The sequence below is a fragment of the Microbacterium sp. AK009 genome (assembly GCF_013410955.1).
GTDB lineage: Bacteria > Actinomycetota > Actinomycetes > Actinomycetales > Microbacteriaceae > Microbacterium.
Window position 1 is genome coordinate 1 of sequence record NZ_JACCCG010000008.1, and the last position, 54,797, is coordinate 54,797.

Annotated in this window: 63 protein-coding genes, 2 pseudogenes and 1 other annotated feature (1 of these 66 running past the window's edge); of the genes and pseudogenes, 50 read left to right on the forward strand and 15 right to left on the reverse strand. The window is 67.3% G+C overall.

All coding sequences use genetic code 11. The features are described from left to right. Positions 1-403 precede the first annotated feature (403 nt). From HDC37_RS16095 to HDC37_RS16220, 26 genes are all read left to right on the forward strand, one after another. Complete coding sequence (locus HDC37_RS16095) at positions 404-1,294, forward strand: ArdC-like ssDNA-binding domain-containing protein (RefSeq protein ID WP_179561427.1); 891 nt, start codon at positions 404-406, stop codon at positions 1,292-1,294. 22 nt (positions 1,295-1,316) lie between these two features. Then, positions 1,317-1,520: a hypothetical protein gene (locus HDC37_RS16100; protein WP_179561428.1), complete on the forward strand. Its 204-nt coding sequence runs from the start codon at positions 1,317-1,319 to the stop codon at positions 1,518-1,520. Between the two features lie 272 nt (positions 1,521-1,792). Further along, complete coding sequence (locus HDC37_RS16105; RefSeq protein WP_179561429.1) at positions 1,793-2,689, forward strand: ParA family protein; 897 nt, start codon at positions 1,793-1,795, stop codon at positions 2,687-2,689. Continuing rightward, entirely contained in the window at positions 2,686-3,288 is a 603-nt protein-coding gene (locus HDC37_RS16110) for a hypothetical protein (protein ID WP_052289504.1), read from the forward strand. Before HDC37_RS16105 ends, HDC37_RS16110 begins: the two co-directional genes overlap by 4 nt. 293 nt (positions 3,289-3,581) lie before the next feature. Continuing rightward, on the forward strand, positions 3,582-3,827 hold the full coding sequence (locus HDC37_RS16115) for a glutaredoxin domain-containing protein (RefSeq protein ID WP_039712038.1): 246 nt from the start codon (positions 3,582-3,584) through the stop codon (positions 3,825-3,827). A gap of 9 nt (positions 3,828-3,836) precedes the next feature. Next, positions 3,837-4,199 (forward strand): single-stranded DNA-binding protein, encoded by a 363-nt coding sequence (locus HDC37_RS16120; RefSeq protein ID WP_052289503.1) that lies wholly within the window; start codon positions 3,837-3,839, stop codon positions 4,197-4,199. A 69-nt stretch (positions 4,200-4,268) separates the two neighbouring features. After that, positions 4,269-4,628: a hypothetical protein gene (locus HDC37_RS16125; protein WP_039712037.1), complete on the forward strand. Its 360-nt coding sequence runs from the start codon at positions 4,269-4,271 to the stop codon at positions 4,626-4,628. Beyond that, positions 4,625-4,903, forward strand: a complete 279-nt coding sequence (locus HDC37_RS16130; RefSeq protein ID WP_039712036.1) for a hypothetical protein — start codon at positions 4,625-4,627, stop codon at positions 4,901-4,903. Before HDC37_RS16125 ends, HDC37_RS16130 begins: the two co-directional genes overlap by 4 nt. Before the next feature lie 159 nt (positions 4,904-5,062). Further along, entirely contained in the window at positions 5,063-5,329 is a 267-nt protein-coding gene (locus HDC37_RS16135; RefSeq protein WP_179561430.1) for a hypothetical protein, read from the forward strand. 133 nt (positions 5,330-5,462) lie between these two features. After that, complete coding sequence (locus tag HDC37_RS16140) at positions 5,463-5,915, forward strand: hypothetical protein (RefSeq protein WP_039712034.1); 453 nt, start codon at positions 5,463-5,465, stop codon at positions 5,913-5,915. A 93-nt stretch (positions 5,916-6,008) separates the two neighbouring features. After that, complete coding sequence (locus HDC37_RS16145) at positions 6,009-6,677, forward strand: thioredoxin domain-containing protein (RefSeq protein ID WP_179561481.1); 669 nt, start codon at positions 6,009-6,011, stop codon at positions 6,675-6,677. 26 nt (positions 6,678-6,703) lie between these two features. Beyond that, entirely contained in the window at positions 6,704-7,696 is a 993-nt protein-coding gene (locus tag HDC37_RS16150; protein ID WP_248242368.1) for an NAD(P)/FAD-dependent oxidoreductase, read from the forward strand. Positions 7,697-7,709: 13 nt separating this feature from the next. After that, a complete protein-coding gene (locus HDC37_RS16155) occupies positions 7,710-8,444 on the forward strand; it encodes a copper resistance CopC family protein (RefSeq protein WP_179561432.1) in 735 nt (244 codons plus the stop codon). Then, entirely contained in the window at positions 8,434-8,982 is a 549-nt protein-coding gene (locus tag HDC37_RS16160) for a signal peptidase II (protein ID WP_179561433.1), read from the forward strand. Before HDC37_RS16155 ends, HDC37_RS16160 begins: the two co-directional genes overlap by 11 nt. After that, a complete protein-coding gene (locus HDC37_RS16165) occupies positions 8,979-9,314 on the forward strand; it encodes a DUF6804 family protein (protein WP_179561434.1) in 336 nt (111 codons plus the stop codon). The genes HDC37_RS16160 and HDC37_RS16165 overlap by 4 nt, the downstream gene beginning before the upstream one ends. Continuing rightward, the gene (locus HDC37_RS16170) at positions 9,311-9,913 is read left to right on the forward strand and encodes a TlpA disulfide reductase family protein (RefSeq protein WP_179561435.1); all 603 of its coding nucleotides are present in this window, start codon (positions 9,311-9,313) and stop codon (positions 9,911-9,913) included. The genes HDC37_RS16165 and HDC37_RS16170 overlap by 4 nt, the downstream gene beginning before the upstream one ends. After that, on the forward strand, positions 9,910-10,677 hold the full coding sequence (locus HDC37_RS16175) for a cytochrome c biogenesis CcdA family protein (RefSeq protein ID WP_179561436.1): 768 nt from the start codon (positions 9,910-9,912) through the stop codon (positions 10,675-10,677). Before HDC37_RS16170 ends, HDC37_RS16175 begins: the two co-directional genes overlap by 4 nt. Then, on the forward strand, positions 10,658-12,352 hold the full coding sequence (locus HDC37_RS16180) for a cytochrome c biogenesis protein ResB (protein ID WP_179561437.1): 1,695 nt from the start codon (positions 10,658-10,660) through the stop codon (positions 12,350-12,352). The genes HDC37_RS16175 and HDC37_RS16180 overlap by 20 nt, the downstream gene beginning before the upstream one ends. Then, entirely contained in the window at positions 12,349-13,290 is a 942-nt protein-coding gene (locus HDC37_RS16185; RefSeq protein ID WP_179561438.1) for a cytochrome c oxidase assembly protein, read from the forward strand. Before HDC37_RS16180 ends, HDC37_RS16185 begins: the two co-directional genes overlap by 4 nt. A 3-nt stretch (positions 13,291-13,293) precedes the next feature. Then, entirely contained in the window at positions 13,294-14,913 is a 1,620-nt protein-coding gene (gene lnt / locus HDC37_RS16190) for an apolipoprotein N-acyltransferase (RefSeq protein WP_179561439.1), read from the forward strand. Continuing rightward, a complete protein-coding gene (locus HDC37_RS16195) occupies positions 14,910-16,313 on the forward strand; it encodes a M23 family metallopeptidase (protein WP_179561440.1) in 1,404 nt (467 codons plus the stop codon). Before lnt ends, HDC37_RS16195 begins: the two co-directional genes overlap by 4 nt. A 300-nt stretch (positions 16,314-16,613) precedes the next feature. Beyond that, a complete protein-coding gene (locus HDC37_RS16200; protein ID WP_257021582.1) occupies positions 16,614-17,216 on the forward strand; it encodes a M23 family metallopeptidase in 603 nt (200 codons plus the stop codon). An 80-nt stretch (positions 17,217-17,296) separates the two neighbouring features. Continuing rightward, a complete protein-coding gene (gene ccsB / locus HDC37_RS16205; protein WP_179561442.1) occupies positions 17,297-18,313 on the forward strand; it encodes a c-type cytochrome biogenesis protein CcsB in 1,017 nt (338 codons plus the stop codon). Positions 18,314-18,353: 40 nt separating this feature from the next. Further along, positions 18,354-19,046, forward strand: coding sequence for a DUF3105 domain-containing protein (locus HDC37_RS16210; protein ID WP_179561443.1), 693 nt, complete (start codon positions 18,354-18,356; stop codon positions 19,044-19,046). Then, positions 19,043-19,726, forward strand: coding sequence for a DUF305 domain-containing protein (locus HDC37_RS16215; protein WP_179561444.1), 684 nt, complete (start codon positions 19,043-19,045; stop codon positions 19,724-19,726). The genes HDC37_RS16210 and HDC37_RS16215 overlap by 4 nt, the downstream gene beginning before the upstream one ends. Before the next feature lie 151 nt (positions 19,727-19,877). Continuing rightward, positions 19,878-21,875, forward strand: coding sequence for a cytochrome c oxidase assembly protein (locus tag HDC37_RS16220; protein WP_218869925.1), 1,998 nt, complete (start codon positions 19,878-19,880; stop codon positions 21,873-21,875). A 33-nt stretch (positions 21,876-21,908) separates the two neighbouring features. Here HDC37_RS16220 and HDC37_RS16225 read toward each other — a convergent pair. Further along, positions 21,909-23,146 (reverse strand): IS3 family transposase gene (locus tag HDC37_RS16225; protein ID WP_179561445.1). Its coding sequence is split into 2 segments (ribosomal slippage): positions 21,909-22,861 and positions 22,861-23,146, totalling 1,239 coding nucleotides; the frame shifts between segments, so codons are not numbered across the junction. Then, positions 22,771-22,874: a sequence feature (AL1L pseudoknot), on the reverse strand. Its footprint overlaps the gene before it by 104 nt. Positions 23,147-23,460: 314 nt before the next feature. Then, positions 23,461-24,732 carry an Nramp family divalent metal transporter gene (locus HDC37_RS16230; RefSeq protein ID WP_039711342.1) on the reverse strand — a complete coding sequence of 424 codons (1,272 nt, stop codon included), beginning with the start codon at positions 24,730-24,732 and terminating at the stop codon, positions 23,461-23,463. Between the two features lie 298 nt (positions 24,733-25,030). On the opposite strand from HDC37_RS16230, the gene HDC37_RS16235 reads away from it, so the two are divergent. The 6 genes from HDC37_RS16235 (at position 25,031) to HDC37_RS16260 (ending at position 29,982) form a co-directional block, all read left to right on the forward strand. Continuing rightward, on the forward strand, positions 25,031-25,420 hold the full coding sequence (locus HDC37_RS16235) for a helix-turn-helix transcriptional regulator (protein ID WP_179561446.1): 390 nt from the start codon (positions 25,031-25,033) through the stop codon (positions 25,418-25,420). Further along, the gene (locus HDC37_RS16240) at positions 25,420-26,358 is read left to right on the forward strand and encodes a cation diffusion facilitator family transporter (protein WP_039711339.1); all 939 of its coding nucleotides are present in this window, start codon (positions 25,420-25,422) and stop codon (positions 26,356-26,358) included. Before HDC37_RS16235 ends, HDC37_RS16240 begins: the two co-directional genes overlap by 1 nt. Positions 26,359-26,569: 211 nt before the next feature. Next, on the forward strand, positions 26,570-26,929 hold the full coding sequence (locus HDC37_RS16245; protein WP_039711340.1) for a helix-turn-helix transcriptional regulator: 360 nt from the start codon (positions 26,570-26,572) through the stop codon (positions 26,927-26,929). Continuing rightward, positions 26,926-28,842 carry a cation-translocating P-type ATPase gene (locus HDC37_RS16250; protein WP_039711341.1) on the forward strand — a complete coding sequence of 639 codons (1,917 nt, stop codon included), beginning with the start codon at positions 26,926-26,928 and terminating at the stop codon, positions 28,840-28,842. Before HDC37_RS16245 ends, HDC37_RS16250 begins: the two co-directional genes overlap by 4 nt. A gap of 61 nt (positions 28,843-28,903) precedes the next feature. After that, entirely contained in the window at positions 28,904-29,377 is a 474-nt protein-coding gene (locus HDC37_RS16255; protein ID WP_228176924.1) for a signal peptidase II, read from the forward strand. Further along, positions 29,374-29,982: a cadmium resistance transporter gene (locus tag HDC37_RS16260; RefSeq protein WP_179561447.1), complete on the forward strand. Its 609-nt coding sequence runs from the start codon at positions 29,374-29,376 to the stop codon at positions 29,980-29,982. The genes HDC37_RS16255 and HDC37_RS16260 overlap by 4 nt, the downstream gene beginning before the upstream one ends. Positions 29,983-30,178: 196 nt before the next feature. On the opposite strand, the pseudogene HDC37_RS16265 reads toward HDC37_RS16260, so the two are convergent. Together HDC37_RS16265 and HDC37_RS16270 are read right to left on the reverse strand one after the other, a co-directional pair. After that, positions 30,179-30,621: pseudogene (locus tag HDC37_RS16265) on the reverse strand (cobalt transporter); the annotation flags it as partial. Further along, positions 30,618-30,936: pseudogene (locus tag HDC37_RS16270) on the reverse strand (ArsR/SmtB family transcription factor). The pseudogenes HDC37_RS16270 and HDC37_RS16265, both read right to left, overlap by 4 nt. A 133-nt stretch (positions 30,937-31,069) precedes the next feature. Between HDC37_RS16270 and HDC37_RS16275 the strand changes: the two are divergent. The 13 genes from HDC37_RS16275 to HDC37_RS16335 all read left to right on the forward strand — a co-directional run bounded on the left by HDC37_RS16275 (position 31,070) and on the right by HDC37_RS16335 (position 42,443). After that, complete coding sequence (locus HDC37_RS16275) at positions 31,070-31,351, forward strand: metal-sensitive transcriptional regulator (RefSeq protein ID WP_114587688.1); 282 nt, start codon at positions 31,070-31,072, stop codon at positions 31,349-31,351. A 30-nt stretch (positions 31,352-31,381) separates the two neighbouring features. Next, on the forward strand, positions 31,382-31,705 hold the full coding sequence (locus HDC37_RS16280; protein WP_179561448.1) for a heavy-metal-associated domain-containing protein: 324 nt from the start codon (positions 31,382-31,384) through the stop codon (positions 31,703-31,705). Next, a complete protein-coding gene (locus tag HDC37_RS16285) occupies positions 31,702-33,966 on the forward strand; it encodes a cation-translocating P-type ATPase (RefSeq protein ID WP_179561449.1) in 2,265 nt (754 codons plus the stop codon). Before HDC37_RS16280 ends, HDC37_RS16285 begins: the two co-directional genes overlap by 4 nt. A gap of 40 nt (positions 33,967-34,006) precedes the next feature. Further along, the gene (locus tag HDC37_RS16290) at positions 34,007-36,130 is read left to right on the forward strand and encodes a heavy metal translocating P-type ATPase (RefSeq protein ID WP_179561450.1); all 2,124 of its coding nucleotides are present in this window, start codon (positions 34,007-34,009) and stop codon (positions 36,128-36,130) included. A 35-nt stretch (positions 36,131-36,165) separates the two neighbouring features. Beyond that, complete coding sequence (locus HDC37_RS16295; protein ID WP_179561451.1) at positions 36,166-36,597, forward strand: DUF6153 family protein; 432 nt, start codon at positions 36,166-36,168, stop codon at positions 36,595-36,597. Between the two features lie 96 nt (positions 36,598-36,693). Continuing rightward, positions 36,694-37,308 (forward strand): DUF305 domain-containing protein, encoded by a 615-nt coding sequence (locus tag HDC37_RS16300; RefSeq protein ID WP_179561452.1) that lies wholly within the window; start codon positions 36,694-36,696, stop codon positions 37,306-37,308. Between the two features lie 62 nt (positions 37,309-37,370). After that, positions 37,371-38,207: a F510_1955 family glycosylhydrolase gene (locus tag HDC37_RS16305; RefSeq protein WP_257021584.1), complete on the forward strand. Its 837-nt coding sequence runs from the start codon at positions 37,371-37,373 to the stop codon at positions 38,205-38,207. 495 nt (positions 38,208-38,702) lie between these two features. Then, positions 38,703-39,332 (forward strand): M23 family metallopeptidase, encoded by a 630-nt coding sequence (locus HDC37_RS16310; protein WP_179561453.1) that lies wholly within the window; start codon positions 38,703-38,705, stop codon positions 39,330-39,332. A gap of 222 nt (positions 39,333-39,554) precedes the next feature. Beyond that, a complete protein-coding gene (locus HDC37_RS16315) occupies positions 39,555-39,956 on the forward strand; it encodes a four-helix bundle copper-binding protein (RefSeq protein ID WP_039710360.1) in 402 nt (133 codons plus the stop codon). A 50-nt stretch (positions 39,957-40,006) separates the two neighbouring features. Then, a complete protein-coding gene (locus tag HDC37_RS16320; protein WP_218869926.1) occupies positions 40,007-40,597 on the forward strand; it encodes a DUF305 domain-containing protein in 591 nt (196 codons plus the stop codon). A 310-nt stretch (positions 40,598-40,907) separates the two neighbouring features. Continuing rightward, on the forward strand, positions 40,908-41,111 hold the full coding sequence (locus HDC37_RS16325; protein ID WP_039710359.1) for an antitoxin VbhA family protein: 204 nt from the start codon (positions 40,908-40,910) through the stop codon (positions 41,109-41,111). Then, on the forward strand, positions 41,104-41,862 hold the full coding sequence (locus HDC37_RS16330; RefSeq protein ID WP_063777207.1) for a Fic family protein: 759 nt from the start codon (positions 41,104-41,106) through the stop codon (positions 41,860-41,862). The genes HDC37_RS16325 and HDC37_RS16330 overlap by 8 nt, the downstream gene beginning before the upstream one ends. Further along, positions 41,859-42,443: a recombinase family protein gene (locus tag HDC37_RS16335; protein WP_039710358.1), complete on the forward strand. Its 585-nt coding sequence runs from the start codon at positions 41,859-41,861 to the stop codon at positions 42,441-42,443. Before HDC37_RS16330 ends, HDC37_RS16335 begins: the two co-directional genes overlap by 4 nt. A gap of 10 nt (positions 42,444-42,453) precedes the next feature. Here the strand turns inward: HDC37_RS16335 and HDC37_RS16340 are convergent, their stop codons facing one another. The 6 genes from HDC37_RS16340 to HDC37_RS16365 form a co-directional block, all read right to left on the reverse strand. Next, complete coding sequence (locus tag HDC37_RS16340; RefSeq protein ID WP_257021585.1) at positions 42,454-43,185, reverse strand: hypothetical protein; 732 nt, start codon at positions 43,183-43,185, stop codon at positions 42,454-42,456. Continuing rightward, positions 43,172-44,830 carry an N-6 DNA methylase gene (locus tag HDC37_RS16345; protein ID WP_308472256.1) on the reverse strand — a complete coding sequence of 553 codons (1,659 nt, stop codon included), beginning with the start codon at positions 44,828-44,830 and terminating at the stop codon, positions 43,172-43,174. The genes HDC37_RS16340 and HDC37_RS16345 overlap by 14 nt, the downstream gene beginning before the upstream one ends. 58 nt (positions 44,831-44,888) lie before the next feature. Next, positions 44,889-45,086: a hypothetical protein gene (locus HDC37_RS16350; RefSeq protein WP_179561455.1), complete on the reverse strand. Its 198-nt coding sequence runs from the start codon at positions 45,084-45,086 to the stop codon at positions 44,889-44,891. Beyond that, positions 45,086-45,292, reverse strand: coding sequence for a hypothetical protein (locus HDC37_RS16355; RefSeq protein WP_179561456.1), 207 nt, complete (start codon positions 45,290-45,292; stop codon positions 45,086-45,088). The genes HDC37_RS16350 and HDC37_RS16355 overlap by 1 nt, the downstream gene beginning before the upstream one ends. 2 nt (positions 45,293-45,294) lie before the next feature. Continuing rightward, entirely contained in the window at positions 45,295-45,540 is a 246-nt protein-coding gene (gene nrdH, locus HDC37_RS16360; RefSeq protein WP_179561457.1) for a glutaredoxin-like protein NrdH, read from the reverse strand. Between the two features lie 246 nt (positions 45,541-45,786). Continuing rightward, positions 45,787-46,107 (reverse strand): hypothetical protein, encoded by a 321-nt coding sequence (locus HDC37_RS16365; RefSeq protein WP_179561458.1) that lies wholly within the window; start codon positions 46,105-46,107, stop codon positions 45,787-45,789. Positions 46,108-46,334: 227 nt separating this feature from the next. Here HDC37_RS16365 and mobC point away from each other — a divergent pair, with 227 nt between their 5' ends. Genes mobC through HDC37_RS16390 form a run of 5 tightly spaced genes read left to right on the forward strand, consistent with a single transcriptional unit; the run spans position 46,335 to position 49,862 of the window. Next, positions 46,335-46,730, forward strand: coding sequence for a plasmid mobilization relaxosome protein MobC (gene mobC / locus HDC37_RS16370; protein WP_179561459.1), 396 nt, complete (start codon positions 46,335-46,337; stop codon positions 46,728-46,730). Beyond that, a complete protein-coding gene (locus HDC37_RS16375; protein ID WP_179561460.1) occupies positions 46,727-48,364 on the forward strand; it encodes a relaxase/mobilization nuclease domain-containing protein in 1,638 nt (545 codons plus the stop codon). The genes mobC and HDC37_RS16375 overlap by 4 nt, the downstream gene beginning before the upstream one ends. 15 nt (positions 48,365-48,379) lie before the next feature. Next, the gene (locus HDC37_RS16380) at positions 48,380-49,225 is read left to right on the forward strand and encodes a hypothetical protein (protein ID WP_179561461.1); all 846 of its coding nucleotides are present in this window, start codon (positions 48,380-48,382) and stop codon (positions 49,223-49,225) included. Further along, positions 49,222-49,686 (forward strand): hypothetical protein, encoded by a 465-nt coding sequence (locus tag HDC37_RS16385; RefSeq protein ID WP_179561462.1) that lies wholly within the window; start codon positions 49,222-49,224, stop codon positions 49,684-49,686. Before HDC37_RS16380 ends, HDC37_RS16385 begins: the two co-directional genes overlap by 4 nt. Then, positions 49,683-49,862, forward strand: a complete 180-nt coding sequence (locus tag HDC37_RS16390; protein ID WP_179561426.1) for a hypothetical protein — start codon at positions 49,683-49,685, stop codon at positions 49,860-49,862. Before HDC37_RS16385 ends, HDC37_RS16390 begins: the two co-directional genes overlap by 4 nt. 124 nt (positions 49,863-49,986) lie before the next feature. Here HDC37_RS16390 and HDC37_RS16395 read toward each other — a convergent pair whose 3' ends face one another. The 5 genes from HDC37_RS16395 to HDC37_RS16415 all read right to left on the reverse strand — a co-directional run. Next, on the reverse strand, positions 49,987-50,676 hold the full coding sequence (locus HDC37_RS16395; RefSeq protein WP_179561463.1) for a DUF3800 domain-containing protein: 690 nt from the start codon (positions 50,674-50,676) through the stop codon (positions 49,987-49,989). After that, positions 50,673-51,521 carry an ArsR family transcriptional regulator gene (locus tag HDC37_RS16400; RefSeq protein WP_179561464.1) on the reverse strand — a complete coding sequence of 283 codons (849 nt, stop codon included), beginning with the start codon at positions 51,519-51,521 and terminating at the stop codon, positions 50,673-50,675. The genes HDC37_RS16395 and HDC37_RS16400 overlap by 4 nt, the downstream gene beginning before the upstream one ends. 398 nt (positions 51,522-51,919) lie before the next feature. After that, a complete protein-coding gene (locus tag HDC37_RS16405) occupies positions 51,920-52,330 on the reverse strand; it encodes a DUF4913 domain-containing protein (RefSeq protein WP_308472257.1) in 411 nt (136 codons plus the stop codon). Then, positions 52,327-54,135, reverse strand: coding sequence for a type IV secretory system conjugative DNA transfer family protein (locus HDC37_RS16410; RefSeq protein WP_179561466.1), 1,809 nt, complete (start codon positions 54,133-54,135; stop codon positions 52,327-52,329). The genes HDC37_RS16405 and HDC37_RS16410 overlap by 4 nt, the downstream gene beginning before the upstream one ends. Next, positions 54,132-54,797, reverse strand: partial view of an ATP/GTP-binding protein gene (locus tag HDC37_RS16415; protein ID WP_039711045.1) — the final stretch only. It continues 1,002 nt past the right edge of the window; the window shows 666 of its 1,668 coding nt (coding positions 1,003-1,668); its start codon lies beyond the right edge, outside the window; its stop codon occupies positions 54,132-54,134. The genes HDC37_RS16410 and HDC37_RS16415 overlap by 4 nt, the downstream gene beginning before the upstream one ends.

The following is a 54,797-nucleotide window of genomic DNA, read 5'->3' on the forward strand; positions in this document are numbered from 1 at the left end:
ACGAGATACACGCGATCCAGGACGGCGAAATCCCCGGCTACACCATCACCACCAGCCACTAGGACGGCATCCGGCCCCCGCTCCGCGACCGCCGGCGAGGGGGCCGGGCCCCCTCGCGCTCCCCCACCGATCGGACCGGCCTCCGGCCGGACAGCCCCGCCCTACCGGGCGCATTTTCTTGCCGTGAAGCCTTCGGCAGCATACGGTCGGCCACCCTCCACGCAAGCGGCTACGCCGCCGGCTCCCCCGACAACTTCGGCACGCGGTCGCTGCGCTCCCTCACATCGCGCCGAACTTCTCTCCCCCACCGCCCTCACGGGTTGCGCTCCAGCTGGCACTCCCTAGCGGCGACAAGTCGCCTTCACGGCAAGAAAACGTGAGGGGTTTGGGAAGGGAGAGAGCCATGACCCGCAAAGTCAGCACCCGCAAGAGCGCCGAGGAACGACGCGCCGAGGCCGAGCAGCTGCACGAGACGATCACGGAACAGATCGAGGGGCTGCGCGACTCCGAGACGTGGACCCGGTTCCTCGCGTTCGCTCAGGCGTTCCACCGCTACAGCCTGGGAAACCTGCTGTTGATCTTCGCGCAGTGCCCCGAGGCCACCCACGTCGCCGGATACCGGACCTGGCAGAGCCTCAACCGGCAGGTGCGCAAGGGAGAGCACGGCATCCGCATTTTCGGCGGCCGCGACGTGCGCGAGACGGTGGAGAACGAGCAGACCGGCGAAGAGGAAGAACTGCGCCGCGTGCGCTTCTTCCCGGTGTCCGTGTTCGACATGGGGCAGACCGACCTCATCGACGAGGAAGCAGGCGACCCGGCCAACATCGCCCAGCCGCTCACCGGAGACGACCCCGCAGGGATCTACAACGCCGTAGCCGACTACCTCACCGACAAGGGCTGGAGCGTCAAGCGCGAGCCGATCGCCGGAACCGCAAACGGCTACACCGCAACGGACGGAACACAGCGCGTCGTCATTGACGCGAACCTCTCCCCCGCCCAGGCAGCCAAGACCGCACTGCACGAGGCAGCCCACGTCATCCTGCACGCCGAGGAAGACCACGCCGAGTACGTCGAGCACCGCGGGATCAAGGAAACTGAAGCCGAGAGCGTCGCGTACGTCGTCGCCGGGATTCTCGGCCTGGACACCAGCGCCTACAGCGTCGGCTACGTCGCCGGATGGAGCAACTGCGACACCGACACCGTGAAGGCCACCGCCGCCAACGTCCTACGCGCCGCCCACGCACTCGCGGACGCGATCACCACCACCGACAGCCCCGCCCCCGTGGCGGCCTGAGAACCGGAAGGAACACCCAGCCATGAGCGAGAGCATCCAGGTCATCGAGAACCGCGTCGCCAAGAGCGACGACGACGTGGTGAGCAAGAGCCGCCAAATCGGCTACCGCGCCCAGGAAGTCGCGGACTATGCCCGCGCCGGGTACGCGCTCGCCCACACCGCCACCATCGACGGCGCCGACTACGTGACATTCGTCGACACGCTCACCCGCACCACCGACGACTGAGACCCGGGGCACGGTCTCCCCTCCCCGCATCCGGCACGGCCTTCCCTCCGGGCCGCCGTGGCCGAGGGGACATCCCCTCGCGCTCCCCAATCTCGACTAGTAAAGCCATACGTATAGCCATATGTCACGCGGTAAGGTGGGCAGGAGGAGATGCGAGAAATCACGCTATAGGCCATGCATAGCAACACGCCGCACGCAACGCCCGACATTACGTGACGAATCCCGCAGTATTACAAGCGGGCAGTCCCACAGGACGCACCGCAGGAGGAATCATGAGCATCCACAGAACCGTCACCGTCGCCCAAGGCAAGGGCGGTGTCGGCAAGACCAGCCTCGTCAGCAACATCGGCGGCCTCACCGCCGCCGCCGGCAACCGCGTCCTCATCCTCGACCTCGACCAGCAAGGCAACGTCGCCCGCGACCTCGGCTACACACCCGACACCGGCGACGACCTCCTCACCGCGCTCATCACCGCAGCACCGCTGCCCGTGCTGCGCAACGTGCGCGACCGACTCGACGTCGTACCCGGAGGCCCCGCCCTCGGCGACGTCGCCGCCGTCATGGCCAGCCGCGCACAACGCGGGGGAGAGGACCTCGCATACATCCTCGAAGCCAAGCTCGGCGCGATCGCAGACGACTACGACCTCATCCTCATCGACACCCCACCCGGCGACCGCATCATCGTCACCGCCGCGCTCACCGTCTCCCGCGCCGTCATCATCCCCACCCGACCCGACGAGGCCAGCATCGACGGCGTGACGCGCATCGCGGAACGCTTCCTCGACGTCCGAGAGCGCAACCCCAGCCTCCGCCTCGCGGGCGTCGCCCTGTTCGCGATCGCTTCCCGCACCACCCGCCTCGAACGAGACGTGCGCGCCAGCCTCGCCCAGGTGCTCGGAGACGCCGCCCCCGTGTTCACCACCCGCATCCGCCACCTCGACAGCGCCGCCGCCGACGCGCGACGACGGGGCCTACTCGTCCACGAACTGGAGGAAGCCGCGATCGACGACCGCGCCGCCCGCATCAAAGCCCTCCGCAGCGGCACCACACCGACCGGCGGCCTGTACGCGCGGGACGCATCCGGACTCGCGACCGACTACGAGAACATCGCCAGGGAACTGCTCACCCGCGTCGCGGAAATCGAGCAGGAAGTGAGCGTCGCATCATGAGCGAGCCGCAGATCGACCGCCCCAGCCTCGCGGACGCGTTCAAAGGCTCCGGCAACGGCCGCGCCGCCAGCCTCGGCGGACTCCTGCCCAAAACCACCCGCCCCGCCGAACCCACGCCGGCCGACACTGCCGTGGCAGTCGAGCCGGTCGCTGCGCGGCGGAAGCCGACACCCAAGCCCGCCGCCGAACGCACCCCGGCACCCCGGCGCGTCCCCGCCCAGCATGAGGGCGTGCAGAACGTCGCCGTGTACCTCGAGCCCGACATCCTCGCCCTCGTCCGCGCAGCCAAGACCCGCACCGCGGCGGGGGAGCCGGACAAGACCTACGACGAACTCCTCGTCGACGCGCTCGACCATATCCCCACCGAGCGGCTGACCGCCGCGTTCGCCGGCACCCCCACCGCACCCAGCGGCGGGCCGCTGCAACGCCGCGCACGCCGCGCCAGAGGCAGCGGCGGCATCCAGATCCAGCTCCGCCTCGACGGTGACCAGCGCCGCGCGCTCGACGAGCTCACCGCCGACGCCGGCGCGCCCTCGCGCAGCGCCCTCGTCGCCACCGCCTACCGGCTGCACCTCGCCCCGCACGACCGCGAGAGCTGACCCGACCCCGCGACGCGATCATGCGGCGACAGCACACGGCAGCACGCCGGCACGGAGGCCGGCCCGCACAAGGAGCCGCTGCGCGCCGCAGACACTCTCATGCATTCTTTGACCTGTCCGGCTGTCGAGGATACGGCGGCTGCACTGCGGGCCAACGGCTTTCGCGGCATATCCTCCCTCGCTGCGCTCAGTCCGGTATTCCACGGTCCGTTGCTCCCTCCGCTGCGCACGCCGTTAATCCCTCGATTGCCGGAAGGCAAAGAAGAACGGTTGGTAGGGAGAGGGGCAGAGCAATGGCTGAGCAAATCACGGTGTACACCACCGGCCCGGCATGCGCCCGCTGCACGCTCACCAAGAACGTGATGACCAGCAAGGGAATCGAGTTCGTCGAGGTGAACATCAGGGACGACGAGGCGGCACGCACGTACGTCGTCGAGGACCTGGGATACACCGAGGCGCCCGTCGTCGTCATCACCGACGAGGACCACTGGAGCGGATTCCACCCCGACCACATCGACCGCATCGCCAACAACCGATAGGAGAGAACCATGTCCGTCCGCACCATCACCGGAAACCTGGCCGCCGACCCCGAGGTCGTGCAGGCCGGCAGCATTCAGATCACCAAGCTCCGCGTCATCGAGAACACGGGGGAGTACCGACAGGGCAAGTGGCAGGGCCACGACACCCCCACGACGCACTTCATCGAGGCCCGGTTCGAGCTGGGCGAGAACGCAGCCGCATCCCTGCACAAGGGCGACGCCGTGATCGTCACCGGACGCGAGCACACCTCTCGCTGGGGCGAGGACGCCAACAAGCAATACGGGCGCGTCATCGACGCCGACAGCATCGGCGCGGACCTCGCTCGCGCGACCGTCACCATCAGCCGGAACACCCGCGACGACCAGCAGTAGCCACCCACGTCACGGCCGGGGCCCCAGACCGCCCCGGCCGTGTCGGTGACGCGAGAGAAGGTAAGAAACATGGCCGTGAATGAAGAACACCGTCAAGTCGAGGTCGCCCGCGAACTCTCATCCCAGGCCAGAACCCTCGCGCACTCGACCAGAGACGTCCCGGCGCCGTTCGATTCCTACACGCTGCTCGGTGAGCTGGTCGCCACCGTCGACGACCTCGAACAGGTCTGTCAGCAGCTTGGCGCCTGGCACTCACGCGTCGTCGACGGCGAGCACTACGCCGGCGAGGACAACCGAGGGGACGGAGCGACAGGAACCGTCACCGCCGCCGCCGAGCTGCAACGGGCCGCCGCCGCGCTCGGCACCGCCTCCCAAGCTCTCCGGGCCGCGCATTCCGCGAACGGCGTGGTGCGCTGGTTCGACGAATGAGCGGCGCACGGACCCATGTGCAGCAGCTCGTCGACGCCATGCTCGACGCGGCCCAGTCCGCTGAGCCGAAAGCCGAGCACAGCATCACCCTGACGCCCGAGAACTCGCTTCTGCTCCCGATCCACGCCACCGAGCTGCCTCGCATCGTCGACGGCGTGGACGGGGCATACCGCGGCCACGTCTACCGCGACTGCATGGTGTGGGAACAACCTGTCCTCGATCACCTGGTCATCGTGACGCCCGTCGTCGGCCGGGTCACCAAAGATTCGCGTTGACCGATCTACCTTGGCGACCTGCGGAACGGCGCCTCTGGCACCAAACCGCCGATCGAGGAATAGTCAGTCCCATGCGCAGCAATGCCCCGACCGCACTCTCTCCCGGCCGGGGGCGTTGCTGTACGCGACAATAGAGCCACCGAGCGACAGGAGAGCGCCGTGACGATCCCCGAGCCCTTACGGCTGTGGTGGCACGACGGCGCCGGCGTGCGCGTTCTCCGCTACAGCGGCCGCCAATGGACCGTACTGGCGCTAGTAAGCCTGATCTGCACCCTCGCCAGCTTCATCCCCGTTGAGAGCTTCCTAGCTCGCTCCATGCTCGTCATCGTGCCCTATCTGCTCGTGCCCGCCGGCCTCGCCGCCACGGCGTTCGCGGTCGTCGCCGCGGTGCTCACGCACAGGTTCCGGCGGGCGAGCCGAAGCTGACGCTTACAGCTGTAAACCGGGGCCCCGCAGTGGCTCGGCCGAAGAGAACCGGGAAGGGGCTCCGACGCCCGCTCGCCAGCAGGGATGTGTCGGCATCTGAGTGCTCTTTGGTGTGCACTGTAGGCTGTGGGGGATGGTCTCTTCAGCCCGGATTCCGCGTTCCGCGACGCTGAACGAGCAGTGGTTGATAATGAGGCTCATTACTAGCATCGGTCTGGCGTTGCTACTGATGCTCGGTCTGGCAGCAACGGCGCATTCGGAATCGAGTGAGGCGACGTCTATTCCGCTCGTGGTATCCGGGCTGATGGACCCGCACGTGGAACCGGTGGCCGACGCCCCCGCAGAGCACGAGGAAGTCGGCAGCGGCGCATGGTCCGGATCGAACGCGCTGGCCGGTGCGGCGTTGTGTGTCTTCGGTGTTCTGTGTGGCCTCACATTCATGGTGGCTTTGCGAAGGCTATGGCACCGACGGATGCCGCCCGTTCTCCGTGAGGCACCTCGGGTGCCTTCGCTGTTTCCTGCGCCGGCCCTGAGCGCGCACCCGGTCGTGTTGTCGTTGACTCAGCTGGGTCTTTCTCGAACCTGACATCTGGCACGCCGCCCCGTGGTGGTGGTGTTTCGTCCCGGGCTGTGTGTGCTCGGGTGCTGTCCTGTGTTGTGTCTTGGTTTGGAGTACCCGATGAAAACGTCAGTAAAGGCGACGTTGATCAGTATTGCCGTTGTGGTGGTGCTGATTGGGGCCGCGTTGATCTATGTCCTTATCAATCAGAGCAAAGCCGCTCTGCCCTCATCCGGGAACGGCTCCTCGTCGTCGCAGCTGGTGCGGCAGAACTCGCACATTCTCGATGGCGGAGGTGAGGGAGCGGTCACGGTGGTGGAGTTCCTGGATTTCGAATGCGAGGCATGTGGGGCGTTCTACCCGATTGTGGAGGATCTGCGGGAGCAATTCGACGGGGAGATCACGTATGTGGTCCGCTACTTCCCTCTTCCGGGTCATTTCAACTCAAAGAACGCCGCGGTAGCTGCGGAAGCGGCCGCGCAGCAGGACCGGTTCGAGGACATGTACCACCGGTTGTTTGAGACTCAGGCGGAGTGGGGCGAGGCGCAGGAGTCGCGTGCCGATTTGTTCCGCGGCTTCGCGGAAGAGCTCGGCCTGGACATGGCGGCCTATGACGCCGCGGTGGCGGACCCAGCGACGACCGAGCGTGTCGAGTTTGACTTCGAGGAGGGGCGCGCTCTGGGGGTAAGGAGCACACCTACGTTCTTCATCGACGGGAAACTCGCCGAGCTGCAGGAGTGGGATGACCTGGAGAATGCCGTCCAGGCTGCGGTGAGCGGTGGGCAGTGATGCGGACGGGGTTGTCGCATCGTCGGGTGATCGTCGTCGGCGCCGGGCAGGCCGGTCTCGCGGTCGCTGTGGCGCTGAGCGCTGTAGGTCTTCGACCGCAACAGGATTTCGTGGTGATCGACGCGGCCCCGCCTGGGCACCGTTCCTGGGCGTCGCGGTGGCATTCGATGAAGCTGCTCAGCGACGCCCGCCACAGCGCGCTGCCTTCCCGACGGCTGCTGGGTGATCAACACCGGCATCCGCGCGCGGATGAGATGGCTGACTATCTCACTTTCGTAGAAGCAGGCTTTGGTGTGGAGACGGTCTGGGGCGTCCGCGCGACCAGGGTGGAGCATCGGGGAGATGGCTCGACATTGTTGTTGTCGACGACAGCGGGTGAGGTGCAGACCCGCAACGTGGTCTGCGCGACCGGTGCGCACACTCACCCCCGGGTTCCCGATTGGGCGAGCGGGCTGACGGTGCCAGGGGTAGTGATGCACAGCAGCGAGTACTTGTACCCAAAAGAGATCCCCGCTGGCGACGTGCTGATCGTCGGCGGCGGAAACAGCGGTGTGCAGCTGGCCCGCGAATTATCTGCCTCGCACACCGTCACGCTGTCCGTGCGCACTCCGCGGCAGCATCGGCCTGAGAGAAGCTACCCCGCCGCAGCAGGTGAAAGCGTGTCGCTGTTGTCGCGGAAGAGGCGACCCGAGCCTGTCTTTGGCGACAGCTACGAGCGGCTTCGCCGTGCGGGCGTTACGATCACCCCCGCAGTGGAAGCCGCTAGCGGCGCGGTAGTGACCTTCGCCGACAGCACCCACTTCTCCCCCCGATCGGTGATTCTCGCAACCGGCTACGACCCTGGTGATCGTTGGCTGCCGCAACCGCCCAGTTCTCCTCGGCCTCGGCGCACCATGACCGGTCTTCCCGGGTTGTTCGTGGCGGGGATGCCGCAGTACGGCGGTCGCGGGTCCGACACCGTGGCAGGGGTTCGGAGAGACGCGACGACGATCGCCCAGCACATCATCAACCGGCCCTGAAAGGACCGAGACCATGACCTCTATACCCGTTGCCGTCCGCGCATCCCGGCGCCGATCACCTACCCCCGGGGTCCGTCGACGCTCCGTTCTGCCCGGGCTGGCGGCGCTGCTGCTGACCGCCGGTCTGCTGTTCGCCGTTGCAGCTCCCGCGGCCGCGCACGATGAGATCGTCTCGTCCTCCCCGGAACCCGGTTCCACGATCACCGTGGTCCCGGAGGAGATCTCGCTGACCTTCAGCGGGGAGATTCTCACCGATTTCAGCGCGGTGATCATCGAGGTCGTCGCGGCAGACGGGCAGAACCTCGCGTCCGGAGACCCCATCATTGACGGGACCACCGTCACCCAGGCTGTGCGGCCGGGTCAGACTGGGGTCTTCACGGTGCGGTGGCGGGTCGTCTCCAGCGACGGGCACCCGATCAGCAATGAGTACCAGTACACCGTCGAAGCCGTCGCGGTGCCCACCAGTACCCCCATCTCCGAAGCGACCGAGCAACAGACACCCGAACCGTCTGCGACGACCCCGGCCGCGACCTCCGCAGAGGTTCACAACGGCCCCTCCGGAGGGGGGGAGCTTCTACCCGTCTTCGCGGTCGTGAGCGGTGTAATCGTTGTCGGCGGCGCTCTGATTGTCGTACTCATGGTGGCTCGAGAGCGCCGCCGACGCGACAGAGCAGCCGCAGCTGCTTCGTCCGGTCAAGGCGGCGAAGTGGGCGACACGGGGAAGGACGCTCTGGCCGATGAATCGTGAGCAGTCTCGACAATTTGCGATCGCGTGCTCAGCGGCCGGTGTGGTGGTTCTGGTTGATCAGGCGTCAAAAGCGGCCGCGCTCAGCGGGTTGAGCCTGGACGAGCGGGTCCCGCTGCTGGGAGATCTGCTCGGGCTGCAGCTCGCGTTCAACCCGGGCGCAATCTTCTCTCTCGGCGCCGAATTCACGGGGGTACGCACTCTCCTCGGCGTGGGCGCCGTAGTGGTGCTGATCGTCGCTGCGGCGCGGGCACGGACGGGATGGGGGGCGGTGGGAATAGGGCTGATCCTGGGTGGCGCGATCGGAAACCTGATCGACCGGCTGTTCTCCCCGCCCGGGTTCGGGGTCGGGCACGTCACCGACTTCCTCGCCTACGGAAACCTCTTCATCGGCAACCTTGCCTATGTTGCCCTCGGTGCTGGCGTGATCGCCCTCTCCCTCAGCTTTTGGAGCCGACACCGCGGACCCCGAGCGAAAGCGCCAGAGCAGGAAAGGGCACCCCAGGGGCCGGCGCCGGAGGCAAAGGTGAGCGGGTCATGATGGCACAGCAGCGCACCCCGTCCGTCTATCAGCGCAACGCGTTCGCACCGGGGCTGATCGCCGCGGCGGTGTTGTTCCTTGCACCGGCCTTGATAGGCGGGGACTGGTTCACGGTGGTGCTATTCGTCGCCGCGATCCTGGCGGTCATCGTGGGGTGGTTCGCGATCCAGGCGCGGCAGTGGTGGTGGGTGCCGGTGTTCGCAGTGATCGTGGTGATCTGGAACCCCGTATTCCCGTTCCCGTTCAACGGGCCGGTGTGGACCGCCGCGCAACTGGTCGCCGCAATCGTGTTCCTGATGGCCGGTGCACTGATCAAGGTCAAGCGACCATGAACCACCGCGCTCTGACTGCACCCGCCTCGGTCCTACTTGTTGCCGTGCTGCTTGCCGGATGCGGATCTAGCGACTCGCTCGCGCAGCAATACCGGAACGGAAACGAGAAGGGCTTTATCGCCGGCGATTTTCAGGTCATAGAGATCCCGCAGACCGAACGAGGAGAACCGGTCGAGTTCGAGGGCGTCACCGAGACCGGGGAGACGGTGTCTAGTGACGACTACCGGGGCGGGGTGCTGGTGGTGAACTTCTGGTATGCCGCCTGCGGGCCGTGCATCGTCGAGGCGCCTCTGCTAGAGGAGGTCTGGCAGAAGTACCAGGAGCAGGGTGTCGCGTTCCTCGGGGTCAACACCTACGACCAGCCCGCGACCGCGTTGTCTTTCGCCCGCGACAACAACGTCACCTACCCGAGCGTGATCGACGTGAATGACGGGCGGGTGAAACTCGCCTTCGCGCAGGTCACCCCGATCCAGGCCACCCCCACCACCTTGGTGGTCGACCAGGAGGGGCGGGTCGCGGCGCGGATCATCGGCCAGTTGGCCAGCGAGTCGATCCTGTCCACTCTGGTCGCCGACACCCTCGCCGAGGACAGCTCGTGACCCCGGGTCAGGTGATCGTCGACGGGGCGCTGTGGGTCGCGATCCCGGTCGCGATCCTCGCCGGGCTGGTTTCCTTCTTGTCCCCGTGCGTTCTCCCGCTCGTGCCCGGTTACCTCGGCTACCTCGGCAGCACCACCACCACGACAACATCCCCCACTGTGAACGGCGGGCGCACCGAGACAGTGGAGCGCGCCCGGCTGCTGCTGGGCGTGACACTATTCATCGCCGGGTTCACGGTCGTCTTCGTCGCCGTAACGATCCTCGGCGGCACCTTCGGATACCTGCTGCTGCAGTACGCGGGCATCCTCACCCGTGTGTTCGGCGTCGTCATCATCACCCTGGGTCTGGTGTTCCTCGGCTTCTTCGGCATTGCGCAGCGGGCCCTCCGACCCCAGGCGCAGGGCAGGGCCGGGCTGATCGGGGCGCCGCTCCTCGGGTTCGCGCTCGGCGTCGGCTGGACGCCCTGCATCGGCCCAACACTCGCAGCGATCATCTCGATGTCGTGGAACCTCGGTGACCCCGCCCGCGCTGGCCTGCTCGGGCTGGCGTACTCGCTAGGCCTCGGCATCCCGTTCCTGATCCTCGCGGCGGGGTGGGGCTGGGCGTCCCGATCGGTCACGTTCCTGCGCCGCCACATCCGGGCACTGAACATCATCGGCGGGGCCATGCTCATCGCCCTCGGCCTGCTGATGGTCACGGGACTGTGGACGGCGCTGATGTCGCAGCTGCAACAGGTGGTGATCAATGTCCCCCTCCCGCTCTAACACGGGCACGGACGTGACGGCCGATCCGCTGCGCCCGGGCGATCACGCCGACACCGACGTCGATGCCGCAACCGAGATCACCCAGCCGACGCTCGGCATCACGGGCTGGCTGCGGTGGGCGTGGCGGCAACTGACCAGCATGCGCACCGCGCTGGTGCTGCTGCTGTTCCTCGCCATCGCCGCCGTGCCCGGGTCGCTGTTCCCGCAACGCAGCGCCGACCCCAACGGCGTCATCCAGTGGGAGCGAAACAACCCCGATGTCTTCCCGCTGGCGGACGCGGTTGGGCTGTTCGACGTGTACCTGTCGCCGTGGTTCTCCGCGATTTACCTGCTGCTGTTCACTTCCCTGATCGGTTGCGTGATTCCACGCGCCAAGCATCATTACAAGGCGCTGCGCACTCGCCCGCCGCGCACCCCGGCGCGGCTATCACGCCTGTCCGAGTACCGAGAGGTCACCATCCCGGTAGGGGACGCGCAGCCCGACGTCGCCGCGCACGCGGTTGACGTCGCGGCAGAGCAGCTGCGTAAGTCCGGGTACCGGGTGGAACGCTACGACGCCCGCGGCGCCGCGTCGGTGTCTGCCGAGCGCGGATACCTGCGGGAAACCGGCAACCTCATCTTCCACGTCGCCCTCGTCGGGGTGCTGGTCTCGGTGGGAATCGGCGGGTCGTTCGCGTACACGGGGCAACGAGTGGTGGTGGAAGGCACCACGTTCGTGAACGCGCTCAGCGACTACTCCTCGTTCAACCCCGGCCGGTTCGTCGACGGCACAGGTCTTGCCCCCTACTCGCTCACCCTCGATGACTTCCAGGTCTCCTACCGGCTCCCTGGCACCCCGGGCGCAGGCCAGGCCGGCGACTTTTCCGCGGACGTCACCATCCGCCAGCCTGGGCAGGATGACCGGCCGCAGAACGTGATCGTGAATTACCCGATCACCGTCGAGGGTGACCGGATCTACCTGCTCGGCAACGGCTACGCCCCCACCCTCACGATCCGCGACGCCGCCGGCGAGGTGGTGTACAGCGAGTCGCAGCCGTTCCTGCCGCAGGACGGCAACATGACCTCGCTAGGGATCATCAAGATCCCGGATGGGCTACCCGAACAGGTCGGGTTGGTCGGGTTCTTCTACCCCACCCAGGGCGTCTTGCCCTCCGGCGCGTTTACCTCGATCTACCCCGACGTCATCAATCCCGTGATGACGCTCAATGTGTTCAGTGGTGATCTGGGCATCGACGACGGCACTCCGAGATCGGTGTACACGCTCGAAGTGGACGGGCTGACCCAGCACACCGGCGGCGACACCGCGGTCGATTCGCTCGAGCTCACTCCCGGCGCCACAGTGGACCTGCCGAACGGGTGGGGCACGATTACGTGGGAGGAGGTCACGGCGGAGGAGCCGGTGAAGCGGTTCGCGTCGTTGCAGATCCAACGGGACCCCAGCAGCGGCTGGGTGCTCGCGTTCTCGGTCCTTGCCACCCTGGGCCTGTTCGCCGGCCTGTTCGTGCCCCGCCGGCGGCTCTGGGTGAAAGCGCACACCACCCCGGGTGGCGTGCACGTCGAATACGCGGGGCTGGCCCGCGGCGAAGACCCTGCGTTGGCACGCGCCGTCGACGAGTTCGCGGCCCGCCACGCGCAGATCCTCGGCGTCGAGCCGCCGGCGAAGGGTACGCCGTGACGACCGTGTGGATTCCGGACGCCCCGCCGACCCTTGGCGGGTTCCTCACCCCGGCCCCACTTCCGGCCCCGGTGTTGCCGATCCTCGCGGGGCTGCTCGCGGTCGCCTACCTGGCCGGCGCGATCCGCATGTGGGCGCGCGGCCGGGGCTGGCCGGTGTGGCGGACGATCAGCTTCCTGCTCGGCTGCGTCGCCCTCGCCGCCGTGACTGGGCTGGCGGTGGAGAACTATGGGTATGCCCTGTTCTCGGTGTTCATGTTCCAGCAGCTCACCTTGATGATGGCGATCCCTCCGCTGCTGGTTCTCGGCTCTCCCGGCACCCTGCTGCTGCGCGCTACTCCGCACCACGGCCCCGGTCTCCTGGTGCTCCGTGCCGCCAGCCACGGGCTGCGCAGTCGCACCGCGCGGTGGTTGCTCAGCCCGTGGCTGGCGGTGCCGCTGTACCTGGCCGCGTTCTATGGTCTGTACCTGGCGAACTTCGCCGACCCGATCCTGTCCACTATCACCGGGCACACCCTCCTCGAGGTCGGGTTCCTGGTCGCGGGGATGCTGTTCACCATCCCGATCCTGTCGTCTGACCCGCTGCCGGTGCGGATGAGTCACGGCGGCCGCGCCCTGGACGTGTTCGCCGAAGCCGCCCTGCACGCGTTCTTCGGCGTCTTCCTGATGATGGCCACCACCACCCTCATCGATGGGTTCGCCGGCCCGACGAGCGCGCTGGGCATCGACCCAATCGAAGACCAGGGCCTCGCCGGTGGGCTGGCCTGGTCCTACGGCGAGGCCCCCACCTTGCTGATGCTCATCTACGTCATGCACCGCTGGTTCCGCGACGACACCGCCCAGGCGGTCGCCGCCGACCGTCGCGCCGACGTCCACGGCGATCCCGAGCTCGACGCCTACAACGACTACCTCGCCCGCCTCCACCAGAAAGACACCTGAACCATGCGCACGACCCTGCCCACCCCTGCGTCGGCCGCCGCGCCGGAGCTGGAGGCGCCGCGCCGCACCGTTGCGGCGTGGTCGCTGCCGGTGTGGGCGGCGGTGCTGGCATCCGGGGCCGCCGGCCTGCTGCTGGATCTCGCCTCCGCGCCGGTGGGGTGGTGGCCGTTGACGTTCGTGAGCGTCACGGTCGCCCTAGTGGCGCTGATCGGCCGCAGCACCGGCGGAGCGTTGCTGGTCGGCACGGTCTTCGGCGCCGTGTTCTACATGACACATCTGGTGTGGGTGGGGGAGTTCCTCGGCCCGGTGCCGTGGCTTGCCCTCGCCGGGCTGGAAGCGGTCCTGTTCGGCGCCGGTGCGGTGCCGATCACCCTCGCCTACCGGTGGACCGCCCGATATCCGGCCCGCGGGGCCGTGCAGCTGCTCGTGGTGCCGCCGCTGATCGCGGTTCTGTGGACAGCCCGGGAGGTGGTGATGGGCGCGTGGCCGTATTCCGGATTCCCGTGGGCGCGCCTCGGCATGACCCAGGTGGGCGGGCCACTCGCGGAGGTCGCGTCGTGGACCAGCGTGAACGGCCTCTCCTTGCTGATTGTCGTGGTGTGCGCCTCTGTGGTGCAGTGGGTCCGCGCTGGCGGCCTCCGGTTCATGCTGGGGCTGCACCCTGCCGTGAGCGTCGCTGTTCTCCTGGTCGTGACACCGCAGTTCCCCACCGCGCCGGCCGGGGAGTTCCGCGTGGGATGGGTGCAGGGAAACGGCCCGACCGGGTACTTCGACGACAAGGCGCCTGGCGACGTCCTGGCCGCGCAGACCGCCGCCACTGTGCCGCTGTACGGGCAGCCGATGGATCTGCTGGCCTGGCCGGAGGGCGGCGTCGACGCCGACCCGCTCAGTGATCCCGCCGCCGCCGAGGCGTTGAACCGGGTCGTGCGCTCGGCCGAGGCCCCGCTACTGATGAACGCCGCCACCACCCGCGGCGACGATGTCTTCAACACCTCCCTGCTGTGGACTGCGGATCCCACGGACCGGCAGTGGCACGACAAGGTCAATCCGGTCCCGTTCGGGGAGTACGTGCCCGACCGGTGGTTCTACGAGCTGATCGTCCCCGACTTGGTGGGACTGATCCAGCGGGAGTACACCCCAGGCACCAATTCGCCGATTGTGCGGGTCGGCGATGTCGGGGTGGGGTTGGCGATCTGCTTCGACGTGATCTACGACGCTGTGATCTGGGAGGGCGCCCGCGCCGGCGCGGAGGTGTTCGTGTTCCAGACCAACAACGCCGACTTCCGTGGCACCGACGAGAATCTGCAGCAGCTCGCGTTCGCCCGGATGCGCGCCATCGAAACCGCTCGCGCCGTGGTCAACGTCTCGACGGTGGGCACCAGTCAGGTGATCGCCCCTGACGGCACCACCCTCGACAGTATCGGCGTCGACACCGCAGGCGCTTCGATCGGCGCCGTCCCACTGCGCACCGGACTCACCCCCGCGGTGATCCTCGGTCCCTGGCTCACGGCTCTCATCATCCTCGCCGCCGTCGGCGCTCTCACAGCGGCGGGGGTCTCCCACCGTGCTCGCACGTGTGCGGACGGCGCAGATCGTTCGACTAATCCGGGGAGGCAGTCATGAACACGCCACGGGAGAGGCCTGCCGGAGGTCGACTTGCCGGGTCGCGGCGAACGCTGGCGACGGGCAGTGATCTCACCCTTCCTGATGATTTGATGGCGGAGGAGTGCGGGTGCGCGCCCACGCCCGCGGAGAGCCGCGCATTCCGGGCTGGTGTGAGCCGGCGCTTTCTGCTGACCGCGGGAATATTGAGCTCGGTCGCCGTCCTGGTCGGCGGCCCGCTGCTGCCGCCAGCGTTCGCGGCGACCTATCCGTCCTGGGAGGACGTGCAAGCCGCGAAAGCAAACGAGGCCACCAAAGCCGCTGAGGTGCAGCGGATCCAGGGCCTTATCGAAAGCCTGAACGGTGAGGTGGCGCGCACCCGCACCGCCGCCGAGCAGGCCGCTGGTGCGTTCTACACCGCCCAGCAGGAGTATTTCGACGCCTCCTTCCGGGCCGACACGTTGCAGTCCCAAGCCGACGTGGAAGCGCAAAACGCGGCCGATGCGGCGAACAAGGCCGGCCGCATCGCCGCGCAGCTATACCGCGATGGGGGCGACACAGCCTCCCTTGAACTGTTCTTTTCCGGGTCGGCAGCGACCGCGGACGATCTCCTGTCCCGGCTGGGCGTGATGGACAAGCTGCTGGAACGCAACCAGGGAGCGTATGCGGCCGCGATCACCGCCCGCGATGCTGCGCAGAGCCTCACCGATCAGGCCGTGGTCGCCCGAAACGAACGGGACCGGCTGCAGCAGGTCGCCGAGCAGAAGATGCTCGAGTCGCAGCAGGCCGCGGATGCCGCACAGGCCGCGGTGGACGCGCAGACTCTCCATCTCGGCGAGTTGCAGGCCCAGCTCGCCGCCCTCGAGGACACCACCGCGAAAACCATCGCCGATTATCAGGCTGGAATCGAGGCTGCCCGCATCGCCGAGGAGCAGCGGCGAGCGGCGGAGCGTGCCGAAGCAGAACGGCTCGCCGCCTCGGGCGGCGGCGGGGGTGTGGTCAGCTCCGGATGGGCACGGCCGACATCAGGGAATCGCACGTCGGGGTTCGGGCCGCGCAGCTCCCAGTGCGGAAACGGGTACTGCTCGACCAGCTATCACTACGGTGTCGATCTCAGCGGCGGCTGCGGCGCGGGGATCTATGCCGTCGCGGCGGGCACCGTCGTCTACGCCGGGTACAACGGTGGCTACGGCAACTACATCAAGATCGACCACGGCGAGGGGATCGGCACCGGGTACGCCCACATCCGCAACGGCGGCTTCTACGTCGGGTACGGGCAACGCGTGAATGCTGGCGACCTGATCGCCCGTGAGGGAGAGACCGGCAACGCGTTCGGCTGCAACCTCCACTTCGAAGTGTACGTGGGCGGCTCCCCGGTCAACCCCGCCACTTTCCTCGCCGCTCGCGGCGTCTCCCTCTGACCCGAAATGAAGGAGGACACCATGGCTGAACGGACCACCCCAACGGGGGATCACCTCCAGTCGGTCCCGACACGACGCAGTCTTCGAGGGCTCGCGACACCGCCTCCCGCTTCGTGCGCATCCGTGACGTCGCGCGCGCCCAGTGCAGCAAGTGCTCTGCGTAGGCCGACGTCGTTGCGCCCAGCACGGACCCTGGTAGTCCTTGCGATGGTTGCTGGTCTCGTTGCCACTTTTGCTCTCCCGGCGTACGGGGCTTGGCAGCCCGCGGACTTGGAAACCCGCTCACTGCAGCAGGTCGCTTTGGAGGACGCGCAGTCATTGGTCGTCGCGTCCGATGCGGGCGCAGCGCAGCTCACCCGCGACAGCTACGCTGCCACCAGTCAGGAGGAGATTGATCAGAAAAAGGCGCGAGAAGCAGCGGCACAAGCAGCCGCCGAGCGGGCGCGGGCCTCCGCGCAGGTCGCGTCGGTACCGTTCGACTACAGCATGGTGCCCCCTGGCAGCGGAGCCGTGCGGTGGCCGGTCGGCGGCCCGTTCACTGTGACAGACAGGTTTGGAGCTCGCGGCGGCGCGCACATGGGGACCGACATGGTCGCTGCCGGCGGCACCCCCGTCTACGCCTCCGTCGACGGTGTCGTGCGGATTTCACAGGACAGCTACGGCGCATACGGGGTCACCGTCGTCGTGGAATCCGTTCTGAACGGGCAACAGGTGAGGACGGTGTACCCCCACATGCAAACCGGCAGCCGACAGGTCGCCGCCGGTCAGACCGTCACGGCCGGGCAGACCGTCGGACTCGTGGGCAGCACGGGCCGCTCCACCGCGAACCATCTGCACTTCGAGGTCTACCTCGACGGAACCGCCGTGGACTCGCTGGCCTGGCTGGAAGCGAACGCGGGCTAACCCATGTGCCGCACGGATCTTCCGCACCACCCCGCTCGCGGGCACTCCCTGACCGAGATAACGAAGAGGACGACCCTGCCATGACCGGAACCGACCCGCTCTCCCTCGACGGCATCTCACTGCTGCTGGTGTGGACGTCGATCGGCACCTACCTGCTTGCGTTCATCGCGTACACCATCGACCTGGCTCAACGCTCCGTCCCCGCCGGCGTCCCACAGCAAGAGCCGGTCCTGGCCGGCGCTACCGCCCGGGCGAGCCAGCAGACGGAAAAGGCCCAGAGTGGGGCGGTGAACAGGGTTCGCACGCCGCCTGCACAGCGGCATCGGCTGCTGTGGGCACGGATCGGAACGTCGCTGACGGTCCTCGCGTTCCTGTTCCACCTGGCCGGCACCATCCTGCGCGGGATCGCCGCAGAGCGGGTGCCGTGGGCGAACATGTACGAGTTTGCGCTAACCGGCACCGTCTTGATCGTCGCCGTCTACCTGCTGGTGCTGCGCCGCTACGACCTCCGCTTCCTGGGTGCGTTTCTCATCGGCATGGTGGTGCTGCTGCTCGGCGGCGCGACAATCTCGTTCTACGTCGAAGTTGTGCCGCTGATGGATCCGCTCAAGAGCGTGTGGCTGGTCATCCACGTCTTCGTCGCCTCCCTGGCCACCGCCCTGTTCGCGATCGCCTGCGGCATCTCCATCACCCAGCTCCTGCAGGCCCGCCGTGAACGCCGCGCCCGAGCATCCTCGGATACTGCCCACCCCGCCGGTCCTGGGTTCTTGCGCACTCTGCCCATCGCCGACGTGCTCGAGTCCCTCGCCTACCGGTTCGCGATCGTGGGGTTCGTGTTTTGGACCTTCACCCTGATTGCCGGTGCGATCTGGGCCAACGACTCCTGGGGTCGCTACTGGGGCTTCGACGTCAAGGAAGTGTGGACGTTCGTGATCTGGGTGGTCTATGCCGGGTACATCCACGCCCGCGCGACCCGGGGGTGGCGTGGCACCCGCTCCGCCTGGCTGTCCATCATCGGGTTCGTCGCGGTGTTGTTCAACTTCACAATCGTGAACATGTTTTTCCAGGGCCTCCACTCCTACTCCGGCCTCACTTGATCCTCTTCCGCAACTCCTCACACGAACTGGAAGCACACCTATGCCTTCGAACCGCTCGAACTCGACCAACAGGTCTCAACATGGGCCGGTGACCGTCAAACAACAGCGTGAGCAAAAGCGCCAACAAAAGTTGGCCAAGTATCAGAAGCAGCTCGCCAAACGCCGCCGCAGCAAACTGGTCTGGTGGGTTGTCGGGTCAACGGCGGCTGTGGTGATTATCGGCCTCATCGTCGCGTCCGTCGTGCTCACACCGTTACCGCCAAGACAGTACGAAGCCGGCAGCGAGGGGGCAACCATTGAAGGAGTCCAGACCTTCGAGAACACGGCTGAGCACGTCGCCGGTGCTGTCCAGTACGAGCAAAGCCCTCCAGCGGGCGGCCCGCACAACGCTGTCTGGTTGAACTGCGGCATCTATGACGAACCGGTCCCGAATGAGAACGCGGTCCACTCCATGGAGCACAGCGCTGTGTGGGTGACCTACAACCCCGACGAGGTCGCCGGTGAACAACTCGAAACCCTCAAGAGCCTTCTGCCCTCAACCTACGTCGTTCTTTCCCCCTACGAGGGACTGGATGCGCCGATCGTGATGTCCAACTGGAACCAGCAGCTGAAGGTTGATTCGGCGAACGACGAGCGTATCGGCGCCTTTTTCGAAGAGTACTGGCGCAGCCAGAACGCCCCCGAGCCGAACGCCGCCTGCACTGGCGCATACGACGCACCGGGAAAGCAATGAACCGCAGTGAAACCAGCGACGCGTCCCCATCCCGCCGGTGGCCGCGGTGGTGGATCGTCCTTCTCGTTCTGCTTGCGGTCGGCGCGCTGACCTTCGCTGGGGGACGCTTCTCAACTTTCGGGTCCCAGGGCGCGGGCACACCGGGTGCTGACTCTCCCGAGGCGGGCTTTTCACGCGACATGCAGGTCCATCACGCGCAGGCCATCCAGATGGCCATGGAGATCTACCGCAAAACATCCGACGAGGAGCTGAGGATCTTCGCGTACGACATCGCCACCGGGCAGGCGGGCCAGCGTGGCGAGATGTACGACTGGCTTGTGCAGTGGGGGCTGTCGCAGTCCGGTGGTCCGATGATGCAGTGGATGGATGCCTCTCCGGGTGGCAGCGGCCATGCGATGTCTGACGGTTCGGCCATGACGGAGGAAGAGGCGCGCATCGCGATGGGCATGGCCTCCGCTGAAGAGATCTCCGCTTTGGAGGGTGCGACCGGGCAGCAAGCCGATTGTCTCTTCCTCGGGCTGCTCATTCGCCACCACGAAGGCGCCATCCCGATGGCGGAGGCGCTCATCGAGCTCGGCACAGATTCACGTGCCCTAACCGTCGCAGAGAACATTAAGAACGGACAGGCCGCCGAGATCAGCGCGATGAAATCCATGCAGGCGCGGATCGGCTGCCAATAGCACCCGATCGCACGGCCCGCGGCCGCGAAAGCAAACCTGCTCCGCCGGCTGCGAATGATCCCGACCCGAAAGAACCCGTGGACCCCAACGCCCAGAAACGTCTCGCAGGCGAGCGCGCGGAGAACAACCCGATTCACACCGGGCACGAATGATGCCGCACACCAGAGAGATCAACTACCGCACGCTGCGGGTAGTCGGGCCGGCGATCCTCGTTGGGGCGGCACTTGCTGTCCTAGTCGGCGCACTGGCATTCGGTGGCGGCGCTGCACAGCTCCCGCTCGGCGACGCCGGCCCGGTCGTGCGCTGGGGGCTTCCGGCCACGAAGCTGGTCGTAAACCTCGCCGCCGCGGGAATGGTCGGTGTGCTCGTGACGGCGCTGTTCACGTTGCGGACGGGTGAGCGCGAGTTCGATACCTCCCTCGATACCGCCTCGATCTCCGCTGCCGTGTTCACCGTGGCAGCCGGTGCGACCGGGTTCCTCACGTTTCTCAGCGTCTTCAACCCCGCGATCGACGTCGGACCGCAGTTCGGTGCCCAGCTCGGACGGTTCCTCGTCGAACTCGAGGTGGGCCGGACGTGGCTGATCACAACGGTCGCGGGCGCAGCACTCACCGTCCTCACATTCGCGGTGCGGTCCTGGGTTGGAACGCTTCTGGTCGCCCTGCTGGCGGTCGCCTCGCTCGTGCCGATGGGCACGCAAGGGCACTCCGGTGATGACGCCCTTCACCATGAGGCGATGACGGCGCTCATCCTGCACATCATCGGCGCCGCGGTGTGGCTCGGCGGTCTCCTCTTGCTCGTCGCCATCCGTCCAGTCCTCCAGCGGCAGCGCATCGCCGATGTCGTCGCCCGCTACTCAAGCATCGCCTTGGCCGCGTTCGTGCTCGTCGCCGTATCCGGCACGGTGCGGGCGGCTATCGGCCTGCAGCAGTGGTCGGACCTGCTCTTCCCTTATGGCGCAATCTTGGCCGGGAAAGTCGTCGCGCTGATCGGTCTCGGGCTCCTCGGCGCGTGGTACCGCATGCGACTGATCGGCAAGATGCGCGGCTCCAACGTGGCATCCCGCCCCTTCTGGATCTTGATCGTGTTCGAGTTGGCGTTGATGGGTGTGGCCAGCGGTGCCGCTGCAGCGCTGGCCCGCACCCCGCCACCGAACCCGGCCCCGCTTCCCGAGACCCCGACGCCAGCGGAACGCCTCACCGGTGCACCGCTGCCCGCGGAGCTCACGATCGAACGGTGGGTCACCGCATGGAACATCGATCTGCTGTGGGCGGTGATCGCCGGGTTCGCGATCTTCTTCTACCTTGTCGGGGTATGGCGGCTGCGCCGCCGCGGCGACCCCTGGCCGGTACACCGCACGATCATGTGGGTCACCGGCATGATGCTGCTGGTGTGGGTCACCGGCGGAGTCATCAACGTCTACCAGGACTACCTGTTCAGCGTGCACATGCTCGGCCACATGCTGCTCACGATGGCGATCCCCGTGCTGCTGGTCGCTGGTGCCCCCGTGACCCTGGCGGCGCGGGCGATCCACAAGCGCGATGACGGCACGCGCGGCGGCCGCGAGTGGATCCTCTGGGCGGTGCACACCCCCATCGCCCGCGTACTGACGAACCCCTTCGTCGCTGCGGGGCTGTTCATCGGGTCGCTCTGGGCGTTCTACTACACCGATCTCTTCCGCTGGTCGCTGTACGACCACCTCGGCCACGAGTGGATGATCGCCCACTTCCTCATCACCGGATACCTCTTCGCCCTCACCCTGATCGGCATCGACCCGGTGCCCTGGCGGCTCCCGTACGCGGGCCGGCTGCTGCTGCTCATCGGCGTCATGGCGATGCACGCGTTCTTCGGGGTGGCGATGATGATGCAGACCGGGCTCATGGTCGCCGAGTGGTTCGGGTCGATGGGACGTACATGGGGCCCCTCTCCGCTCGAGGACCAGTACATCGGCGGCGGTCTCGCGTGGTCGGTCGGCGAGATACCGACGCTCATTCTCGCCATTACGGTGGCGATTCAGTGGAGCCGCAGCGACGCCCGCGACCAGAAGCGCAGCGACCGCCACGCCGACCGCACCGACGACGCCGAGCTCGAGGCGTACAACGCGCACCTCACCGCGCTGGCGAAGAAGGACGCCCGTGACCGAAGATGACACCCGCGGATTGAATCGGCCTGGCCCTCATTCCTATCGGGAGCCTTGTCCAGCAGGTGCCGGCTGGCCTAATTCTTGGTCAGCGTAGTACGCCTTCTCGACCTCGACGGGAGTGCGCATGTCGAGCTCGCCGTGGAGCCGGGAGTTGTTCCACCACCACACCCACTCGAGCGTCGCGAGCTCGACCTGCTCGACCGTCCGCCACGGCCCACCCTGGCGGATCAGCTCGGTCTTGTAGAGGTTGTTCACCGCCTCGGCCATCGCGTTGTCGAACGAATCGCCAACGGTGCCCGTCGACGGCACGGCGCCGAGCTCGACGATCCGCTCCGTGTAGATCATCGCGGTGTAGTTCGACCCGTGGTCCGCGTGATGGATGAGGCCGTCGAGGCGGCCGCCGACGTTCCAAGCGGCCATGTCGAGGGCCTGCATCGGCAGAATCTCCGAGCGCAACGTCGCCGCGACGTTCCAGCCGACGATGCGCCTCGAGTACACGTCGGTGACGAACGCGACATAGGCGAAACCACTCCAGGTCGCGACGTAGGTGACGTCGCAGACCCAGAGCCGACGGGGCGCTTGCGCGGTGAAGCGACGGTTCACGAGATCGCTCGGCAGCGCGGTCGTCTTGTCGGGGCGGGTCGTGAACACCCGCTTCGACTTACGGACGCCGCGCACCCCAGCGAGGCGCATGAGCCGCTCGGTCTGGTCACGACCGATCTCCCACCCCTGTCGACGCATCAGCGCATGCATCTTCCGGCGCCCATAGACGCGGTAGTTCTCCGCATGCAGCCTCGCGACCTCCGGGACGAGCAGCTCGTCCTTCAACTGCCGCGCTGACGGCGCACGACCGACGGCGGCGCGATAGCCGCGGGAGGTGAGAAACCCTTGAACTGCCGGTCGGAGGACCTGGCAGATGAGCTCGACCCCGAAACGATCCCGGTACTCGTCAATGAACCGGATCATCTCGGTCAGGGGCGGTCGAGCTCCTTCGCGAAAAACACGCTCGCAGCCTTGAGGATCTCATTCGCCTTCCGCAGCTCGGCGTTCTCCTTCTGCAGCCGCTTGATCTCCGCCGCCGCATCGGTCGTGAGCCCGGGCTTCACGCCGGCGTCGACCTCGTAGCGACGCTGCCAGAGGCGCAGCGTCTCGGGGCTCATCCCGAGCAGACCGGCCACGTGACGGACCGCGCTCATCATCGTCGGGTGCGACCGCCGCGTCTCCGCGAGCATCCGCAACGCCCGCTCACGCATCTCCGGCGAGTACTTCCTGTTCATCGAGTTCCATCCTTGCTTGAAGAACGGAACGAAAGTCAGGCCGATTCAGATGGTGGTCGAGGGTAACCAGGAGGAAGCTTGTCGGGACGCAGACACCAAGGCCTGCCGTACCGTGCCCCGGCGCACCGTAGCGGCGGGCGAGTGCTCAGATACTGAGCTCCTCGCTCGCGCGTCACGGCGAATGTTCGCGAATAGCCTCGACCCTGTTCCCCATCCCGACCACCGCCCTCCCCGCCCTCGGCGAGCAGGCCAAATCTCCAGGTAGGTCGGAATCAGACCGTCACCCTGGTCTCAGAACAAGCGGTCACAGACACTCACGCCCCGGTGAGCACGAGCCATACCAGGACACCGTTAAGGATGATGAGAAAGACGGCTGCGGCGATTCCCGCTACCGTCGTCGCTACATGGTTGCGGAAGGGGCCGAGCACCTCAAACTTTGCCGTAACCACGATCAACGGCACAAGCGCAAACGGGATGCCGAACGAAAGCAACACCTGGCTCAGCACGAGCGCGAGAGTAGGATCGACGCCGAACCCAAGAAGAACAAGCGCGGGCACAAGCGTCACCAGCCGACGCGCGAGCAACGGCACGCGGAGGCGCAGCAAGCCTCGCATGATCTCCGCACCCGCATACGCTCCGACTGACGTGCTCGCCAGACCGCTGGCGAGTAGTCCGATGGCGAAAAGGGTCGCGACGACAGGACCAATGTCGTCGTAGAGAGCCGAGTATGCACCCTCGAGGGTGTCCGTGCCGGGCATTCCAGCGAGATTGGCTGCAGCCAGTAGAAGGATGCAGAGGTTAACGGTGCCGGCGATCAGCATCGCGAGCGTGACGTCCCAGCGCGTCGCGCGCAGTAGACGGGATGTCGAGATCCCGCGAACGTCATCGAGCATGACGCCTCGCGGTATGGCACCCGCTGTCGCCAGGTTCTTTGGCGCAGGCGGCGTGAACCGATCACGCGCGAGGGCGCCGTGCGCATAGATTGCGTGCGGCATGATTGTCGCACCGAGGATCGATGCAGCCAGGAGCACGGAGCCAGTGCTGTCGAAACGCGGAAGTAGTCCGCCGACCACCCGGGCCGGGTCAGGCGCTCCGACGAACACGCCGTAGGTAAAGCCGATCGCGATGATGACCGTAAGAACGATCACGGCAAACTCGAACGGCCTCGCCCCGCCGCGCGACTGCACGAGGAGCAAAGTGAGCGAGACGCCTCCGGTAATGATCCCACCCCACAAAAGCGGGATGTCAAATAGCAAGTACAGCGCAACCGCTCCACCTATGACCTCGGCGATGTCGGTCGCCATTGCGACGAGCTCGGCCTGGAACCAGTACGCCCGACGCGCCCAGGAGTTGTGAATACGGTCGCCCATGGTTTCTGGGAGGCTCCGCCCTGTGACGATACCGAGTTTCGCCGACAGGTATTGAATAAGCCAAGCCATGACATTGGCGAGCACAATGACCCACACGAGCAGGTAGCCGTACCGAGCGCCCGCCGTCATATTGCTCGCCACGTTGCCCGGGTCAAGGTAGGCCACTCCAGCGACAATCGCCGGACCTATCAGCCAAGCCCTGCGGTTCGTGGACACGCGACGCGCCGCGCGGGAGCTCCGAGATCCCGGCCAAAAGGGAGTCGGCACCCAAGAAGGCTAATTTTTCGGTGTGCCGAAAACAAGGGGGACGCTCGGTGACCGCAGTAGACAGGCTTATTCTCGCGGTCGATCCCACGACGCTCCCCGCCTTGCACGAAAAACAGGCGCATGAGGTCCGCCGTAGTAGCTCGAAGAGGGCTACGCGTCATGGCGGCTGTCGCCTCGGCGCCCTCCCACACATTCGTCAGATGACGTTGGCATAGATGCGTTGTCCAAAAAACGATATCATCGCATTATGACGATGAAGGTCGCGGTTGGATCCCCGCTGGATGAAGGTGCCACCGAAGTGTATGCCCACCTGTTCGACGCACTCGGGGACCCAACCCGATTGGCGGTCCTACAGCACCTCGCCTCCGGCGAGCATCGAGTACGAGATCTGGTTGAGCACATCGGTCTTGCACAGTCCACCGTGAGTAAACACCTGAGCTTCTTGCTCGACTGTCGCCTGATTACGGTCCGTCCGGAAGGTCGCTCCTCGTGGTATTCGCTGACCGAGCCAAACGCAACCGCCGCGCTCATCAACGCGGCTCAATCGCTCCTCAGCGCCACCGGAACCCACGCCCAACTGCACACACACCTGCGTGACCCCCACCTTGCCCACAAGGAGAGAACGGAGATCCGCTAATGGGCGCTGGGCACAATCACGGTTCCACCCCGGGTGCCGCAGGCCAACCGGGGGACCACCGCAAGAGGCTTTGGATCGCTTTTGGCCTTACCGGGATAATTGTCGTCGCCCAAGCAATCGGATCAATTGTCACGGGCAGTCTCGCGCTACTCACCGACACCGCACATGCGATCACGGACGCTTCTGGCCTCCTGGTTGCCCTGATCGCTGCAACCCTCGTATTGCGGCCGGCCAGCGCGAAGCGCACGTGGGGTTTCCGTCGCATCGAGGTCATCGCCGCAATGGGGCAAGCGACCCTGCTCCTCCTCGTTGGCGCCTACACCGCGATCGAGGGAATTCGCCGCTTGTTCGAACCGCCCGAGGTGCCGGGAACCGAGCTCCTGGTGTTCGGCATCATCGGCCTCACAGCCAACATCGCCGCAATAGTCCTTCTGTCCTCAACTCGCGAAGCAAACTTCAACATGCGCGCCGCGTTCCTTGAAGTACTCAACGATGCACTGGGATCGCTTGGCGTCATTACGGCAGCGATTGTGATCGCAACCACAGGTTTCATGCAGGCTGACGCGATCGCCGGCTTGTTGATCGCCGCGCTCATCGTGCCGCGCGCCTTCAAGCTCCTACGCGAGACCACTAGCGTTCTAATGGAATTCACGCCTCCCGGCTTAGACCTCGACCAAGTTCGTGCCCACATTCTCAAGCTCGACCACGTCAAAGACGTCCATGATCTGCACGCTTCCATCGTCGCAACCGGGCTGCCCACCATCAGCGCTCACGTGGTCGTTGAAGATCGGTGCTTCTCAGACGGTCACGCTGCGAGAGTGCTGGAGGAGGTGAAGGAATGCGTCGCCAACCACTTCGAGGTCTCTGTTCTCCACTCCACCTTTCAGATAGAAACAGCTCATATCCAAGAGGAGGAGGCGACCGTGACCCACGCTTGAGGCTCTCGAACAGCCAGATGATTCGTGACCAATCGACGTAGGTGAGCTAGATAGGCGCAGTTCTCGCTACTGTTCATGCGCCGTTGGTTCGTTGAAATGGTCGTCCGAGGATTCAGATAAGGCGGGATCCGCCGCGCCTCATCGGTCGATGACCGGCTGTACGGGCCGATCTCCCACCCAAATAGTTCATTGTCCAGTGTATAGTCATCGCATGCTGACTCATGCCGATCGACTCGACATAATGAACCGGCTGGGGCGCGCCATGGCCGACCCGACCCGCTCACGCATCCTCCTGACGCTTTTGGCCGGCCCGAGTTACCCCGCGGTGCTGTCTCGCGATCTGGGGCTTTCCCGCTCGAACGTGTCGAACCATCTGACGTGTTTACGGGGGTGCGGGATCGTGGTGGCCGAGCCCGAGGGGCGGCAGACCCGCTACGAGGTCGCAGACCCGCACCTTGCCCGCGCCCTGACGGCGCTGGTTGATGTGACGCTCGCGGTCGACGAGAGCGTGCCGTGCATGGACCCAAACTGCGGGGTCGAGGGCTGCGTGCCGGGGGAGGTTCGGGCATGAGCGCGGTCACGAGTTCGCAAGTCGAACACGTCGACCTCGACGACGACGACGATGACGATGACCGGCCGTGGTATCGGAGCCCGAGCGTTCTGATCCCGATTGCCTCCGGCGTCGCGTTCGCCGCCGGCCTGGTGTGCGACTGGACCGGCGCGGAGACCGCGGGCCTGGTGCTGTTCTGGATCGGTCTGCTGCTGGGCGCGTACACGTTTGTGCCGGGCGCGCTGCGCAAGCTGTTCACCAAGGGCAAGCTAGGCATCGGCCTGCTGATGACAATCAGCGCCACTGGCGCCGTGATCCTCGGCTATGTCGAGGAGGCCGCCGCGCTGGCGTTCTTGTACTCCATCGCGGAGGCGTTGGAAGACAAGGCGATGGACCGCGCCCGCGCAGGATTGCGGGCACTGTTGAAGCTGGTGCCCGACACCGCACGGGTCCAGCGCGGCGACGCCACGGTCGAGGTGGAGGCGAAGGAACTGCGCGTCGGTGACGTGCTCGTGGTCCGGCCGGGCGAGCGGATTGCCACGGACGGCATCGTGCGCGCCGGGCGGAGCAGCCTGGACACGTCGGCGATCACAGGCGAGTCGATCCCGGTCGAGGTCGAGCCCGGCACCGACGTGTCGGCCGGGTCGATCAACACCACCGGCGTCCTCGAAGTCGAGGCCACCGCCGCCGGCACCGACAACTCGCTCACCACGATCGTTGAGCTGGTCGAGCAGGCCCAGGCCGAGAAGGGCGACCGCGCCCGCCTGGCCGACCGGATCGCCCGCCCCCTCGTGCCCGGGGTGATGATCCTCGCCGTGCTGGTCGGCGCGCTCGGGTCGCTGCTGAGCGGCGACCCCGAGCTGTGGATCACCCGCGCCCTGGTCGTGCTGGTCGCAGCCTCGCCATGTGCTCTGGCGATCGCCGTCCCGGTCACCGTCGTCTCTGCGATCGGCGCAGCCTCCAAGTTCGGCGTGGTCGTAAAGTCCGGGGCCGCTTTCGAGCGATTCGGTGGCATCCGCCACCTCGCCGTCGACAAGACCGGCACCCTGACTCGCAATGAGCCCACCGTGACCCGTGTCGTCACCACCGGCGCGACCAAGGATGACGTGCTGGCATGGGCAGCGAGCCTGGAAGGTCACAGCACACATCCCCTCGCCGCAGCGATCACCAACGCGGTTCCCGGCGCTCCGGCTGCTACCGACGTCCGCGAGACCGCGGGCCACGGCATCGTCGGCACCCTCGACGGTGCTCGTCTCGCGGTAGGGAGTCCACGCTGGCTGGACGCTGGCACGCTGGCCGACGAGGTGCAGGCGATGGAGTCCGAGGGCATGACCGTTGTGATCGTCCACCGCAACGACCAGCCCGCCGGAGCGATCGGAGTGCGGGACGAGCTGCGCCCCGAGGTTCCCGAAGTCATTGACACACTGAACCGGCGTGGGATCGGCGTGACGATGCTCACCGGCGACAACGCCCGCACCGCCGCCGCCCTCGCCGCACAGGCCGGCATCAGCGACGTACGTGCCGAACTACGCCCCGAGGATAAGGCCACCGCTGTCGCGGAACTGTCGAAGTCGCAGCCCACCGCCATGATCGGGGACGGTATCAACGACGCCCCCGCTCTCGCAGCCGCCGACCTAGGGATCGCGATGGGAGCCAAGGGCGCCGATGCCGCCATCGAGTCCGCCGACGTCGCATTCACCGGCCACGACCTGCGCCTCATTCCGCAGGCCCTCGCCCATGCCCGCCGCGGCCGCAATATCATCAACCAGAACGTCATACTGTCCATCGCGATCATCGCTGTCCTCCTACCGCTGGCGATCACCGGAATCCTCGGACTTGCGGCCGTGGTGCTCGTCCACGAAATCGCGGAAGTCATCGTCATCCTCAACGGCCTCCGCGCGGCGCGGCGCACGCACCATGACCGGGCCCGCTGACAGCCGTGCGCCCGGGAGGGCGGGTGCCGTATTGAGTGCCGCCGGCCCAATTGGTGCGCGCGTGCGACCCCGACTGTTTCTGCTCGCGTTCGCCGTTGCCGCCAGTGCCGTGCTGATCGACCAAGGCACCAAAGCACTCGCCCTCGCACGGCTCAGCGAACAAGCCCGCATCCCGCTCCTCGGAGACTTGCTCGGCCTACAACTCGCGTTCAACCCCGGCACCGTCATGTCTCTCGGATCCGGCTCAACCTGGCTGATCACCCTCATCGCGGCCGCAGCATCCGTGGGTCTGCTCCTTGCCGCCACACGCGCCCGCACCGCGGGGTGGGCCGTCGTGATCGGGCTAATCTGGGGCGGCGCGGTCGGTAACCTCCTAGATCGGCTGTTTGCTCCACCCGGATTCGGAGTGGGTCATGTCACAGACTTTCTCGCCTACGGCAACCTGTTCATCGGTAACCTCGCCGACGTCATCATCGGCATCGGCGTCGGATTCGGCCTCCTGCTATACCTCCGTCAGGGAAAGACCCGAGCATGATCTTCTCCTCCGTTCTGCAGGCGATCGGGCTGTTCCTCGCGACGAACATCGACGACATCATCGTGCTCTCTCTGTTCTTCGCCCGCGGCGCCGGGCAACGGGGAACTACAGTTCGGATCCTCGTTGGTCAGTATGTGGGATTCGCAGGTATTCTCGGCGCCGCCGTGCTCGTATCCCTCGGCGCTGGGGCGTTTCTGCCTCCAGAGGTGATTCCCTACTTCGGGCTCATTCCGCTAGGTCTAGGGCTGTGGGCGGCTTGGCAAGCCTGGCACCGCCGACACGACGACGATGACGATGACGATGAGAGCAAGATCGAAGGCAAGAAGGTCGCTGTCTGGGCCGTGGCTGGAGTCACCTTCGCTAACGGTGGGGACAACATCGGCGTCTACGTTCCCGTCTTCCTCAGCGTGGGGTCCGCTGCCGTCGTCGCATACTGCGTTGTGTTCCTCGTATTCGTTGCAGTGCTGGTGGTCGTGGCCAAGTTCATTGCCACGCGACGTCCGATCGCGGAGATCCTGGAACGTTGGGAGCACATCTTGTTCCCTCTCGTTCTTATCGGGCTTGGCATCTTCATCTTGATCAGCGGGGGAGCATTCGGGCTCTGACACAACCGTCATGCAGGGCAATTTAGGCAGCTGCGCGTCTAGACGTCATGATTGTCGCCGCTCTGAGCTACTCGACGACGCCGAGCGATTGTTCCGCCGAACGCAATTGACAAGGCTGTCCTAGCTCACCCGTGATCGTTGTCGCGGCTATAGACCTCTTCCCGTCCGACGACCGCGCCGGCGATATGGCGTGTCGGGCCGTGGCCGATCCCAGCTCGCGACCGGCGCGACGCTCCGCGAGCGAGAGGAACGGCATGATGACGACGCTGAGGGCGGTGATGACGATACCGAGAGTGGAGTGCTTGACGTCCACTTGGTCGATGAGAGTGAGCACGGACGTGACGGTGACGTACGCGGCGAAGGCGAAAACGCGACCGCGATTACGCGGAGCGTGCCCTTTTCCCACCGCTCGGGGTCGCGACGGGTGAACTGCCAGGCGACCGCGGCTGCCGACAGAACCTCGATCGTCGAGTCCAGGCCGAACCCGATCAGCGCGGCCGAGGATGCCACCGTGCCGGCGGCGATCGCGACGACGGCCTCGATCAGGTTGTAGGCGATCGTCGCCGTGACAATCCACCGGATGCGGCGTTGCAGGACCTGTCGGCGGTTGTCAGCGATGCGGGAAGCGGTGGTGGTCATGCGCAGGTGCAGCTCTCTCCGGCGCAGCAGCCGGGCTCGACGTAGAGGACAACGCGCAGCAGCTCGTCCAAGGCAGGGGCGAGGTGTGAGTCCGCGAGTCGATACCAGGTCCGTCGACCATCGGGCAAAGGCCTCGACGAGGCCACAGCCGCGCAGGCACGCGAGCTGGTTCGACATGACCTGACGAGAGACGGCAAGGGCGTCGGCCAGGTCGGAGGGGTAGGCGGGTGCTTCGCGCAGCGCCAGGAGGACGCCCGCGCGCGTCGGGTCAGAGAGCGCGTGGCCGAGGCGGGCGAGCGCCGCGGTGTGCGTCACGGTGCGGTAGCGGTCGGGGTGGACATGACACCGAGATACAGAGAGCGCTGAATAAACAGAACGCTGTACGCCGGGTGCGAGGTGATTACCCCGTCCTGTTGCTATCAATACCCTAGGGGGGTATGGTGTATCTGTGAACGGATACGACGGCAACAAAGACGACCTGCAGAAGCGACTGCGTCGGGTCGAGGGTCAGGTGCGCGGGATCGCCCGAATGATCGACGAAGACAAGTACTGCATCGACATCCTCACTCAAGTTTCTGCCGCGACGAAGGCCCTGGAAACAGTGGCGCTGTCCCTGCTGGGCGACCACCTGAGCCACTGCGTCGCGGAAGCGAGCGCCGAAGGCGGCCAGGTAGCTGCGGAGAAGATCCGTGAGGCCAACGACGCCATCGCCCGACTCGTCCGTTCTTGATCACACCGAATCCCCTTGAAGGAGCACATCATGACTGACCGCATCGACCTCGGTCTGAAAGACACCAACGCCGGCTGCGCCTGCTGCACCACATCCGCAGCGACGGACGCTCCCGCATCGACCTCCGCCGCCGTCACGAAAGACGTCCTCGTAGACGGGATGACGTGCTCGCACTGCGTGTCGAGCGTCACCGAGGAGCTGACCGCGATCGACGGTGTGGAGAACGTCACAGTTGACCTGAACGCCGGCGGTACGTCACGGGTCACCATTCACAGCGCCGCGCCGATCAACTCTGACGCCGTGAAAGCCGCGGTCGAGGAGGCCGGCTACACCGTGGCAGGTAGCCCCGCATGAGCACGGTCGACGTCGAGCTCGATATCTCCGGGATGACGTGCGCGTCGTGCGCGACCCGGATCGAACGCAAGCTGAACAAGCTTCCCGGTGTGGAAGCGTCGGTGAATTACGCCACCGAAAAAGCGCGTGTTCGCGGGAACGACGTCGACCCCGCCACCCTCATCGCCACCGTCGCATCCGCCGGATACCAGGCAGCCCTTCCCGCACCGCCGACGAGCGATGACATCGATGAGAACACCCCGGACCGTGAGGACGGCGAGGTCGGGACGCTGCGGCGGCGCCTGCTGATCAGTACTGCACTGTCGTTGCCGGTGGCGGTGCTGTCGATGGTCCCGGCGTTGCAGTTCGAGTACTGGCAGTGGCTGGCCCTCACGCTCACCGCGCCGGTCGCGGTATGGGGGGCGTGGCCCTTTCACCGGGCCGCGGCGGTCAACGCCCGTCACGGCGCGGCGACTATGGACACCCTCATCAGCGTCGGCGTGATCGCGGCGTTCGGGTGGTCCCTGTACGCACTGTTCTTCGGCGGGGCAGGTATGCCGGGGATGACGATGACCTTTACCCTCGTCGGCGCCCCGCAGGCGGGTGGCCATGAGATCTACCTGGAAGTCGCGGCGCTGGTCACCGTATTCATCCTCGCCGGACGGTACGCCGAAGCACGCGCGAAGAAATCATCGTCGGAGGCGCTGCGGGCGTTGCTGGAGATGGGCGCGAAGCACGCTACAAAGCTCGTCGACGGCGTCGAACGGACGGTGCCGGTCGCGCAGCTCGCGGTCGGAGACACCGTACTGGTTCGACCGGGGGAGAAGGTCCCCTCCGACGGGCTGGTGATCGATGGTTCCTCCGCGATCGACGCCAGTATGCTCACCGGAGAGTCGGTGCCCGTCGAAGTCGCCACCGGTTCCCGTGTCGTCGGCGCCACGGTGAACGTCGGTGGTCGCCTCACGGTCGAAATCACCCGGGTCGGCGCGGACACAGAGCTTGCCCGCATGCGCCGGCTGATGGAGGAAGCTCAGACCGGCAAGGCCAAGGTGCAGCGCATCGCTGACCGCGTGTCTGCCGTTTTCGTCCCCATCGTCATCGGACTGGCCGTGGCCGCGTTCCTCGGCTGGACGATCGCCGGAGCCTCGCTCGAGCTGGCCTTCACCGCGGCGGTGGCCACCCTGATCATCGCGTGCCCCTGCGCGCTCGGGCTCGCCACCCCCACCGCGCTGCTGGTCGGGACCGGCCGCGGTTCCCAGCTGGGCATTCTGATCCGCGGACCGCAGGTGCTGGAGCAGACCCGCATGGTCGACACCATCGTGCTCGATAAGACCGGCACCGTCACCACCGGTCAGATGACCGTCACCGACATTCGCCCCGCCCACGGCGTCACCCCGGACGAGCTGCTGCGCGTTGCTGGGGCGGTCGAGTCGGGATCTGAGCATCCGGTCGCCCGCGCCGTCGTCACTGCTGCACCCGCGAGCGGTTACGCGGACAGCTTCGCGTCGCACGCCGGGTTTGGCGTCCAGGGCATCGTGGACGGGGCGGCGATCGTCGCCGGCCGAGCGTCCTGGCTGGCCGATCAGTGGGGCATCCACCCGCCGGCCGAAGCCGCCGCTGAGCTGCGCGCTCTCGCGCAGAGTGGTACTGCGATCGCGGTCGGTCGCGACGGGGAGTACCTCGGCGCGATTGGGGTGGCCGACACGGTGAAGCCGACCAGCGCCGCCGCGATCACCCGCTTCCAGGCGCTCGGGTTGCGCCCGGTGCTGCTGACCGGCGACAACGCCACCACCGCCGCGCGGATCGCCGCCGAGGTGGGTATCTCCGACGTGCACGCCGAGGTCACTCCTGCCGGAAAGCTTGATGTGATCCGCAAGCTCCAGGACGACGGGCACGTGGTCGCGATGGTCGGTGACGGCGTCAATGACGCCGCGGCCCTCGCCGCCGCCGACCTCGGCCTGGCCATGGGGGGAGGCACGGACGCCGCGATCGCAGCCAGCGACATCACCATCGTCTCCGGCGACCTGGCCGTCGTCGTGGACGCGATCCGCCTCGCCCGCCGCACTCTCGGCACCATCAAGGGAAACCTGTTCTGGGCGTTCGCGTACAACGTCGCCGCCATTCCGATAGCCATGGCCGGCCTGCTCAATCCTCTCGTCGCTGCGGCGGCGATGGCGTTGTCATCGGTGTTCGTGGTGACCAACAGCCTTCGGCTGCGCCGGTTCCGACCCGACCCGGCACCCGCCCCTACGACCCCCGTTCCCGTGCCCCAACCGGCCTGAACGTGCCCCCGCACCGGCGCACCCAGAGAAGGAGGCTCCGATGAGCCAGCACGACCACCACAACCACCACGCCCCGGCGGCCACCGCCGAACACGACCACGCGGCGATGAGTCACCCGCAGAGCGAAGACGAGCGGGCACCCGCCGCCGGACAGTCCGGGCACGGCCACGCCGACCACGGCGGGCACGCCGGACACGGCGATCACGTTGCCCGGTTCCGGCGCCTGTTCTGGATCATGCTGATTCTCGCTGTGCCGGTCGTGGGGTTCTCCACGATGTTCTCGATGCTGATTGGATACCCGCTGCCGGACGCCGCATGGGTGGAATGGGTGTCCCCCATCCTCGGCACCGTCATGTATGTGTGGGGTGGCGCCCCGTTCCTCACCGGTGCCGTCAGCGAGCTCCGTGCCCGCAAGCCCGGCATGATGCTCCTCATCGCCCTCGCGATCACCGTCGCATTCCTCGCCTCGTGGGGGGCCAGCATAGGGCTGCTGCACCACGAGCTGGACTTCTGGTGGGAGCTGGCGCTGCTGATCGTCATCATGCTCCTCGGGCACTGGATCGAGATGCGTTCCCTCGCCCAGACCACCTCCGCGCTGGACTCTCTCGCCGCGCTCCTGCCCGACGAGGCCGAAAAGGTTGACGGGGACAGCACTGTCACCGTCGCCCCCGCCGATCTGCAAGTTGGTGACGTCGTCGTTGTCCGCCCCGGCGGGCGGGTCCCCGCGGATGGTCGGATCGTGCAGGGCACGGCCAGCATGGACGAGTCGATGATCACTGGCGAATCCCGCCCGGTTCGCCGCAGCGACGGCGACCAGGTCATCGCAGGCACCGTCGCCACCGACTCCGGGGTGAGGGTGGAAATCACTGCGGTCGGGGAGGACACCGCGCTGGCCGGCATCCAGAAACTCGTCACCGAAGCGCAGAACTCCTCCTCTCACGCACAACGCCTCGCGGACCGTGCCGCCGGGTGGCTGTTCTGGTTCGCTCTCGGGGCGGCCGCGATCACAGCCACGGTCTGGACCTTGGTCGGGCTCCCCGACCAAGCCGTGATCCGCACCATCACCGTCCTCGTCATCGCCTGCCCGCACGCCCTGGGCCTTGCCATCCCGCTGGTGGTGTCCATCGCGACCGAGCGCGCCGCCCGCGGCGGTGTGCTCGTGAAAGACCGCCTCGCGCTGGAGAGCATGCGCACCGTCGACACGGTCCTGTTCGACAAGACCGGCACCCTCACCAAGGGCACCCCCGCCGTCACCGCGATCGACCCGGCCGCTGGTATCGACGCAGACGAGCTGCTCACGTGGGCCGCCGCCGCCGAAGCAGACTCGGAACACCCTCTGGCTCGGGCGATCGTGAACGCCGCGCACGAGAAGCAGTTCACCGTTCCCGCTGCCGTCGACTTTCAGTCCTCACCGGCCGTCGGTGTCCGTGCGCGGGTGACCGGTCGCACCGTCCAGGTCGGCGGCCCGTACATGCTGAAGCAGGAGGGCGCGGCCGAGCTGCCGGTCGCGGATGAGTGGCGCAACGAGGGCGCGATCATCCTGCACGTTCTCGTCGACGGGCAGGTCGCAGGGGCATTGCGCCTGGCAGACGAGATCCGTCCCGAATCCCGCGCGGCCGTCGACGCGCTACATCAGCGGGGTGTGCAGGTCGTCATGATCACCGGAGACGCCGAAGCGGTCGCCGCCTCCGTCGCCGCCGACCTCGGTATCGACCGGTTCTTCGCCGGAGTCCGGCCGGAGGACAAGGCGTCCAAGGTCAAGGAGCTTCAAAGCGAAGGCCGCAAGGTCGCCATGGTCGGTGACGGGGTCAACGATGCACCGGCTCTCGCGCAAGCCGACGTCGGTATCGCCATCGGTGCGGGCACCGATGTGGCGATAGCGTCCGCCGGTGTCATTCTTGCCAGTGACGATCCCCGCTCCGTGCTGTCGGTGATCGAGTTGTCTCGCGCCAGCTACCGCAAGATGAAGCAGAACCTGTGGTGGGCCGCCGGGTACAACCTCATCTCCGTCCCGCTCGCCGCCGGGGTACTCGCCCCCGTCGGGTTCGTCCTACCCATGTCTGTCGGCGCCATCCTGATGTCGCTGTCCACCATCGTCGTCGCCCTCAACGCTCAACTACTGCGACGCCTCAACCTCAGCCCGGACGCGGTTACCGACCGCTGACAGGAGTGACGTACCGTGGAAGGGAGGGAGGTGACATGTCGCTGATCACACTGACAGACCGGCTCCACGCCGGACGGTCGATAGCCCGCACCCTTCTGCTGCTCATCGCGTTGACCGCCGCGGTCATCGTCGGCCTGCTGGCCATGCACTCCCTCAACACCCACACCGCCGCCCAGACCGGCCACCAAGCCACCGTCGCCACCGCCAGTGTCACCGTGGATGATCACCACTCCGGTGCCACCGTGACGGACGAAGGGTGTGCGGATTGTGGCTCAGGCCACGCCGACATGTTGGCCATGGCGTGTGTGCTGGCGCTGCTGGCTAGCGTGCTGCTGCTGGCCCGACTCCGCCCGAGCCAGGTGTGGTTGTCGGTCCTGCCACGCCCGCGGCCACTCAGTGCCGCGCTTCCCGGCAGGCCGAGGCTGCGGCCGCCTTCTCTCACAGCTCTCTGCATCAGTCGTACGTGATGCGGCCGAGCCGGCGCACTCCTGCCGGCTCCGCCTTTACGCACCTGTCGATGCGACCGGTGTTCGTTCACGTACCCCTGTATTTGGAGAACCCTGATGAAGATTCGTACCGCAGCGACCGCTGCGCTCACCCTCGCCGCCGCCCTCACCCTCGCCGGCTGCGCCGACGGCTCCGGCTCGGAGTCCATGCCTGGCATGGACCACGGCAGCAGCTCGTCCCCGTCCTCATCGTCCACGGTGACCGCGGACTTCAACGACGCGGATGTGATGTTCGCGCAGATGATGATCCCTCACCATCAGCAGGCCGTCGAGATGGCTGACATGATCCTGGACAAGGAGGGCATCGACCCGGGTGTGCTGACCCTGGCCTCGGACATCAAGGCCGCCCAGCAGCCCGAGATCGACCAGCTGCAGTCCTGGCTGACCGAGTGGGGTGCCGACATGCCCGATATGGACAGCATGGAGGGCATGGATCACGGCGGCGGCATGATGAGCGAGGACGACATGGCCGCGCTGGAAGCCGCCACCGGCGCCGAGGCGTCCCGGCTGTTCCTCGAGCAGATGACGATGCACCATGAAGGCGCGATCGAGATGGCCCAGGACGAAGTCGACAACGGCCAGAACGCTGACGCGGTCGCGATGGCGCAGACCATCGTCGACACGCAGACCGCCGAGATTACCGAGATGCAGGAACTGCTCGCGCAGCTCTAACGCACCCCACCGGTGAGGACGCTCCGCAGGGGCGTCCTCACCCTGGAATCGAAAGGGTGCGAATGCGCATTCACCTGCGCGCGACGGCGAGCTTCGTCGCGCTCACCAGCTTGCTGCTCACCGGCTGCGCCGCAGCCGAACCGCCATCGACCGGCAGCGACCACGCCGACACGGCGCTGTCTCACGTTCACGCGATCGTGCCCGCGCCAGACGATGACGGCTTCCTTCTCGGCACCCACGAGGGCCTCTACGCCGCCACCGCTGACGGGCAACTCGGCTCCCGCGTCGGCAGCTACAGCTTCGATGCGATGGGCCTCACCGCCGTCGACGACACCCTCATCGCCTCCGGCCATCCCGGCCGGGGCACCCCCGGGGAGCTTGGGGAGGGAAACCTTGGCATCATCCGCAGCAGCGACGGCGGCATGACATGGGAGCCGGTGGCGTTCACCGGCGAGAAAGACTTCCACGTCCTCACCGCCGGACCGGACGGCACCCTGTACGGACAGGAAACCGGCGACGGCCTCATCTTGGCGAGCACCGACCTCGGTGCCACGTGGGCTCCAACAGGCGCGACTCTGCTTGTCTTCGGTCTCGCCGTCGACGCTACGGGCCGTATCATCGCCGCGACCCCGGACGGACTCCGCGTCAGTACCGATCGCGGAGCAACATTCGGTCCCGTTCCGGACGCCCCCAGCCTTTTTGTCATCGCCTCATCCCCGGACCGTGAACGCCTCATCGGCGTCGGAACGAAGGGGGCCATCTGGAGCAGCACGACCGCTGATCCAGTGTGGCGGAACGTTGGTTCCGTGCACGGCACCGGTCAGGCAATCACCGTCACCGATGCCGGCGACATCCTCGTCGTCGATGACAGCGGGCTGAGCCTGCTTCCCGCCTCCTAGCTGACGCTCACCCGAGAGACCACACACGTGCCCGACCTCACCGCCGAAGCTCCCACACGCCGCCGGTCCACCCGACCGCGCCACACAACCACCAAAGAACCGGCCGAGGCTCCGACGCATCGCATCGAGCCCGTCCTAACGCGACGCCAAGCACGCGCTCGCGCCTCCACGCACAAAACCCTCAGCACCCCTGCCCACACGACGCCCCGCGACCAACAGCCGCGAGACGCCCGGTCGAACAATGACACAGTGGCACCGGGGGATGGACACCCGCCGATCGATCCCTTCGAAGCCGCGGCCCGCCTGTTCTCCTTCACTTCAGCACCAGCAACGGAAGACGCCACCGAGAAATCAGCCAGTTCGACCCGGGGTATCCCACCCGAGCAGGAAAGGCATGTGGGCGCGTCAGCCACTGTGCGTCGCCGTTCCGCTGGCCTACGGGCGGCTTTTCTCTCGGCACGCATCGTCGGGCTCGTCGGCGTTCTGACCATCGGTATGACCGTCGACGCCGAAGCCCTTCCCCATGAGCACGACGACACCGTCTCGACTCCCCGCAGCGCGCTCAGCGAGGACATCCAGGCGTACGTGACATCAGCAGAAGCCGGAACCGATGTCAGCCTCAGCCGCGACAGCTACTCCACCGGCACGCTGGTCGACCTTGCGGGCACCGCCGGCATCGTCAACTACTCGGATGCAGTGTTCCGCAATGACCCCACTTGCGCGGTCCAATGGCCCTACGCGGTCGGGGTGCCCGTCACCTACGGATTCGGCATGCGCAGCGGCAAGATGCACGAGGGCACCGACTTCGTTCCCGGCGCCGGTGCGCACATCCAAGCCGTCGCAGACGGCGTCGTGCGCGTCGCGACCGACAACGGTGGGGCCTTCGGCGTCACCATCGTGATCGATCACGTCATCGATGGCCAAACGGTGTCCAGCCGCTATGCCCACATGGAGTACGACTCTCGGCAGGTCGAGGTCGGTGACACCGTCCGTGTCGGCCAGTACATCGGTCGCACCGGCGACACCGGCCGGTCCTTCGGGGCTCACCTGCACTTTGAAGTTCTCCAAGGTGGCACCACGGCCACCGACCCTCTGCTCTGGCTGCGCGCCCACGCGGTCTGCTGAAAACCCCCTGCGTCTCACCCCGAGGCGCCCCCCAGACTGGAGCCGCCGCGTGTTTTTCACCGCCCCGCGCGGCGGCTCCTTCATCGCGCCCCGACTCTTACAAGCTGGCGAGGACAGCGCGCCCGATATCGCGCATCCCGACCATGTGCAAGTCCCCTGCCGGGTTCGGCTCCCTCGGCTTACTGTCGGGGTGGGCGGTGATCGACCGAGAGGAAGACCACCATGGTCATTCAAGAAATGCTGAACACCTACCCGCGCGACTTGGGAAACATCGACCGCGACAAGCTGGTCGCGTGCATCGAGGCCTGCCTCGAGTGCGCCCAAGCGTGCACCGCGTGCGCCGACGCATGTCTCAGTGAAGACATGGTCGCCGACCTCACCAAGTGCATCCGCACCAACCTGGACTGCGCAGACCTCTGTGAGGCAACAGGCCGGATCCTTTCTCGCCACACCGGCTACGACGCCAATCTCATCCGGGCTGCCCTCGAAGCCTGCCGCACCGCGTGTGCTAGCTGCGCGGACGAATGCGAACAGCACGCCGACATGCATGACCACTGCCGCATCTGCGCCGAAGCGTGCCGTCGCTGCGAGAACGCCTGCGCTGAGCTACTCAACACCCTCTGATCACACCCCTCGCCCACCGAAGATCTCCGAACGAAAGGGGTCTCTTTCCCATGCCTTCAAACAGCAATGCAGGCACCGGCCAAAGTCAGCAGAAGGCCCACAAGCCGATGAACATGTACATCCGATTCGGCGCGATGATCCTCACAGCGATGGTCATCATGTACTGGGTGATGTTCGTGGGCTCCTGGCAATGGAGCCACATCCGCTTCAGCGAAAGCCGCGTATTCATGGCTCTCACCATGGGTGGCACCATGGTCCTCGTCATGCTCGGCTGGATGCTGAACATGTACAGGAACACCAAAGCCAATATCGCCATCATCGCGGCCGGCTTGCTGCTCATCGGCGGGGGCGTGTTCCTCGACCGCAGCCAGATCCTGGTGAACGACACAGGATTCATGAACTCGATGATCCCGCACCACTCACTCGCCATCACGCGATCGGAGCGCGCCCAGATCCAAGACGTACGGGTGTGTGAACTCGCTGTCGAAATCAGCGAAGCGCAGCGACGCGAGATCTTCGAAATGGAGTGGCTCATCCAAGACATCGAACGCAACGGCGCAGCGACGACATCGGCAGACGCGGAAGCACGCCCAGTGCCTTCCTACAGCGAATCGGCAGAACGTCGCTGCCCTACGGAGTAGAGCCGTTCCTCCACGAGCGGTGGAGGCAAACGTGCAGCGTGGAGGGAACCGACGGCTGGACCCGACCGCTTTGGCCCGACCCACACCTTCAGCTGGGTCCAGGCTGACGTCTGCCCCGCGGCACGTGCATCGTTGATGCTGCGCCGAAAACGATCGGTTCTGAGCAGGACCGCAGCCGCGCAGCGTGCCTCCCGAAAATCCGGGAAAGTTCGGATGCTCAAAACCCTTGTCAAAACCCCATTCTGTGCAAAACCTCCTCTATAGGTTTTTGAGCAAGTCGGGTAGACTAGAGACAACGAGGGAGGCCACCATGAGCGTCAGGACCGCCAGCACCATTTCCGCGGCCGAGCGCGAGCTGCGCGAGCGCGTCGTGGCCGACGCCGCACACAGCTCCGCGATGGAGGGCCTGACCGCCGGCCCCGAGTACCGCGCCGATGCCGCCGCCTACGCGGCGGGGGAGTTCGACGTCGACGAGCTGGGACGCCGCACGCGGGCCCGCTGGGGCCTTGCCTGAGTTCGTCGACCCGTACCTCGAGCCCGCATCGGGCGTCCTCCGCAATCGGCTCGGCCTGACCGACCGGGCGACGCTGGATCGCGCCGAAGCGGAACTGACCGAGTGGCGGCGGGCCGAGATGATCACCCGACCCGTGAAGGTCACCGGAGATCTCCGACAGCTCCAGGCGATCCATCGGCAGCTGTTCCAGGACGTCTACGACTGGGCCGGCCAGCTGCGCACCGTCGACATCCGTAAGGGCACCGATCCCGCCGCCGAGTTCTTCATGCCGGTGTCCCGGCTGGAGTCCGGGGCGGGGTTCGCGTTCGCGGAGCTCGCGGAGGAGCACCAGCTGCACGGCCTGGACCGTGACCGGTTCGTGGCGCGCCTGGCGCACCACTACGACCAGGTGAACTACCTGCACCCGTTCCGTGAGGGCAACGGTCGCACGCAACGGATCTTCTGGACGCAGATCGCCGCCGGCGCCGGGTTCGACCTCGACTGGAGCCGAGTGACCGGAGCAGAGAACGACCAGGCCTCCCGGGCGGCGATGGAACGGCAGGACTTCACCGAGCTGCACGCGATCTTCGACCGCATCGTGCAGCCCGCCGCCGGCGGCCGGCTCACCCCGGAACGGGCGGAGCAGCTGCGCGCGTTCGCCAACCTGGACAGCAGCCTGCCGCCCGGACGCTCCGCGCCGTCGACGTCGACGGGACGATCGCGCCGTCGCGCAACGCCCGGCCGAGAAGCCGAGGAGGGGAGGGGACTATGACCGTCGTCGGGTACGCCCGGGTGTCTAAGCGTGAACAGAACCCGGAGGCGCAGGAGGCCGAGCTGCGCGCCGCGGGAGCTGTGCGCGTGTTCGTCGACCACGGCGACTCCAGCCGGGTCAAGGATCGCCCGCAGTGGGTTGCGTGCATGGACTACCTCCGCGCCGGCGACGTGCTGTTGGTGCGCCGCCTCGACCGGCTCGGCGGCACCGAGCGCATCCTGATCGAGACGCTGCACGAGCTGGAGGACAAGGGCGTCGACATCAAGAGCCTCACCGAACCGGTGATCGACACCACGACCCCGATGGGCCGTGCCCTGTTCGGCATCGTCGCTGTTTTCGCGCAGCTGCGCGTGGACACGATCCGGGAGAACACCCGGCTCGGTCTGGAGTACGCACGCGCCCAGGGCCGCGTCGGAGGCCGCCCCACGGTGATGAGCGCCGAGCGGGTCGAGGTGGCGCGCCAGATGCGCGCACAGACCCCGCCGGCGACGTGGGAAACGATCGCCAAGACGTTGCAGGTCAGCTCCGCCTCCGTCCGCCGCGCGCTGGCCCAGACCGAGAACGTGAGCGTAGACGTCTGAGGCGAACCGGCTAGGCCTTCGTCACCTGCCCGTCGAGGCCTTCGTAGAGGTCGAAGTTGCGCTCTCCGATGAGCGCTACGAGAGTGTCGAACGCCTCTGAGAGAGGGACTTCGTTCTCGAGGTCGTTCGCTTCATATGCTCGGATTGATGGCATGGTGTCGTTCAGGTCAGCCAGAAGCACGTAGAACTTCTCGTATTGCTCGTCGCGCCCCGCGGGATCTTGTCGACCGGTGAAGAGTCGTAGTCGCGGACCGGCGTTGAGGAACGTTGATTTGCGTCGACCCGTTCCGTCGTGAGCAGCACCGGCGTCGAAGATCAGCAGCGCCGCGAGAACCGCGTAGGGGAATCGGCGGTGCAGTGTGACCGCCTCATTCAGAAGGTCCGCCCGCCGATTCGTCAGGTTCTTCTGAAAGTTTTGGGTGCGACTGTCTTTGAAGAGAATCGTCTTCACGCTCACAGCAAGGATGAGCCCCGACTCCTCGGTCGCCCAGGTGACGTCGACTTTCTTCGCGCCGATGCCTCCGGCCAGGCGACGCTCCGCTCCACTGAGACCAACCTCGCCGGGACCCGCCGGTCGTGCGCCGTCCATCCCTCGAGCGCGGAGTTCCGCTGCGACCGCCAGTGCGACAGCGGCCGACAGCTTCTCGTTGTAGTTCTTCTTGGTGGCCTGGGGTGCGTCATTCCCTGGTTTGGAGCCGCACGACTTGAGTGCGGCGACGAGGCGATCATCAATAGCTGCCACGTCGACTCCTTGCCTCACGGCGGCCGGCGAGTGTGGCGCGTGCAGCGCGAATCTCGGCCACTTCTGGGCGGCGCATTCCGAGCGACCCCACTAGCAGCACATCGTCTACGAGCTTGGCTGCCTCCAGCACCTTCCCGGTGCGGAGCTTGCCCGCGACTTGAGGGCGTATGGCCAGCAGATCCTCACGAGCTGCTGAAATCGTCGAGGGGGAGGGAAGTGCCCATAGATCTGCTTCGCCCGGTTCCATCTTCAACATGCCACCGCCGTACGCACGACCGGTGAACTCAGCGCCGAGCATCGTCACTGAGTTCAGGGCGGCGACAGGAAGAAGTTCGCGCGCCAAATCCCGGTGCGCATCGTTGAGGTACACACCGTGCACCGAGTTAAGGTGCAGGGCGCCAGCCGTGTTGGTGGTGAGCCGTGGCGTGTCTGCGTTCATGTAGGTGAGGAGCAGATCGGCCCGCGAGACCAGCGGCACGCGCCACCATTCCTTGCGGACGCGGCATTTGTACGCGCGGTTCACGCCGTCGTCTTCACCTTGGCGAATGTACCGCCACGCCGCCTCGGACGGCTTGCCCGAGGGGCGGAACAAGATGGTCCGCTTACCTGCTCGGCCAAGCTCGGTGTGAGCTCGGGTGGAGAACTCCAGGCCGCGAAGGTGACTAGATCCAGGGGGAGAGAGCCGGAGAACATCGGTAGGCCGCAGCTCCAGCTCAGACACCTCCGCGGGGCTCAGAGCGAAGTACTTGTTGTTGCCGGTGACCATGCCGAGCGTCGTTTCGCCCCAGGTCTTCAGAGCGGCGAAACGCCCGTCCAGCACGAGCTTCGCATAGATACCGGCGGCCTCCGGGCTGACCGTGGATCCTGACCACTTAGCGGACGGGTCCGCCGGTGCCCAGGTCGCGGCTGACGGAAGTTCGACAGACAGAGCGGTTGCAGTTGCGACTTGGCGGATGCGCGCATGGTCGGTCGAGCCGCCGTATCCGTCCGCGAGAAGGAGCAGTGCCTCCGTCTCCGCCTCGGCAAAGACCCGCTCCTCGAACAAGACGAGGTCTACCTGCGCGAAGTTCTCGAACAGGAACCGCCGCACAGGCGCCGCGTAGTTTGCGTGCAGGAGCTCTGCGGGCAGCACGAAGCCGAGGCGTCCGCCGCGGCGAAGACTCAACGCACCGTGCACGGTGAACGCGGCCCATGACGAGGCAAGCCCCGACAGCGCGACGCCACCGCGAAGTGCGGCGGAGCGAGCCTTGGCCCGCGCGTCCCCAGAAAAGTCCTGGAAGCGGATGTAGGGAGGGTTGCCGACAACCGCTGAATATTGACCGTCCGCGGGTGCGTCGAAGAAGTCCCCCACTGTCATGACGGCGTTGCCCCCGGCCGCGGCCACCCGACTCACTCCAAGGCGAGCGCTCCAGTCATGCAGTTCCACTCCGAAGACCTGTGGCGCTGCTACCCCGAGCGCCTGAAGGCGGGCGGTGGCGTGAACAAGAAACTCCGCGTCCCCCGCCGATGGCTCCAACACTTTGTCGTCCGTGGACCGCACAGCCCAATCGACGATGAACGTAGCGATCTCGGGGGGCGTGAAGAAGGCGCCGCGCGACTTGCGGAGCTCAGCGCTGTCGAGGGGGTCGCGCGCGCCGGAATTCACACTCACCATCTTGCCTGGTCCGGCCGACGTTGCTTGGGAGGGCTGGCGGCGACGTCTCTCATCGAGCCGACGTCGTAGCCGCCTCCTGGATCACCGAATCGCGGGCGTAGCGAATCAGTCCGCGGCCGAGGTCGTGGAAGATGGGGCCGATGTTCTGAGCACGCCACTGTCGCAGCTCCGCCAGGTCGCGATCGAGGATCGCCGCCGCCTCATCCGGCGTCAGCAACAGGGGCTCGGGGGAGTGGTCGTGCAGCATCAATCGTTCTCCCTCGTGAGCGTGTCGATCACCGTCACGAACTCGGCGCCGGTGACCGTCACCGTGTTCGCCAGCCGGTAGCCGTGCCGGCCGTAGTCGTGCAGCTGTTGGTCGCGTTGCCCGACCTTCTGCGCCAGCCGATAGTGGTCCTCGTCGCGACTCGGGAACGTCGTCTGCACCGTCGCGAAGCTCACCGGCGCAGCCACGCTCACACCGCCCTCGACTTGACCAGCTCGTCGATTCGGTCGGGACGGAAACCCGACCACGGATCGCCGGCGCCCTCGACCACGGGAGCCTGAGCGAACCCGAATCCCTTGACGTGCTCCAACGCCACCGGGTCGCCGGTCAGATCGACCACCCGGTACCGGATGCCCGCGTTGTCGAGCGCCCGCAGCGTCGCCTTGCACTGCACGCAACCGGGCTTGGAGTACACGGTCAGCGGTTCATCGTTCATGGCACTTCTCCCTTCAACCTCATTGCCTTTCGGCAAAAGCCGAATCACAGCGTCGGGGGCGCGGAGGCAGGGGACCGTGGAATACCGGACTGAGCGCAGCGAGGGAGGATATGCCGCGAAAGCCCTTGCCGGAGCGAAACCGGCGCGTATCATCCACAGGCCGAAAGGCAACGAACGTTGCCCACGCAACGGCCCCCGTCAGCGCGCAGCGTGACGGGGGCCGTTGGGAAGATCAGAGCCGAAGGCTCACCCCTCAGAAGAAGCAGAAGCCGCAGGGGTCGAGGTACGTGCGGGAGCGGTGCGAGCACGTCGGGGACGCGCCGAGTGACCGGGTGCGCGTGCGCCGGTGGCACGCAGATCCTTCTCTGACCAGCCGGCGTCCAGCGCGGCCCGCCAGGCCCGCTCATGCGCCGCGGTGGCATCCTTCCATTGCCGCTCCGCGTCGTCGGCATCGTTCGCCGCGGCGACGACCTGACGCACGGCGTCGACGCGCGCGTTGACGTCTGCCTCGATCAGCTCCCGCGCCTTCTGCGCGGCCTCTTCCGGGTTCACGTTCGTGTCGCTCATGCGACCCAGATTAACTGTCGCCGTACGAGCCGACGAGGGAGAGAATGGCCCCTAGCGGTGCCGACCTCGCTGCGCTACCGCTGTACTCGTGGCGGAGCCTCTGGCAGAGCAAGCTATAGACTTAGGTAACCTAAGTCTGGACGCCGGGCGATCCCGGCGGCATACTGGCCGTATGGTCCCCGCCAGGAGGCGGGTTCGCTGCGCTGGGCCGAGAGGACGGTGACGACATGGCGGAGCAGAACGAGCGCCGCTTGTTCGGTCGTCAGCGGCGCGCGAACTCGGCCACGCCGAGGGACGCCGGCCGGTACGTCGTGAAGACGAACGCGGAGGAGGACGCGCAGCTGCGCGCCCGCGCCGTGGTGGCCGGTGTGACCGTGCCCCGGTTCCTGGTCGAGGCGGGCCTGAACGCGCACGTCGAGACGAGCACGGAGCGCAAGCAGACGATCGCGGAACTGTTCGCGCTGTCGCGCACCCTCGGCACCGTGGCGAACAACGTGAACCAGCTCGCCCGGTATGCGAACACCGAGGGCCGGTTCCCCGAGGAGGCCGAGACGGTGGTCGTGGAGTACCGGGGGCTGAGCGCACGGATCGACGAGACGATCCGTGCGCTAGCGGGCGCATGATCCCGAACATCACGCGCGGCTCGCGCATTGTCGGACTGATGAGCTACCTCGCCGGCGAAGGACGCGCCAACGAGCACACCGAGCAGCATCTTGTCGCCGGCGATCACGCGATCATGGCCCGCCACGGATACGCCGTGTTGGACCAGGCCGCGGCCCGCGACATCGGACTCGCGCTGGACACCCCGCGCCTGGCGTACGGGGTCGAGGTCACTCGGCAGGTGCGGGTCGAAGATCCACAGACCGGGGAGCTGCACAGCGACCGAGTTGCCGCGGACGTGTGGCATTGCTCGCTGTCGCTGCACGCCGACGAGGGCCAGCTCAGCGACGAGCAGTGGGGCACGATCGCGCAGCAATTCGTCGACCGGATGGGCTTCACCGAGGAGTCCGGGAAGGCCCCGTGCCGGTGGGTGGCTGTGCGTCACGGGCTGTCGACGAACGGCAACGATCACGTGCACATCGCCGTGTCCCTCGTCCGCGAGGACGGCACCAAAGCGAGCACGCACAACGACTTCACGCGCGCCCAGGACGTGTGCCGCGACCTGGAGCGGGAGCACGGCCTGACCCCGTTGGAGTCCCGCCAGCGGGGCATGGGCGAGCGGGGCGTGAAGCCCGCCGAGCGCGCCCGTGCGGAACGTCAGGGCGCGCTCGAGGTCGATGCGCACCGCCTCGAGCGGACCGTCCGCGCCGCGGCGATCGCGTCGCTGGACGAAGGCGAGTTCGTGCGCCGGCTGCGCCAGGGCGGAGTCCTCATCCGCCCCCGCTACGCGGCCGGGCGGGATGACGTCGTAGCCGGCTACTCCGTCGCGTTGCGCCCGACCGGGCAAGACCGGCCGGTGTGGTTCGGCGGAGGCCGGCTGGCCCGCGACTTGACCCTCCCGAGGCTTCGGGAGGGGTGGCCGGACAGTCCGCAGACGGCTCAGGCCGCCGTCGACGAGTGGCGCGCCACGAGCAAGAACCCGTGGCAGTACCGGCCGGTCGCGCCCGGCCGGGAAGAGGCAACCCCGGACCCGGAGCTGTGGGAGCAGTACACCCGCGAGCTCGGCGCGCTGCGCGCGCAGCTGCGGGACGTGTCTCCGGGGGATCGGGCGACGTGGGCGCACGTCGCCCGCGAGACGGCGGGCGCGTTTGCGGCGTGGTCCCAGCGGGTCGAGACGACCGCCGGCCCGCTCGCGGACACCGCTCGCGAGCTGTCGCGCAGCGCCCACATCCGCGCGCACCAGTCGGCCCCGAAGCCGGTGCGGATGGGCTCGGCGTCCGGCGCGGCGATGATGCTCCTGCAAGCCGCGACTGCGGGCCGCGGCACCGCGGCCGAGGCGATCCTGTTCCGTCAGCTCGGCCGTCTGTCGGTCGCGCTCCTGGACGCCCACCAGGCCGCCGGCGACGCCCGCCGCGCCGAGCAGATGAGCCAGTCGTTGCGCGACAAGCTCGCCGCGGTCCAGGAACGGCTCCCGGCCGTGCCGACGAAGGATACGGCGCCGGCGGCGTCGTTGACCCCGGAAGAGGAAGCGGTGCGCCGCGCACAGCGCGGGCTTGCCGCGCCCGGCACCAGGTCGCCGTTGCCGAACCCGATCACCCCGCGCAAGCGGACCACCTCCGACACGTCACGCGATCGTGACGGCCACGGCAGGGAGTAGGAAGGGAGCAGGATCATGGCCGAGGAGACAGACGGTGTAGGCGAGGCGTTCGACGATTCGCTGCGCGTCGCCCTGACCGTCGCATCGCAGTTCGGGGAGCGCGTCTCCCGACTGCGGGAGCAGGTGGCCCGGCAGCGAGAAGCTGACGCCCGCCAGGAGGCGCGCGAGCTGCAAGCCCGCTTCGACGCCGAACGCGGCGCCGCACGCGCGCAGCTCGCCGTGGTGAACCAGCCCGAATGGTGGAACCGGGCCAGCGTGGAGGACATCGCCGGCGTCCACGAGACGGCCACCGCGTGGCGCGACCACGACGACACCGCCGCGGCCGCCCACGACACCATCCGCCGGGAGGTGCGGGACCGGTACGGCGTCGACGTCGACCGTCCCGGTGCCGACCCCGCCGTCGTGGCCGAAGCGCTGCGCCAGGCCGAACGCGATCGCGCGCAGGCGCGCGAGGAACGACGTCGCGCCGGCGAGGACCTGACCGCCAGCCAGCTCCTCCTCGCGACCGCCGAGGGACGCGACCGCGACGCGGACGAGGACCGCGCCCGCGCCTGGGAGGCGGACGACCCGGACGCCGCAGCGCAGGCGGACAGAGACGCCGCTGACGCCGCCCAGGAGGTCCGTCAGGCGCGCGAGGTCAGCACGGTGGCCTACGACAGCGCGGAGCGCCGTGAGGCGTTCGCACGATCGCTGGAGGGCACCGCCAGCGAGCAGGAGATCCGCGGCCGCGTGCTGGCCGACACCGGCAACGCGAAGCCCCCTCGGGAGGCGGTCACCACGCCCACCGGTCGCTCGCCGCGGCCGCGGAAGTCCCGCGCCGGCGTGACACAGCAGCGCGACCGGGGCGGCCTGTCGCGGTGACACCCGAGCCTGTCGACCACACCCCGTCGCCGCGGCGGCCGCCGTGGTGGTGGTGGCTGATCGTGGCCGGCGCCGCGGTCGCCGGCATCGTCATCGGCCGCTCCATTCCGCCGCCCGTCCCAGACGGGCAGTGGTGGGCGACCTACCTCCTCTCGCCCGGCTTCGGCGGCACCGCGGCGTTCTTCGCCGCGGCGATCGCCGGCGGGATCGCCTGGCGCAACTCCGCGAAGGACCGCAAGCAGCGTCAGCTCGCGGAGCAACGGTCGCAATGGTGGGACCGGTTCACCTGGGCCACCGAGAAGGCGATCGACCCCGACACATCGGTGGTCGGGTCGAAAGTCCTCGACGCCCTGGTGATCCCTAGCCTCGCCACCGCCGAGGATGCGAGAATGGCGATTGAGATATCCGAGATAGTCGACCCTCCGGCGCCGACCGAACCAGAAGGTGGTGAGCGACGATGACCAACGTCTACAGCGAAGAGGCGCGCACCGCCGCCCGCGAGCTGCGGGATCGTCTCAAGCGCGACCTCGCCGCCGGCCGGTTCGTCTCCTCGTCGACGGCCGCACGTCACCCCCACACCACCGTGACGGAGAACAAGCGCAACACGGGCGGCGCGACCGTCACCCGGAAGGGCTGACTCCCGCCAGCTGGCTTCTCTGACAGCGGAACGGTGCTGCCTTGCGGTTGGTAGCGGGGTGGCTCATACTGGATGAGCGGACCCGCCCCACACACGTGGATAAGCGGGTCTTGCTGTTTAACCGCTAGACCCGCTTCGGGCCGCCGTTGACGTCCTTGCCGAGCAGGTAGTCCTCGTACCAGGTCCACCCGAACTCGTTGCCCGAGTGGCGGTTCAGGTGCGTGAACGCGGTGTAGGCCACCAGGTCGGCCATCTGCACCCACTGCGACCGCCGGGAGTCGTGCATCATCGGGTCCTCGATCAGATGCCGCGTGTCCAGCGGCAACGACCGGTGCGCGTTGAAGTAGGTCGGATCGTCCCCGTTGCCGTCCATGCTGACGAAGGCGTAGCTGTCCGCGGCGCGATGCTCCGCGTTCCACCCCTCGATGAGCGTTTGATACACCTGGCCACGCTCCTCGTAGTACGCGCGGCCGGTCGCCGCGGTGCCCCGCCAGACCGCACCGACCCGGATATCCGGGCACGCGGCCAGCGTCTCGAGGCACTGGACCGCGACCGCGCGGCCCAGCGTCTTCCACTCCGCGGTGTCCGCCCCGGAGCTGGTCGAGATGCGGGTGCGCCCGTTGACGAACTTGGTCGCGTGCAGCTCCACCGCGGGCGGCACGTGATGGTCCCGGTACAGCTGCTTGCGCAGCTCCAGGATGGTGCGCAGGCCGTGCCGCCACCGGTCGGGGGCGACCTCGATCCAGCCGTACACGATGAGCCCGTGGTCGACGGCGCCGGAGTCGTCGACGTAGAGCATGCGGGAGATGGTCATTGCTGTTCCTTCTTCGGGCGAACTGCCGCGGCGCGGGCGTCGCGTTTGAGTCGTTTTCTGCGTTCCTTCGCAGCGCGGTTCTGGAGCGCCTGACGTGACTGGTGCCCGTAGGGCCCGGTCAGCGAGTACCACATCCGCACGGTGCGGCCATGGGCGGCCAACGGCGCCTTCACGACCTCCGCCCGGCGGTGCAGGATGCCGAGCTTCTGCAGCTCGGTGAGCCCGTTCTGCGCCGACTTCGGCTTGATCCCGTACCATTCCTCGGCGTTGTCGTAGGTCAGCCACACCTCGTCCTTGCCCTGGGTCTCTTTCGCGACCAGCAGCAGCATGACCAGCGCCGGCAGCGACAGCTTCGCGAACAGCTCCTCCGTCCAGAACTGGTCGGGCAGGGAGAAGTACGCGTTCCACCGGTCCCGGCGGCCGCCAGGGAGCTCGTAGTCGGCGCCGCCGTCCTCGCGGCGCGGCACAGGCCGGATCAGCCGGCCCTCGCGCTTGTCGCCCTTGTCCACCAGGCCGAGGTCGACGAGCTCCGCCCAGGACCGCGAGAGCGTCGACGGCGACCATGTGGGCGCGCCCTTCGCGGTGAGCGCGCGAATCCACACCGCGCCCTCCAGCGGGTCGCGGCGGCCCTGGAGCCACGGCCAGCAGGTGAGCAGCATGATGTAGAGCAACAAGGGGCGGTGCTTGCGCTCGTGGAGCATCCGTGCAAGCGTCGAAGCACGCGGGCCGCCACGGTCAGGCAGCTGCACCAGCACGTGCCGTAGCTGCGTGTAGCCGCGGGCCGACAGCCGAGTGAACTCGGCCCGCGTATCTTCCGGCGACGCGGAAGCCAATTCCAGATCCATGACCCTGATCAAACCACAGGGCTAAATTCGCGATCCCGGAAACGGCGTCCTCTCACTTGCGGTGCGACGCCAGATATTGCGACGCGCCGTGCGATGCTCCGATGCGATGTCCCGTGCGACGCCATGCGAGTCACCCTTCCCCGATCCCGCCCACGGCGGCGTGGCATGCAGCGCGGGGAACTCACTATCACCAAGTCGCGCCGAGGATCACACCAGCGGCACTTCTCGCATCCAGAACCTCCTCGCCCCACCCGATAGCTGATGATCCAGCCCCGTCCGCTGGCGGGGTCAAGGGCGCGGAGCGTCGCTGCGCGATGCCCGACCGGGCACCCTTGACCCCGCCACCGAGGGGCCACAATCAGCCGAATACGGGGTGGGGAGAGAAGAAGAGCGGGGATCTACCCCCGCATGTCCGGGAACCAGCCCGCCGGGGGTGCCGTGTACGGCAGCGGCTCGCCGGGATCGCACGAGTCCGTCGACCGGGCGAATGGCCCATCCGGGCTCAGCAGGATCGGCATGTGGTGATCGGCGTGTTCGGCCCACCAGGTGCTCGATCCGTTCGCGGGGTCCTGCCGCAGATGCTCCCACGCGCGCCACAGGCCCTCGATCCGGGCCACCGCCTCCGGGAACCGCCACCATTCGGCTGCCCACCGGTAGCGGGCGTTACCGCCCCCCACGGGGCGGGTGTACATGTGCCGCAGGTACTCGCGCACGAACTCGTCGACGGAGCCGTAGACCAGCTCAGGAGCCTCGTCGACGGCGGCATCCGGCTCGTCGTCCTCGCGGAAAGCGTCCAGCGCGTCGCTCACGGCTCCGGCTCCGTCCGGGCCGTGTTGATCCACTCGTCGGAGACGTCCTCGCCCACCGCCGGTGGCGCCGGCGTCGGCGCCACCGGCGCGTCGGCCGTCTGGGAGGGATCATGCACCGCGATCGACGCGCGCAGCGCGGCCGCGTGCGGGCCGCTCATCCACGGCACCGTCTCCACCAGCGTCGCCGGCGCACCCGACGCGAACACGACCGCACGGCCACGAGGCAGCGCCCCGAGGTCGGCAATGTCCAGGGTCCGTTCACGCTGGATGCCGTGCGACGTCGACCGGGAACCGCGGCCGACGCTCGTCGACGTCGTGCGGCGGTCGTAGTCACCGATCATCTGCGACAGCTCGTTCAGGAACTCCGGCTCCTTCACACCACCGCCATACACGGCGACGTTCGACGCACTCCACAGCTTCCGCATCCCGTCACGCCCCCACACCTGCACGCCCTGGGACCACGACTGCAGGATGGTCATCAGCACGATCCCGCGGGACCCGTAGTGGCTGTACAGGTCGGGAAGATCATGCCAACGGCACACGTTCGCGGCCTCGTCGAGGACGCCCAGCAGCGGCGTCTGGAGACGGCCGCCCGGCTGCTTGGTCGCATACTCCTCCGCCGCCTCGACGGTGGCCGCCGTCAGAGCGGTCACCAACGGCCCAGCCGTGCCGCGGCCCTCCTTGGAGAGGCTGTAGAGCGTGTCGGTGCCGCGCACGAAACCGTGCGGGTCGAACTGCGGCCGCGGGTCCGCGTTGCCCTGCGGGGTGACCCACTGCGCGATCGCGCGGACCTTCAAGCACGACGCCATCTGCGCGGCCGTGCCGTACACGCTGTCACGGCGACGGGACTCGCCGTTGACCTGCCCCGACACGGAGTCGGCCATTTGGTCGTACCCGTGCCGGCGGAGGATGCGCACCGGCTCGTCGTCGCCGGGCACGGTGGTCCAGGTGAACGCCGTGGTGATCGGCAGGTGCTCGAGCGCGGCCGCCAGCAGGAAGCCGGCGAGAAGATCCTGCCCCGCGTTGTCGAAGTACGCGTCCCCGCGGCTGTCGCCGGCGCGGGAACCGGACGCGAAGTGCGCGGCCAGCTTCGCGGCCTTCACATCGTCGGTGACGTACGAGAGCGGGTTCCACCACCAGGTCGGCGGCTCCAGGGCGATGTTCTGCGGATCGAACGCCCACACGCGGCCCTTGCACGCGCGCAGGTCCCTCGTCGCGTCGAGGACGTCGCGCTTGTTCGACGTGGTGAGCACCGCCCCGGGAGCATCCGCGATCGCCGGAATGACGTACGCCGTGGACTTGCCCACGCGCGGGCCGGCGACGAGGGTGATCATGTCCTCCGGGGAGGCGTAGAGCCGCTGACGGCCCGCCACGGTGATCCCGATGAGCACACCGACCCAGCCCTGCACGCCGAGCCGCTGCGCCGTCTGCCGCGCGCCCGCGGCCGACAGGGACCGCAGCTGCTTGCCCTTGCCCATGTGGGCGGCGGCGGAGTCGACGATGCTGCGACGTCGACGAGCTCGCGCGATCGCCACCCCGATCAGCACAGCCAGGACGACCACCACGACGGCGATCACCGCGAGAATCCAGGTGGCCGAGGCCGGCCACGTCACCGTGCCGCGCAGCACGCCGAAGAACACCTCGAACGGGTCAGCGGTGCGCCCCTGGTTCACCCCATCGAGCTGGGAGCCGAGCGCGACGGCCGCCCACACGCTCCCGAGCAGGACGAGCACCGCGACGACCGCGACCAGCATCGCGATCGTGGAACCGTCGATGCCCTGGCCGCGCTTGTTGGTGGCGCTCATGCCGCCCCGTCCTCCGCCTCGACGGGAGCGGCCCCGTCGACCTCCACCGCGAACTCGTGAGCGGCGTGCTCGGCATCGTCGAGCCCGATCATCGGGTTCGACTCGTCCGGGTCAGGGAACGCCGCGGTGGCATGCCAGAGCTTGTTGGTGTCGTTGATCGCACGTTCGGCCTCGACCAGCTCGACCTTGATCGGGATGCCGGGGTGCCCGCCGACCTTGATGAGGAACTTCCCGCGGCCCGGCGGCTCCGACCCGGGGCCCGCGTCCCAGGTGCCGGGGTCCTGCCAGGAGGTGAGGAGCTCCTGTTCGGCACGGGAGAGCGGCACAGCGCTGGTGAGCATGTGCATCTCCGCGCCCGGCAGCCCACCGCACACGACCATGCCGGCGCGTTCGACGAAACCGCGGGCCTTCATCCGATCCTCGTCGGTGGGGAGGGCGAGAAGGTCGCTCATGGTGTGCGAAATCATCGCCAGCCCCACGCCTCGTTGCCGGTTCAGGCGGGTCAGCGCGTCCACCCGGTCGACCATGCCGCGCCCGGCGCGCAGCGCCCGCCACAGCTCGTCGAGGATCACGAAGTAGTGGCGTCGCGGCTCCAGCCCGGCATCCGCGAGGGCGTTGGCCACGTTCACGGTGCCGAAACCCGCCGACCAGCAGGCCAGCAG

What these genes read in the sequence shown, in the direction of transcription:
- HDC37_RS16095 (WP_179561427.1), top strand. Translation starts at nt 404, where the DNA reads ATGACCCGCAAAGTCAGCACCCGCAAGAGCGCCGAGGAACGACGCGCC.
- HDC37_RS16100 (WP_179561428.1), top strand. Translation starts at nt 1,317, where the DNA reads ATGAGCGAGAGCATCCAGGTCATCGAGAACCGCGTCGCCAAGAGCGAC.
- HDC37_RS16105 (WP_179561429.1), top strand. Translation starts at nt 1,793, where the DNA reads ATGAGCATCCACAGAACCGTCACCGTCGCCCAAGGCAAGGGCGGTGTC.
- HDC37_RS16110 (WP_052289504.1), top strand. Translation starts at nt 2,686, where the DNA reads ATGAGCGAGCCGCAGATCGACCGCCCCAGCCTCGCGGACGCGTTCAAA.
- HDC37_RS16115 (WP_039712038.1), top strand. Translation starts at nt 3,582, where the DNA reads ATGGCTGAGCAAATCACGGTGTACACCACCGGCCCGGCATGCGCCCGC.
- HDC37_RS16120 (WP_052289503.1), top strand. Translation starts at nt 3,837, where the DNA reads ATGTCCGTCCGCACCATCACCGGAAACCTGGCCGCCGACCCCGAGGTC.
- HDC37_RS16125 (WP_039712037.1), top strand. Translation starts at nt 4,269, where the DNA reads ATGGCCGTGAATGAAGAACACCGTCAAGTCGAGGTCGCCCGCGAACTC.
- HDC37_RS16130 (WP_039712036.1), top strand. Translation starts at nt 4,625, where the DNA reads ATGAGCGGCGCACGGACCCATGTGCAGCAGCTCGTCGACGCCATGCTC.
- HDC37_RS16140 (WP_039712034.1), top strand. Translation starts at nt 5,463, where the DNA reads ATGGTCTCTTCAGCCCGGATTCCGCGTTCCGCGACGCTGAACGAGCAG.
- HDC37_RS16145 (WP_179561481.1), top strand. Translation starts at nt 6,009, where the DNA reads ATGAAAACGTCAGTAAAGGCGACGTTGATCAGTATTGCCGTTGTGGTG.
- HDC37_RS16155 (WP_179561432.1), top strand. Translation starts at nt 7,710, where the DNA reads ATGACCTCTATACCCGTTGCCGTCCGCGCATCCCGGCGCCGATCACCT.
- HDC37_RS16160 (WP_179561433.1), top strand. Translation starts at nt 8,434, where the DNA reads ATGAATCGTGAGCAGTCTCGACAATTTGCGATCGCGTGCTCAGCGGCC.
- HDC37_RS16165 (WP_179561434.1), top strand. Translation starts at nt 8,979, where the DNA reads ATGATGGCACAGCAGCGCACCCCGTCCGTCTATCAGCGCAACGCGTTC.
- HDC37_RS16170 (WP_179561435.1), top strand. Translation starts at nt 9,311, where the DNA reads ATGAACCACCGCGCTCTGACTGCACCCGCCTCGGTCCTACTTGTTGCC.
- HDC37_RS16180 (WP_179561437.1), top strand. Translation starts at nt 10,658, where the DNA reads ATGTCCCCCTCCCGCTCTAACACGGGCACGGACGTGACGGCCGATCCG.
- lnt (WP_179561439.1), top strand. Translation starts at nt 13,294, where the DNA reads ATGCGCACGACCCTGCCCACCCCTGCGTCGGCCGCCGCGCCGGAGCTG.
- HDC37_RS16195 (WP_179561440.1), top strand. Translation starts at nt 14,910, where the DNA reads ATGAACACGCCACGGGAGAGGCCTGCCGGAGGTCGACTTGCCGGGTCG.
- ccsB (WP_179561442.1), top strand. Translation starts at nt 17,297, where the DNA reads ATGACCGGAACCGACCCGCTCTCCCTCGACGGCATCTCACTGCTGCTG.
- HDC37_RS16210 (WP_179561443.1), top strand. Translation starts at nt 18,354, where the DNA reads ATGCCTTCGAACCGCTCGAACTCGACCAACAGGTCTCAACATGGGCCG.
- HDC37_RS16215 (WP_179561444.1), top strand. Translation starts at nt 19,043, where the DNA reads ATGAACCGCAGTGAAACCAGCGACGCGTCCCCATCCCGCCGGTGGCCG.
- HDC37_RS16220 (WP_218869925.1), top strand. Translation starts at nt 19,878, where the DNA reads ATGCCGCACACCAGAGAGATCAACTACCGCACGCTGCGGGTAGTCGGG.
- HDC37_RS16235 (WP_179561446.1), top strand. Translation starts at nt 25,031, where the DNA reads ATGACGATGAAGGTCGCGGTTGGATCCCCGCTGGATGAAGGTGCCACC.
- HDC37_RS16240 (WP_039711339.1), top strand. Translation starts at nt 25,420, where the DNA reads ATGGGCGCTGGGCACAATCACGGTTCCACCCCGGGTGCCGCAGGCCAA.
- HDC37_RS16245 (WP_039711340.1), top strand. Translation starts at nt 26,570, where the DNA reads ATGCTGACTCATGCCGATCGACTCGACATAATGAACCGGCTGGGGCGC.
- HDC37_RS16250 (WP_039711341.1), top strand. Translation starts at nt 26,926, where the DNA reads ATGAGCGCGGTCACGAGTTCGCAAGTCGAACACGTCGACCTCGACGAC.
- HDC37_RS16260 (WP_179561447.1), top strand. Translation starts at nt 29,374, where the DNA reads ATGATCTTCTCCTCCGTTCTGCAGGCGATCGGGCTGTTCCTCGCGACG.
- HDC37_RS16280 (WP_179561448.1), top strand. Translation starts at nt 31,382, where the DNA reads ATGACTGACCGCATCGACCTCGGTCTGAAAGACACCAACGCCGGCTGC.
- HDC37_RS16285 (WP_179561449.1), top strand. Translation starts at nt 31,702, where the DNA reads ATGAGCACGGTCGACGTCGAGCTCGATATCTCCGGGATGACGTGCGCG.
- HDC37_RS16290 (WP_179561450.1), top strand. Translation starts at nt 34,007, where the DNA reads ATGAGCCAGCACGACCACCACAACCACCACGCCCCGGCGGCCACCGCC.
- HDC37_RS16295 (WP_179561451.1), top strand. Translation starts at nt 36,166, where the DNA reads ATGTCGCTGATCACACTGACAGACCGGCTCCACGCCGGACGGTCGATA.
- HDC37_RS16300 (WP_179561452.1), top strand. Translation starts at nt 36,694, where the DNA reads ATGAAGATTCGTACCGCAGCGACCGCTGCGCTCACCCTCGCCGCCGCC.
- HDC37_RS16305 (WP_257021584.1), top strand. Translation starts at nt 37,371, where the DNA reads ATGCGCATTCACCTGCGCGCGACGGCGAGCTTCGTCGCGCTCACCAGC.
- HDC37_RS16310 (WP_179561453.1), top strand. Translation starts at nt 38,703, where the DNA reads ATGACCGTCGACGCCGAAGCCCTTCCCCATGAGCACGACGACACCGTC.
- HDC37_RS16315 (WP_039710360.1), top strand. Translation starts at nt 39,555, where the DNA reads ATGGTCATTCAAGAAATGCTGAACACCTACCCGCGCGACTTGGGAAAC.
- HDC37_RS16320 (WP_218869926.1), top strand. Translation starts at nt 40,007, where the DNA reads ATGCCTTCAAACAGCAATGCAGGCACCGGCCAAAGTCAGCAGAAGGCC.
- HDC37_RS16325 (WP_039710359.1), top strand. Translation starts at nt 40,908, where the DNA reads ATGAGCGTCAGGACCGCCAGCACCATTTCCGCGGCCGAGCGCGAGCTG.
- HDC37_RS16335 (WP_039710358.1), top strand. Translation starts at nt 41,859, where the DNA reads ATGACCGTCGTCGGGTACGCCCGGGTGTCTAAGCGTGAACAGAACCCG.
- HDC37_RS16350 (WP_179561455.1), bottom strand. Translation starts at nt 45,086, where the DNA reads ATGCTGCACGACCACTCCCCCGAGCCCCTGTTGCTGACGCCGGATGAG.
- nrdH (WP_179561457.1), bottom strand. Translation starts at nt 45,540, where the DNA reads ATGAACGATGAACCGCTGACCGTGTACTCCAAGCCCGGTTGCGTGCAG.
- HDC37_RS16365 (WP_179561458.1), bottom strand. Translation starts at nt 46,107, where the DNA reads ATGAGCGACACGAACGTGAACCCGGAAGAGGCCGCGCAGAAGGCGCGG.
- mobC (WP_179561459.1), top strand. Translation starts at nt 46,335, where the DNA reads ATGGCGGAGCAGAACGAGCGCCGCTTGTTCGGTCGTCAGCGGCGCGCG.
- HDC37_RS16375 (WP_179561460.1), top strand. Translation starts at nt 46,727, where the DNA reads ATGATCCCGAACATCACGCGCGGCTCGCGCATTGTCGGACTGATGAGC.
- HDC37_RS16380 (WP_179561461.1), top strand. Translation starts at nt 48,380, where the DNA reads ATGGCCGAGGAGACAGACGGTGTAGGCGAGGCGTTCGACGATTCGCTG.
- HDC37_RS16390 (WP_179561426.1), top strand. Translation starts at nt 49,683, where the DNA reads ATGACCAACGTCTACAGCGAAGAGGCGCGCACCGCCGCCCGCGAGCTG.
- HDC37_RS16395 (WP_179561463.1), bottom strand. Translation starts at nt 50,676, where the DNA reads ATGACCATCTCCCGCATGCTCTACGTCGACGACTCCGGCGCCGTCGAC.
- HDC37_RS16400 (WP_179561464.1), bottom strand. Translation starts at nt 51,521, where the DNA reads ATGGATCTGGAATTGGCTTCCGCGTCGCCGGAAGATACGCGGGCCGAG.
- HDC37_RS16410 (WP_179561466.1), bottom strand. Translation starts at nt 54,135, where the DNA reads ATGAGCGCCACCAACAAGCGCGGCCAGGGCATCGACGGTTCCACGATC.